General features: G+C 69.7%; 43 protein-coding genes and 10 pseudogenes (1 of these 53 only partly in view). 30 read left to right on the forward strand and 23 right to left on the reverse strand.

Annotated features, from left to right (window positions below):
• Positions 1–307: 307 nt before the first annotated feature.
• Entirely contained in the window at positions 308–967 is a 660-nt protein-coding gene (locus tag ACZ4O3_RS08120; RefSeq protein WP_467721616.1) for a type III effector protein, read from the reverse strand.
• 125 nt (positions 968–1092) lie between these two features.
• On the opposite strand from ACZ4O3_RS08120, the gene ACZ4O3_RS08125 reads away from it, so the two are divergent.
• From ACZ4O3_RS08125 to ACZ4O3_RS08155, 7 genes are all read left to right on the forward strand, one after another.
• Positions 1093–1524 carry an Hsp20/alpha crystallin family protein gene (locus tag ACZ4O3_RS08125; protein ID WP_467721672.1) on the forward strand — a complete coding sequence of 144 codons (432 nt, stop codon included), beginning with the start codon at positions 1093–1095 and terminating at the stop codon, positions 1522–1524.
• Between the two features lie 507 nt (positions 1525–2031).
• Positions 2032–2466, forward strand: a complete 435-nt coding sequence (locus ACZ4O3_RS08130) for a DUF2267 domain-containing protein (protein ID WP_467721617.1) — start codon at positions 2032–2034, stop codon at positions 2464–2466.
• Positions 2467–2994: 528 nt separating this feature from the next.
• Positions 2995–4251, forward strand: coding sequence for a PP2C family protein-serine/threonine phosphatase (locus ACZ4O3_RS08135; protein ID WP_362721315.1), 1257 nt, complete (start codon positions 2995–2997; stop codon positions 4249–4251).
• Positions 4248–4619, forward strand: a complete 372-nt coding sequence (locus ACZ4O3_RS08140) for an STAS domain-containing protein (RefSeq protein WP_362721318.1) — start codon at positions 4248–4250, stop codon at positions 4617–4619. Before ACZ4O3_RS08135 ends, ACZ4O3_RS08140 begins: the two co-directional genes overlap by 4 nt.
• Positions 4620–4811: 192 nt before the next feature.
• Positions 4812–5075, forward strand: coding sequence for a hypothetical protein (locus ACZ4O3_RS08145; protein ID WP_362721321.1), 264 nt, complete (start codon positions 4812–4814; stop codon positions 5073–5075).
• A 364-nt stretch (positions 5076–5439) separates the two neighbouring features.
• The gene (locus ACZ4O3_RS08150; RefSeq protein ID WP_362721324.1) at positions 5440–6261 is read left to right on the forward strand and encodes a SigB/SigF/SigG family RNA polymerase sigma factor; all 822 of its coding nucleotides are present in this window, start codon (positions 5440–5442) and stop codon (positions 6259–6261) included.
• Positions 6262–6326: 65 nt separating this feature from the next.
• Entirely contained in the window at positions 6327–6632 is a 306-nt protein-coding gene (locus ACZ4O3_RS08155) for a DUF5133 domain-containing protein (RefSeq protein ID WP_362721327.1), read from the forward strand.
• 542 nt (positions 6633–7174) lie between these two features.
• Here ACZ4O3_RS08155 and ACZ4O3_RS08160 read toward each other — a convergent pair.
• Positions 7175–8083, reverse strand: a complete 909-nt coding sequence (locus ACZ4O3_RS08160) for an anti-sigma factor antagonist (protein ID WP_467721673.1) — start codon at positions 8081–8083, stop codon at positions 7175–7177.
• Positions 8084–8223: 140 nt separating this feature from the next.
• Between ACZ4O3_RS08160 and ACZ4O3_RS08165 the strand changes: the two genes are divergently transcribed.
• A complete protein-coding gene (locus tag ACZ4O3_RS08165; RefSeq protein WP_467721618.1) occupies positions 8224–8568 on the forward strand; it encodes a helix-turn-helix transcriptional regulator in 345 nt (114 codons plus the stop codon).
• A 353-nt stretch (positions 8569–8921) separates the two neighbouring features.
• Here ACZ4O3_RS08165 and ACZ4O3_RS08170 read toward each other — a convergent pair whose 3' ends face one another.
• Positions 8922–9125 (reverse strand): hypothetical protein, encoded by a 204-nt coding sequence (locus ACZ4O3_RS08170; RefSeq protein ID WP_362721333.1) that lies wholly within the window; start codon positions 9123–9125, stop codon positions 8922–8924.
• A 130-nt stretch (positions 9126–9255) separates the two neighbouring features.
• Between ACZ4O3_RS08170 and ACZ4O3_RS08175 the strand changes: the two genes are divergently transcribed.
• Positions 9256–11364, forward strand: coding sequence for a SpoIIE family protein phosphatase (locus ACZ4O3_RS08175; protein ID WP_467721619.1), 2109 nt, complete (start codon positions 9256–9258; stop codon positions 11362–11364).
• Positions 11365–11652: 288 nt separating this feature from the next.
• Here ACZ4O3_RS08175 and ACZ4O3_RS08180 read toward each other — a convergent pair whose 3' ends face one another.
• The 4 genes from ACZ4O3_RS08180 to ACZ4O3_RS08195 are packed head-to-tail and all read right to left on the reverse strand — an operon-like array spanning position 11653 to position 16482.
• Complete coding sequence (locus tag ACZ4O3_RS08180) at positions 11653–12672, reverse strand: DUF5914 domain-containing protein (protein WP_467721620.1); 1020 nt, start codon at positions 12670–12672, stop codon at positions 11653–11655.
• Positions 12669–13685 carry a phytoene/squalene synthase family protein gene (locus ACZ4O3_RS08185; RefSeq protein WP_467721621.1) on the reverse strand — a complete coding sequence of 339 codons (1017 nt, stop codon included), beginning with the start codon at positions 13683–13685 and terminating at the stop codon, positions 12669–12671. Before ACZ4O3_RS08185 ends, ACZ4O3_RS08180 begins: the two co-directional genes overlap by 4 nt.
• On the reverse strand, positions 13682–15220 hold the full coding sequence (gene crtI, locus ACZ4O3_RS08190) for a phytoene desaturase family protein (protein ID WP_467721622.1): 1539 nt from the start codon (positions 15218–15220) through the stop codon (positions 13682–13684). The genes ACZ4O3_RS08185 and crtI overlap by 4 nt, the downstream gene beginning before the upstream one ends.
• Positions 15217–16482 carry a polyprenyl synthetase family protein gene (locus tag ACZ4O3_RS08195; protein ID WP_467721623.1) on the reverse strand — a complete coding sequence of 422 codons (1266 nt, stop codon included), beginning with the start codon at positions 16480–16482 and terminating at the stop codon, positions 15217–15219. Before ACZ4O3_RS08195 ends, crtI begins: the two co-directional genes overlap by 4 nt.
• A gap of 248 nt (positions 16483–16730) precedes the next feature.
• On the opposite strand from ACZ4O3_RS08195, the gene ACZ4O3_RS08200 reads away from it, so the two are divergent.
• The 4 genes from ACZ4O3_RS08200 (at position 16731) to ACZ4O3_RS08215 (ending at position 24103) form a co-directional block, all read left to right on the forward strand.
• A complete protein-coding gene (locus ACZ4O3_RS08200; RefSeq protein ID WP_467721624.1) occupies positions 16731–17927 on the forward strand; it encodes a lycopene cyclase family protein in 1197 nt (398 codons plus the stop codon).
• 71 nt (positions 17928–17998) lie between these two features.
• On the forward strand, positions 17999–18733 hold the full coding sequence (locus tag ACZ4O3_RS08205) for a class I SAM-dependent methyltransferase (RefSeq protein WP_467721625.1): 735 nt from the start codon (positions 17999–18001) through the stop codon (positions 18731–18733).
• Entirely contained in the window at positions 18730–20331 is a 1602-nt protein-coding gene (locus tag ACZ4O3_RS08210) for an FAD-dependent oxidoreductase (protein WP_467721626.1), read from the forward strand. Before ACZ4O3_RS08205 ends, ACZ4O3_RS08210 begins: the two co-directional genes overlap by 4 nt.
• Positions 20332–20806: 475 nt before the next feature.
• Positions 20807–24103, forward strand: coding sequence for a TIM-barrel domain-containing protein (locus ACZ4O3_RS08215; protein ID WP_467721627.1), 3297 nt, complete (start codon positions 20807–20809; stop codon positions 24101–24103).
• A 391-nt stretch (positions 24104–24494) separates the two neighbouring features.
• On the opposite strand, the gene ACZ4O3_RS08220 is transcribed toward ACZ4O3_RS08215, so the two are convergent.
• A complete protein-coding gene (locus tag ACZ4O3_RS08220; RefSeq protein ID WP_362729595.1) occupies positions 24495–25016 on the reverse strand; it encodes an LppU/SCO3897 family protein in 522 nt (173 codons plus the stop codon).
• Between the two features lie 807 nt (positions 25017–25823).
• On the opposite strand from ACZ4O3_RS08220, the pseudogene ACZ4O3_RS08225 reads away from it, so the two are divergent.
• Positions 25824–26048 (forward strand): annotated as a pseudogene (locus ACZ4O3_RS08225) (transposase); the annotation flags it as partial.
• Between the two features lie 57 nt (positions 26049–26105).
• Positions 26106–26804 carry a hypothetical protein gene (locus tag ACZ4O3_RS08230; protein WP_467721674.1) on the forward strand — a complete coding sequence of 233 codons (699 nt, stop codon included), beginning with the start codon at positions 26106–26108 and terminating at the stop codon, positions 26802–26804.
• Here ACZ4O3_RS08230 and ACZ4O3_RS08235 read toward each other — a convergent pair whose 3' ends face one another.
• Together ACZ4O3_RS08235 and ACZ4O3_RS08240 are read right to left on the reverse strand one after the other, a co-directional pair.
• Positions 26805–27530, reverse strand: a complete 726-nt coding sequence (locus tag ACZ4O3_RS08235; RefSeq protein ID WP_467721628.1) for a hypothetical protein — start codon at positions 27528–27530, stop codon at positions 26805–26807.
• A gap of 571 nt (positions 27531–28101) precedes the next feature.
• Positions 28102–28884, reverse strand: coding sequence for a GNAT family N-acetyltransferase (locus ACZ4O3_RS08240; protein ID WP_467721629.1), 783 nt, complete (start codon positions 28882–28884; stop codon positions 28102–28104).
• Positions 28885–29080: 196 nt separating this feature from the next.
• On the opposite strand from ACZ4O3_RS08240, the pseudogene ACZ4O3_RS08245 reads away from it, so the two are divergent.
• From ACZ4O3_RS08245 to ACZ4O3_RS08255, 3 genes and pseudogenes are all read left to right on the forward strand, one after another.
• Positions 29081–29233 (forward strand): annotated as a pseudogene (locus ACZ4O3_RS08245) (zinc finger domain-containing protein); the annotation flags it as partial.
• A 77-nt stretch (positions 29234–29310) separates the two neighbouring features.
• Positions 29311–29883 carry a GNAT family N-acetyltransferase gene (locus ACZ4O3_RS08250; protein WP_467721675.1) on the forward strand — a complete coding sequence of 191 codons (573 nt, stop codon included), beginning with the start codon at positions 29311–29313 and terminating at the stop codon, positions 29881–29883.
• A 60-nt stretch (positions 29884–29943) separates the two neighbouring features.
• Positions 29944–30566, forward strand: a pseudogene (locus ACZ4O3_RS08255) (IS5 family transposase); the annotation flags it as partial.
• On the opposite strand, the gene ACZ4O3_RS08260 reads toward ACZ4O3_RS08255, so the two are convergent.
• Both ACZ4O3_RS08260 and ACZ4O3_RS08265 read right to left on the reverse strand, forming a co-directional pair.
• The gene (locus tag ACZ4O3_RS08260) at positions 30567–31103 is read right to left on the reverse strand and encodes a hypothetical protein (protein ID WP_467721630.1); all 537 of its coding nucleotides are present in this window, start codon (positions 31101–31103) and stop codon (positions 30567–30569) included.
• 168 nt (positions 31104–31271) lie between these two features.
• The gene (locus ACZ4O3_RS08265) at positions 31272–31871 is read right to left on the reverse strand and encodes a DUF4231 domain-containing protein (protein ID WP_467721631.1); all 600 of its coding nucleotides are present in this window, start codon (positions 31869–31871) and stop codon (positions 31272–31274) included.
• On the opposite strand from ACZ4O3_RS08265, the pseudogene ACZ4O3_RS08270 reads away from it, so the two are divergent.
• The 4 genes and pseudogenes from ACZ4O3_RS08270 to ACZ4O3_RS08285 form a co-directional block, all read left to right on the forward strand.
• Positions 31857–32467 (forward strand): annotated as a pseudogene (locus ACZ4O3_RS08270) (transposase family protein); the annotation flags it as partial. The gene ACZ4O3_RS08265 and the pseudogene ACZ4O3_RS08270 overlap by 15 nt on opposite strands.
• 176 nt (positions 32468–32643) lie before the next feature.
• Positions 32644–33003 carry a hypothetical protein gene (locus tag ACZ4O3_RS08275; protein ID WP_362719083.1) on the forward strand — a complete coding sequence of 120 codons (360 nt, stop codon included), beginning with the start codon at positions 32644–32646 and terminating at the stop codon, positions 33001–33003.
• A 48-nt stretch (positions 33004–33051) separates the two neighbouring features.
• Positions 33052–33231 carry a hypothetical protein gene (locus ACZ4O3_RS08280; protein WP_362719085.1) on the forward strand — a complete coding sequence of 60 codons (180 nt, stop codon included), beginning with the start codon at positions 33052–33054 and terminating at the stop codon, positions 33229–33231.
• A 268-nt stretch (positions 33232–33499) separates the two neighbouring features.
• A pseudogene (locus ACZ4O3_RS08285) lies at positions 33500–33715 on the forward strand (IS5/IS1182 family transposase); the annotation flags it as partial.
• Between the two features lie 114 nt (positions 33716–33829).
• Here ACZ4O3_RS08285 and ACZ4O3_RS08290 read toward each other — a convergent pair.
• Together ACZ4O3_RS08290 and ACZ4O3_RS08295 are read right to left on the reverse strand one after the other, a co-directional pair.
• The gene (locus ACZ4O3_RS08290) at positions 33830–33937 is read right to left on the reverse strand and encodes a recombinase family protein (RefSeq protein WP_362719089.1); all 108 of its coding nucleotides are present in this window, start codon (positions 33935–33937) and stop codon (positions 33830–33832) included.
• A gap of 189 nt (positions 33938–34126) precedes the next feature.
• Positions 34127–35443: a hypothetical protein gene (locus ACZ4O3_RS08295; RefSeq protein WP_362719092.1), complete on the reverse strand. Its 1317-nt coding sequence runs from the start codon at positions 35441–35443 to the stop codon at positions 34127–34129.
• Between the two features lie 1043 nt (positions 35444–36486).
• Here ACZ4O3_RS08295 and ACZ4O3_RS08300 point away from each other — a divergent pair.
• Entirely contained in the window at positions 36487–37218 is a 732-nt protein-coding gene (locus tag ACZ4O3_RS08300; protein ID WP_467721632.1) for a dienelactone hydrolase family protein, read from the forward strand.
• Positions 37219–37293: 75 nt separating this feature from the next.
• A pseudogene (locus ACZ4O3_RS08305) lies at positions 37294–37702 on the forward strand (helix-turn-helix domain-containing protein); the annotation flags it as partial.
• 171 nt (positions 37703–37873) lie between these two features.
• Here the strand turns inward: ACZ4O3_RS08305 and ACZ4O3_RS08310 are convergent.
• The 5 genes and pseudogenes from ACZ4O3_RS08310 to ACZ4O3_RS08330 form a co-directional block, all read right to left on the reverse strand.
• Positions 37874–38797: an alpha/beta fold hydrolase gene (locus ACZ4O3_RS08310; protein ID WP_467721633.1), complete on the reverse strand. Its 924-nt coding sequence runs from the start codon at positions 38795–38797 to the stop codon at positions 37874–37876.
• 46 nt (positions 38798–38843) lie between these two features.
• Complete coding sequence (locus tag ACZ4O3_RS08315) at positions 38844–39875, reverse strand: sporulation protein (RefSeq protein WP_467721634.1); 1032 nt, start codon at positions 39873–39875, stop codon at positions 38844–38846.
• Positions 39876–39903: 28 nt separating this feature from the next.
• A complete protein-coding gene (locus ACZ4O3_RS08320) occupies positions 39904–41307 on the reverse strand; it encodes a sporulation protein (RefSeq protein WP_467721635.1) in 1404 nt (467 codons plus the stop codon).
• Positions 41308–42321: 1014 nt separating this feature from the next.
• A pseudogene (locus ACZ4O3_RS08325) lies at positions 42322–42414 on the reverse strand (IS5/IS1182 family transposase); the annotation flags it as partial.
• Between the two features lie 923 nt (positions 42415–43337).
• Positions 43338–45668 (reverse strand): heavy metal translocating P-type ATPase, encoded by a 2331-nt coding sequence (locus tag ACZ4O3_RS08330; RefSeq protein ID WP_467721636.1) that lies wholly within the window; start codon positions 45666–45668, stop codon positions 43338–43340.
• A 906-nt stretch (positions 45669–46574) separates the two neighbouring features.
• On the opposite strand from ACZ4O3_RS08330, the gene ACZ4O3_RS08335 reads away from it, so the two are divergent.
• Genes ACZ4O3_RS08335 through ACZ4O3_RS08350 form a run of 4 tightly spaced genes read left to right on the forward strand, consistent with a single transcriptional unit; the run spans position 46575 to position 48112 of the window.
• Complete coding sequence (locus ACZ4O3_RS08335) at positions 46575–46856, forward strand: universal stress protein (RefSeq protein WP_467721637.1); 282 nt, start codon at positions 46575–46577, stop codon at positions 46854–46856.
• Entirely contained in the window at positions 46751–47185 is a 435-nt protein-coding gene (locus ACZ4O3_RS08340) for a universal stress protein (protein WP_467721638.1), read from the forward strand. Before ACZ4O3_RS08335 ends, ACZ4O3_RS08340 begins: the two co-directional genes overlap by 106 nt.
• A 46-nt stretch (positions 47186–47231) precedes the next feature.
• On the forward strand, positions 47232–47507 hold the full coding sequence (locus ACZ4O3_RS08345; protein ID WP_362719969.1) for an SHOCT domain-containing protein: 276 nt from the start codon (positions 47232–47234) through the stop codon (positions 47505–47507).
• Positions 47508–47536: 29 nt separating this feature from the next.
• On the forward strand, positions 47537–48112 hold the full coding sequence (locus ACZ4O3_RS08350; RefSeq protein ID WP_467721639.1) for a sulfocyanin-like copper-binding protein: 576 nt from the start codon (positions 47537–47539) through the stop codon (positions 48110–48112).
• 272 nt (positions 48113–48384) lie between these two features.
• On the opposite strand, the gene ACZ4O3_RS08355 is transcribed toward ACZ4O3_RS08350, so the two are convergent.
• From ACZ4O3_RS08355 to ACZ4O3_RS08365, 3 genes and pseudogenes are all read right to left on the reverse strand, one after another.
• On the reverse strand, positions 48385–50916 hold the full coding sequence (locus ACZ4O3_RS08355; protein WP_467721640.1) for a tetratricopeptide repeat protein: 2532 nt from the start codon (positions 50914–50916) through the stop codon (positions 48385–48387).
• Positions 50917–51601: 685 nt separating this feature from the next.
• Positions 51602–52792, reverse strand: a pseudogene (locus ACZ4O3_RS08360) (IS4 family transposase); the annotation flags it as partial.
• A 45-nt stretch (positions 52793–52837) separates the two neighbouring features.
• The gene (locus ACZ4O3_RS08365) at positions 52838–53575 is read right to left on the reverse strand and encodes an amidase domain-containing protein (RefSeq protein WP_362719960.1); all 738 of its coding nucleotides are present in this window, start codon (positions 53573–53575) and stop codon (positions 52838–52840) included.
• Positions 53576–53891: 316 nt separating this feature from the next.
• Here ACZ4O3_RS08365 and ACZ4O3_RS08370 point away from each other — a divergent pair.
• A pseudogene (locus ACZ4O3_RS08370) lies at positions 53892–54563 on the forward strand (IS256 family transposase); the annotation flags it as partial.
• Between the two features lie 38 nt (positions 54564–54601).
• Here ACZ4O3_RS08370 and ACZ4O3_RS08375 read toward each other — a convergent pair.
• Positions 54602–55326 (reverse strand): annotated as a pseudogene (locus ACZ4O3_RS08375) (NAD(P)/FAD-dependent oxidoreductase); the annotation flags it as partial.
• Between the two features lie 496 nt (positions 55327–55822).
• Between ACZ4O3_RS08375 and ACZ4O3_RS08380 the strand changes: the two are divergent.
• On the forward strand, positions 55823–57671 hold the 5' portion of the coding sequence (locus tag ACZ4O3_RS08380; protein WP_467721641.1) for a peptidoglycan recognition protein family protein. 374 nt of this gene lie beyond the right edge of the window; 1849 of the gene's 2223 nt are visible here — the first part of the coding sequence; it begins with the start codon at positions 55823–55825; its stop codon lies off the right edge, out of view.

Below are 57671 nucleotides of genomic sequence, written 5' to 3' on the forward strand. Positions count from 1 at the left end.
GGCAAAGCGGTGTCCTTCCTGCTGTACACCGACGGTGAGGACCTCGGCGCGCTGAAGCTCTCCTCCTGCGAGCCCGGGGCGTTCACCACCAGGGCCGCTCGGCGCCGTTCCAGCCGACGATCGCCGTGTCGTGCCGTGCCGCGAAGCTTTCGTTCAGCAACAGGGTCACGCGCGTGTCGTGGACACTCACCCGCTTCTGCCGTGGGGGACGGGCCGGACGCGTACCCGCTGGTGGGTGACGGTGATGGCCCGGTCCGGCACGCGGAGAGATACTTGGCGAGCGCGACCTGCCCAGCCGCGGCGACGCTCAGCCGGTAGGGGTCTTGTCGGTGACCCGGTCGGTGCGAAGGGTGTCGAGTTGTGCGGCTAGGTCGGGGTGGGTGCCGGTCAGGTAGGGGAGGGTGGCGTGGAGGGGGTGGATGAGCTCGGCGGGGTCGTCGTGGGCGAGGGCTGCGTGGAGTTGGCTGAGGGGGGTGCGGGCGGCGTCGGGCAGGTCGGTGAGGGCGGTGATCTGGCCGGCGATGCGGCGCAGGCCGGCTGCGTTGTGGCGGGCCCAGGTGGCTTCGGTGCGTTCGGCGGCGCGGTGTTCGCGGGTGGCCTGGACGCGTTGTTCGCCGGTGCTTCCGGCGGGGCCGGGGCGGCCGCGCAGGTAGCGCCGTTCGGCGGCCTGGCGGCTGGCGACGCCGAGGGGGTGGGCGAGGTCGGCCCAGCTGGCACCCGCGTCGCGGGCGGTTTCGATCAGGCTGGTCTCCCATCCTGCGAGCTGCTCGCGCACCTGCCGCAGCAGGAGCAGGGAGGCCAGCGCCTGCTCCGGTCCAGGACCGGGCGCATCGGGGTGGTCCCGGGACTCTTGGTGGGCGTTGCGTAGGGCGTCGTCTATGGCGTCAAGGGCCACCGCGGCGGCGAGGAACGACGCCGGGCCGAGGGCGTTCGTGCTGGTCGTGGGTGATGGGTCGGCTGCGGTCACAGGCTCCTCCCTCAGAGCGTCGTCCAATGGACGACATCATGTTTGTCATCCATTGGATGACATGCTACAACGGTGTCAGTGAGCGCATTGGCAGCCACTGCCTGAACCCTATGGAGGTGTTACCGATGTTGATGCGCACTGACCCCTTCCGTGACCTCGACCGGCTGGCGCAGCAGCTGATGGGTCCCGGCACCTGGTCGCGGCCGTCCCCGATGCCCATGGACGCCTACCGCGAGGGTGACGAGTACGTGGTGGCCTTCGACATCCCCGGCATTGCCGCGGACGCGATCGACATCGACGTCGAACGCAACATGCTGACCGTCAAGGCCGAACGCCGGCCGGTGGTGAAGGCCGACGACGTGCAGATGGAACTGTCGGAGCGGCCGCTCGGTGTCTTCTCCCGCCAGCTGGTACTGGCCGACACGCTGGACACCGAGCGCATCCAGGCCGACTACGACGCGGGCGTCCTCACTGTGCGCATCCCGATCGCCGAGCGCGCCAAGCCGCGGAAGATCGCCATCGGCGTTCGGTCCGGCCCGAAGGAGATCTCCGGCTGAGCCGGACGGACAGGGACTCGCCAGCGGCGGAGGACGTATCTGGCCCGCCCTTCGCGCCCTGAAGGCCGGCCGAGATGACGGTGCGACGAGTGCGTTCCTCGACCAGTGAAGAAACGCGGCGCGTACGGCTCCCCGCAGGAGGCCGTACGCGCCGCGGCGCCCGGTGTGCTGACCGTGCTGGGCGCGCACATGGTCGGAGAGGTACGTGGCCAGCTGGCCGCGCGTTTGCCGTACGGCCTCGCCCTGAGCGTGTTCAACCTGCTGCAGCGCGCCGAACCGCTGCTTCCGGAGCGTTTTGGATCGAGGGCGCCAACGAGCAGACCGCGGCCTGAGACGACAGCGCCGTCCCCTCCACCGTTGCCGACGCCGTCGGACGTGAGGATCCTTCTCCAGATCCCCGCTGGCCACGTCCTGTCCTTCGGCCACCCCGGCCCACTCGACCGCCCATCGAAGGTGACCGCACACCGGCACCACGACCCTGGTGACAGAAAGGCAACCACCGCAGAGATGTCCGACCGACCCGTACCGTCCCAGCAGCCCTACGACAGGGCGTACGAGCAGATGCTGGAGAAGGTCCGCTACGACGGCGCCTACCCCACCCGCGAGAAGGCTGAGGAAGCCGTCCGCCTGGTTCTGGCAGGGTTGGGACGTCAGCTGACCGGCGAGGAACGCGTCGAACTGGCCGCACGCCTGCCCTTCGAGGCCGCGCGCATCCTCACCGCCCAGATCCCCGACGCCCAGCCGTTGACCGGCTGGGCCTTCGTCAAGGACCTCGCCGCCCGCACCGGCGCCTCCCAGGCCACGACCCGCTGGGACGTCGGATCCGTGTTCTCCGCCGTCGCCGCCTTTGCACGGCCCGACCTGCTGACCCGCATCCTGCACCGGCTTCCGCACGGCTACGCGCTGCTGTTCGGCCGCGCCGAACTCACCCCCGCCGCGTAGACGGCGACGGAAGCCCTCGGGGCGGGGACGACGACCGTCGTCGTCCCCGCCCCGCGCCGCGCCCGCGCATCCCGAGGACCTATCAGGCGAGCAGGCGGGTGATGTCGGCGTTGCCACGACGAACACGGGACATCGGACAGGCTCTGCAGGTGGCCTACGACTACCTCGACAACTGATCGACACCATGGAGAGCAGAGACGAAGTGACGGGCACGCACCTGGCACGCACCGTCGTGGCCCCCGCCCAGCTTCACCGCCCTGCGGGCGCCACCTTTCTCCTTCGCAGCTGATGCCCGACGATGATCTGCCGGACGGCGACCACGCGGGTCTTTGCTCATGGCGCGCTCCAGGCATCGGGGAGGGGGCGCCCCGTCCCGTTCACGGCGATCGGTAGCCGCACGACACCGCCAGGCATGGCGTGGACGAGGGCGCCGGTAGATGTGGGTAGTCGTCACGAGAGGGAACTCGGCTGTGTCAGCAGACGAGGGAGACGGCCGTGGATGTGGACCGCGAGGCGGGCGGGCGGGCGATGCTCGCCGGTCTGCTGGACGCCAGTCATCTGATGCCCCTGGACGTGTTGCCGGAGAAGGCCGGTGAGCATGCCCGGGCCGCGGGCTTCACCGACCTGCTCATCTACGTGGCGGATCTGGAGCGCCGGGGGTTGCATCTGCTGCCCGGGGAGAAGGGGGCGTCGCCGGGCGCCGCAGAGGTCATCCGGATCGAGGGCACTACCCCGGGCCGGGCCTATCAGTACGGCCGGCTTGCCTCCTGCGCCGTGAACGAGGCGGCAGGCGTCGAATGGTGGCTGCCCATCGTGGACGGCACCGAGCGGTTGGGAGTGCTGCGGGTGCGTTCCGCCTACGACGATGCCCGGGCCCGCGAGGACGCCGACCGCCTCGCCGCGATCCTGGCCCTGCTGATCGTCGCCAAACAGACGTCCAGTGACACGCTGGCCCGGCTGATGCGTACCGAGCCGCTGAGCATCGCGGCCGAGATGGCGTGGAACCTGATGCCGCCGAGTACGTATGCCGACGGGCGGGTCGTGGTCTCGGCGTCGCTGCAGCCGGCCTACCGGATCAGCGGCGACGTGTACGAGTACGCCCTCGACGGCCCTCTGGTTCACCTGACGATCTTCGACGCGATGGGCCACGACAACGCGGCGGGGCTGTGCGGAGCACTCGCCCTGGGGGCCTGCCGACAGGCCCGCCGCCGGGGCGCGGAACTCGCCGCCAAGGGCGAGGCCGTGGAAGCCGCCCTGATCGAGCAGTACGGCCACCGTCGCTACGTCACCGGCGTCCTTGCCACCCTCGACACCCGCACCGGTGTGCTGAGCTGGGTCAACCGCGGCCACCACCCGCCGGTTGTCATCCGCGGCAACCGCAGCAGCCACCTCCAGTGCCCGCCCGCCCACCCCATGGGCACCGAGCTGGGCCTGCCCAGCATGGTCTGCTCCGAACAGTTGCAGCCGGGTGACCGCATCATCCTTTACACCGACGGCATCACCGAGGCCCGGGGTGCCGACGACAGGGAGTTCGGTGTCGAACGCTTCGCCGACTTCCTCGTCCGCCATGACGCCGACGGCCTGCCTGTCCCCGAGACGTTGCGCCGCCTGATGCGGGCCGTCCTCGACTACCACGGCGGTCACCTCCAGGACGACGCCACCGTGCTGATGTGCGAATGGCTGGGTCCGGTCATCGACGACACCGAACCGGCGAAGGCCCTGACCGGGCTGAGGGATCCACCGGCCACGGCCGGCACCCCGAAGGACGGGAGCCGCCCGCTGTGAAGTCCGTCCTACGCATCGACACGGCCGACATCCGTGGGCAGACCAGTGCCCTCAGGGTGGCCGGCGATATGGACCTGGCCACCGTATCCGTCCTGGAGCACACCGTGGACGCAGCCCTCGGCGACCACCGCACCGTGATCCTCGACCTGACCGGTGTCGCGTTCTGCGACTCCTCCGGCCTCAACACCCTCATCCGCCTGCGCCGCCGCGCTCAGGACAGCGGCGGCCGGCTCATCCTGGCTGCACCGCCTCCACAGATGATGCGCCTGCTGACCGTTACCGGCGCCCGGAATGTGTTCGCCGTCTACGGCAGCCTGGTCGAAGCCTGGCAGGCACATCCCGCTCCTGGCTCTCCGCCCACGGCCTGACCGGCGTCCACGCAGTTCAGCACAGGGGCGGACGACTCACTGTGGTGAGACAGGACATCCGCACCGAGACGCGGACGCGGCCGCGCCTCGGTGCCCCTCCGCGAAACGCCCTGAATGCATCCATGCGTCCCGAACCGGCGGAATAAGGGGTGACATCCCCGAGCAGAACCCGTCACAGAACGGAGAGCTCCCATGGTGATCAAAAAGCTGCACGACATGGGCATCCGCAGCGAACACGCCTACCTCGCCGGGATCACGTCCATCGGTCTCAGCGCCCTGTCCTGGCTCACGAGCCTCAAAGCCGAGCAGGCCGGTATCGAACGGGCCGACCGATGGGGCATCTTCGTCGGCGAATGGGCACCCACCTTCATAGGACTCGGACTCGCCCTCTCCCACTACGAACAGCAGGAAGGCACCCTCACCGGCTCCCTGCACGCGGTAAGGGAAGCCAGCTGACCGGCGGCCGCCACCGCGGCCGTTCCGCTCACGCCCCCAGCCATCCGGCACACCTCGTTGCCGGGGCCGAGGCTCTGCCGGCGCCGGGCGGTGGCAGAGCCACGTCGGCCGTGCGGCTGCCCTCCGTCGGGGCGGGCGGCGGCGGTGAGGGGCACCGTGCCTACTCGCCCATGGTTTGCGGTGCGTGGCCGGGGGCACGTGGGGATCCAGTGCTTCGGACCAGAGGCGCAAGCCCAGCGGGGTCCCCCCGACCTGTCGGCCTCTGGTACCGGCCACCCTCGTTGCGGCACCCCTGACCAAGCGTTCAGAGATCCGGAATCCGAATTCCTGGACTTTCTGAGAATCCGTTCAGGAGCCATTACGCATGCCTGTCGACACAGCCTCCAGCGAGCCCCGCACGCTCATGCCCGCTCGCCCCGCATCCCGGCACCCCCACGACGACGCTCCCGACACGGCGTCCCTCTTCACCCGACTCGCCGGCCTCGAGGACGGCCCCGAACGGGATGCCCTACGCGGTGAGCTGGTGGCCGTGTGGCTGCCCATGGCCCATCGCATTGCCGGCCGCTTCCGCGACCGCGGCGAGAACATCGAGGATCTGCGTCAGGTCGCCGCGCTCGGCCTGGTGAAGGCCGTCGACCGCTACGACCCCTCCCGCGGTGCCTTCGAGAGCTACGCGGTGCCCACCGTCACCGGCGAGATCAAGCGGCATTTCAGGGACCGGATGTGGGTGCTGCGGGTACCCCGCTCCGTGCAGGAACTGCGCAACCGGGTGCGGGTGGCCCGCCGCGAACTCACCCAGCAGCCCGGCAGCGCGGAACCCACGACGGCTGCCCTCGCCACCCATACCGGCCTCACCGAGGACGAGGTCAAGGCCGGTCTGGAGGCCCTGGACAGTTTCAGCACCCTGTCCCTGGACGCCGAACTCTCCGTCGGCGACGACGGCTACAGCCTTGCCGACACCCTCGGAGACGTGGACGGCTCCCTCGACACCGTCGTGGACCGGGAAGCCGTCAAGGAGGGCCTGCGCCGGCTGCCCGAACGCGAGCGCGCCATTCTCTACATGCGCTTCTTCGAGGACATGACGCAGAGCCGGATCGCCGACCAGCTCGGCATCTCCCAGATGCACGTCTCCCGACTCATCACCCGCAGCTGCGCGCGCGTACGAGCCGAAGCCCTCCGCCAGTGACGCACGGCCCCGGCACGCCGCCTTCCCTGAACATCTCTCCAGCCCGCATCCGAGGAGACCGTCCGATGCTCATGCCCCACCCCGCGACCCTGCGCAGACTTCTCACGGAGTACGAAACGCTGCTCACGATCGAAGGCACCGACGGCACCGCTCCCGGCCCTCGCCTGCGGGACCTGGCCTACACCCTCTGCGTGTCCACCGGCACACGGGAGATCACACAGGCCCTGCGAGTAGCCCACGACCACCTCGGCCAGCCGATCGACAGCGCGGGCAACGGAGTGGCGGTGACCGGCACGGACCCGGTACGGACCGTCGTGGCCACCGGCCGGCTCCACCGTCCTGCAGGCGCTGGACCCTTCCTGCACAGTTGAGGTCCGAACTGCGCGGCACGCAAACGCTTCACCGCAACGGCGTACGGTTCCGGAACTGCCCGCCGGGTCCAGGGAGCGGCTGGGAATCAGGTCGCGAACGCACTGCCGGCACCTCTGGCACGACAGCGTCGGCAGTGCGGTGTTCGTGCCGGCCCCGCCAGTCCGGGAGCCATGGCGGCTGTAGGGTCCAGCAGCGGTGATCATGGCTGATCGCGGTTGGTCCGACGGCTACCACGACGCGGTCCGGCGGGGCGGCGATCGCCGGGACTGACGGAGTGCTCGGCTGCTTCTTGATCGCCTTGGCCGTGTGGTCACGGTCCTGTCCTGATGGTGCGGTAAGACGCCGGGCGGTTTCTCGTGGCCGAGCGTCCTTGGGCGGGTGGGCATGTGGTGATCCGTAGTCGCTCCTGAGGCCTGCCCTCTCAATACAGAGCCGGCGCCCCCGTGTCTGCCCGCACGCTGCCGGCCCGGTACGCCCGGGCCGTACGCACAGGCCCACGGCGCGCTCCGCGCCGCTTCACCCGTCCGGGAGGCGGCGGCTGTCACGCGCTTGTGCGCGCCTGACCTCCGGCTTCCGGTGGCGCCGCCCGGCGGGCGAGTTCTGTGTGTGCCGCTGGTGCGGCATCGGTGACAGGCGGGCCGCTGGGCGGTTGCCAGCGTGTGCGGGCGCTGTGCGTCTGTACAGCTGCGGCCAGTTGGCCGGCGAGCGGCCCGGGCAGGGCCTGGCCTTCGGATGTGCGCACCACCGCGTCGGCGATCATGTGCAATTTCGTGTTGGTGTGCTGGGACGCTGTCACGAGGACCTGCCACGACTGGCTGGTGGTGAGCCGGAACGACGACATGAGCATGCCGCGGGCTATGTCGATGTTCGTGCGGGTCTCCATCGCCCGGTGCAGTTGCGCGTTCTCGGTGGCGAGTTCGGGCCCGGACGCGTCTTCTTTCTGCGTCGAAGGATTCGGGGACGCCCCGGCGTCTCCGGCCACGTCACAGCGGCCGACGGCATCGCCGGGCTCCTCTCGATGTGCTGGGTGGACTGCTGTCGCGTCCTCGGGGGCGGCCTGCGGTTCGCTGTTTCCTGTCCGCTCCGTACGGAAGAGGGAGAGGGTGCTGGTGAGAGACAGCAGCCTGTCCACGGCCGGGCTGCTGGCGTGCAGGACGATGTTCTTTCCGCCGGCGTGGGCCTGGTGGCGCACGTGCAGAAGGACGTTGAGGCCGGAGCAGTCGCAGAAGTCGACGCCCGCAAGGTCCAGTTCCAAGCCGCCGGAGGAGTCTTCCAGGGCTTCGCTCAGCGCCTGTGCCAGCGTTGGTGCGCTGTCCAGGTCGAGCTCGCCGGCGACCGTCACGACCAGGCGCTCTCCGGCCGCGTCGACCTGGAGGGCGACATGCTCGGGCGAGGGCTGAAAGGGACTGCCACCCCCGGGGCAGGCCCGCCCGCTAGAGGACGAAGGCACGTAATGGGACATGCTCGGCTCCCGCGCATACCGGGTTCTCAATACATCCAGACTCACCCCACCTGCCCTTCACGTCAACCAATACACGAATAAAAATTCGCCTCTTTGAAGACGTGAATCGGTCTCGTAGTGTTGAGGGCATGGACCGAGCGCCAGAGCCGTATGCAGGCTGGACCTTCTTGACCAATCACGCCCGGGTGCTGGCTGCCATCGCCGCCGACAACACCATCCGTGTCCGCGACATCGCCGTCCGCTGCCGGCTCACCGAACGAGCAGTACAAAAGATCATCACCGACCTGGAGGTAGGCGGCTACCTCACCCATGTCAGAGAAGGCCGCTCCAACGTCTACCGCATCCCTCCCGGTACATTTCTTCGTCATCCCGCCGACGCCCCGGCAACCGTCGCGGACCTGCTGACGCTCCTTGACCACCACGAATCCGCACGCCCCGTCGAGACTCCGGCCGACGCGCGCCAGGACCACTGACCGGGGATATCTGCGAGCCGACCGGGACCGAGCCCGCGGACGACACAGCCGCCGGCCCTGCTTGGGCCTCGGGGCGGCGTGCCTCGCCGCCGGCTGCGAGCTCCACGCCCGCGGGGTACCCCTGCACGACCTTTCACGCAGGTGCCGGGGCCGCCGCCCGCTGCCACCGACCTGACCCCACCGGGTCGGCGGCCTGGCTGCGGTCGACGCGATCGAGCTCGGCCCCATCGGCAGGTGGGGATTTCGGGCGGGGTGCCGCTGCCGAGGAAGTCTCGGGCGCAGCCTTCGGCGACGCGGAGGCCGAAGACTTCCGGTCCGGAGGGGCGGTGGCGCCCGTCGACTCCGCGGCCGCGTCACCCGTGGCCGACGAGAATGCCTCGGCCGGGTGGGTCACTGCGTTTGGTGAGGGTGAGCCGCATGCCGGTGCCGGTGACCTCTTTGAAGATGCGGCCCTGCGGGGTGATCTCCACGGTGGTGCCGCGGACGATGCGGCGTCCCCGCTCGGCAGGTTCGGTGTCACGGCCAGGTAGCGGATGCCCGTTCTCGGGGAGGGCCATGAGATGCCGCGTATGCCTTGGATGCCAACGCTCGCCGACGCGCGCGAGGGGGCAGAATATGGCTTTGTGGGTGTATCGGAACCAGGATCAACGTCTCCGGGGGCCACGGTGGGCGGGAGGGATAAATGCCATGAGCCCAGCACGACAGGGGCCGGATCATGACGATCGCCCGGAGGGTGTGGCGTCCGAACCGAGTCCGCTCCTTGATCTGCTGGGTGTCGCTGCGGTGCTGCTGGAGGCCGACGGCCGGATCGACATGTGGAGTCCGCAGGCCGACGAACTGTTCGGCTATGCCCGTGGCGAGGCGGTGGGGCAGTACGCGGCGAACCTCCTGCTCGACCCGGAGCACCGGGACGCGGCGATCGCGCTGTTCGCCGAGGTGATGCTGACGGGCCGGCCGTGGGCCGGGCCGTTCCCCATCCGGCACAAGGACGGCAGTACGCGCCTGGTGGAGTTCCGCAACATGCGGCTGACGGACCACCTGGGCGATCACTATGCGCTGGGGCTCGCCAGTGACCGGTCCAACTTGCTGCAGCTGGAGCGGAAGCTCGCTCTGTCCGACCGGCTGGTCAGCCAGGCGCCGATCGGGCTGTCCGTCCTCGACACCGACCTGCGGTATCTGGCTGTCAACCCGGCCCTCGCGTCCATGCACGACGTGTCGGAGGCCGATCACCTCGGCCGGAGGTTCGGGGAGGTCCTGCCCGGCGAACCGTTCCTCAGCGCGGAGGACTGCATGCGGGAGGTCCTGGAGACCGGTGTCCCGGTGGTGGACCGGCAACTGGTGAGCCAGGCGCCCGGCAGCCCGGACCAGGAGCGCGCCTGGACCATGTCGTTGTACCGGCTGGAAGACAGCGGAGGGCATGTTCTGGGCATCGCCAACGTCGTTGTGGACATCACCGACCGGTACCGGGTGGCGAAGAAGGCCGACCGCGCACAGCAGCGCCTGCGACTGATCGCGGGCAGCTCGGCACGGATCGGCACGACCCTGGAGGTGGACACGACGGCGCGGGAACTGGCCGACGTCGTCGTCCCCGACCTGGCCGACATGGTCGCGGTGGACCTGCTGGACTCCGTCCTGCAAACGGGCCGTACGGACGTCGGGGGCGGCCTGGCCGTCTTCCGGGCCCTTGCGGTCAAAACGGCCTACCCGACGGGCGCTGCCGAGGCGATCGTGGCCCCCGGGCGCCTGACGACCTACCACACCGACCATCCGGCAACGCACTGCGTCCGCACCGGTGAGCCGGTGCTCATCACCCATCTGAAAAGCGGCGACGTCTCGCGTATCGCCGAGAACGAGCACACCGCCCGGCTTCTCGCACAGGCTGGTGTCCACAGCGACATGGCTGTGCCCCTCATCGCCCGGGGCCAGATCATCGGCGTCATGAGCATGGCTCGGGCGCGCAATCCGCACCCCTTCGACGAGGACGACCTCGCCCTTGCCTGCGAGCTGGCCTCGTCGGCCGCCCTCAGCATCGACAACGCCGTCCTGCACCAGCACATCCGCAGCACCGCCGAGACGCTGCAGCGCACTCTGCTGCCCCAGCTCTGCCCCGAGCATCCGGGGCTGGAGGTCGCCGCCCGGTACCGGCCCGCACAAGCCTTCAGTGAGGTGGGGGGCGACTGGTTCGACGTGATCCCTCTCGACGGTAACCGGACGGCGCTCGTAGTGGGCGACGTCATGGGCAGCGGCATCTCCGCCGCGACCACCATGGGCCGCCTGCGCACCGCCACCTCGACCCTCGCCGACCTCGACCTCGACCCCGCCCGGATCCTCACCCACCTCGACAAGGTCATCCAAGGGCTGGACCCGTACCTTGCCACCTGCGTGTACGCCATCTACGACCCGCAGGACTGTCGCCTGCACGTGGCCAGTGCCGGCCACCTCCCGCCGGTCCTCAAGCGCGCCGGCGGCGGAGCCGAACTCCTCGAGCTGCCCACGGGCACGCCGCTGGGAGTCGGCGGCGTGCCGTTCGAGACCACGACCATCGACCTGCGCGCCGGCGACCAGCTGATCCTGTACACCGACGGGCTGGTCGAGACCCGTGACGACCCCATCGACGAGCGTCTCGACGACCTCCTCCGCCTGCTGTCGCCGTCGGACCTCTCCATCGAGGACACCTGCGACCGACTGCTCGAGCAACTCAGGGCCCCCGCCAGCCACGACGACGTGGCTCTGCTGATCGCCCGCACACAATCACTGACGGGCAACTGCCCGCCGGCACCGACACGCCCCGCATAGGCCGGTGTACGCCACCCGCCACATGCCACAACGCTGCATGCGCCCCACGGCAGGCGCCGTTGTCACGTATCACCGCCGTCATGGGGGGCGCCCACCGCGGCCGGGCTCGGCGCCGGAAGCGGACCGGAGGATGCGGGCGCAGGGCGGGCGCCCGACGGTTCACCCGCGGCACAGCACCGCCCGATCGCCCGTCCAAGCCCCCGCACCCAGCCGGTCGCGGAGTGGCGGCACGCTACGGACCTGGGCGCTGTCCCACACCCTGCTCTCCACCGCCGGTGTGACGCCGGCTCAGCCCGGGAACCGGCCGCTAGACCGCAGGGACCAGCGGCGTTCGGCGTAGGCCAGGTCGTCGCGCCAGAGGCGGCCCGCGGCCCGGCGGACCAGCGGAGCCAGCAGCGGGCCGACGCGGCGCATGAGGGCGAATCCCGGGCGTCCGGACGCGGCCACGACGGCTTCGACCACGGCGGTGCGCGGGGTACCCGTCGCGTCGGCACCCAAGGGGGTCGCGTGCGTCTCCACGACGGAGCCCTCGCCCTCACCGTCGGTGATCCGCATGACGACGGTGCGCGGTCCGGGTGCGGTGAACTCGGCGCGTACGGGCACGATGAGCCGTCCGGCGACCTTGAAGGAGACGTCGACCGTGAAGGCGTCCGGGACCGCCGGTTCGTCCGGCGGGCGGGGGGTGCTGACGACAGTGAGGTCGACGAAGGAGTACGGGTGGAACCAGGCGCCGTGCCAGGGGTCGAGGCGGTTGGCCACCACATCCTCCGGCTTGCAGCGCCCGCTCCCTGTGTAGACGGCGACCAGCGCGTGGTCGGGGTCGGGGCGGACCGGCACCGTCGGCACGGCGGTGGGTTCCTCTCCGCCCACGTCGTCCAGGCGTACCCAGAGCAGCACCCCGTCGTCGTGGGCGGGCCAGGGCTCCCAGCCGGCGGACGGGGCCCCGTCGAGGGCCAGTCCGTGCCAGTGGCACACCAAGGTGCCGCAGCGCACCGGGCTGTCGCGCAGCGGCGCACCCAGGTGGGGGCAGACGCCGGGTCCGGCGACCAGGTCGCCGCGCTGGTCGCGCCAGAGCACCACCTCGTGTCCTTCGACGGTACGGGCCACGGGCCGGTCAGCACGCAGGTCGCGGGAGGCGGCGACGACGTACCAGTTGCCGCTTGGCCGGGCCTGCGCCCGCTTGAGGGCATCGGCGATCAGCGCGGGCCGTGCCTCGCGCCAGGTGGGGCGCTGGCGTTCCCAGGCGACGGGGGCGCGGCGCAGGCGCAGAGGGAGACGGCCGCGCCTGGGGGGTCCGGCGGGTGTCACATGACCTCCCTGGCGCGGGCGGACGGCGGAGCGGTGGTGTCGGGGGTGTCCGGCGGCCGTCGGCGGGTGGCGAGGCGCGCCGCCGTGACCCGGAGCATGCCGTTGGCGGCGGTGAGCGCGCGGCGGCGGCGGGGCACGACCGCGCGGCGGTGCAGCACCGCCCAGCCGTCGGCGGCGACGGCGTCCAGGATGCCGCGGTAGAGGACGAACGCCGTGCGGATGCAGGGCCGGGTGACGGGGTCGAGCAGGGGCACGCCGGGGGCCGCGCGGTCGTAGGCGGCGCGGGTGAGGGCCTCGAACGCGCGGAGCGCGGCGACGACGCGGGTGTCGGTGCGGCCGGTGTCCCGGCAGTGGCGCAGCAGGCCGCGGTCGACGCCGTGCGCGGCGAGCAGGTCCTGGGGGACGTAGATCCGCCCGCGGTCGAGGTCCTCACCGACGTCCCGCAGGAAGTTGGTCAGTTGGAAGGCGACGCCGAGTTCGGCCGCGTACGGCGCGGCCTCCTCCTGGGGGGCGACGGTGCCGAGCACGGGCAGCATCTGGAGGCCGATCACGGCCGCCGAGCCGTGCATGTAGGCGCGCAGGGCGCCGTAGTCGGCGTACTCGGTGACGGTCAGGTCGCTGCGCATCGAACCGAGGAAGTCGGTGAAGTGGCGGTGATCGATGCCGTAGCGGCGGCTGGTGTCGGCGAGGGCGACGGTGACCGGTGCGGCGCCGGTGCCGCCGGCGAGGCCGACGGTGAGGTCGTCGGCCAGCCGGTCGAGGGCGGCGGTCTGCCGTTCCGTTCCGCCGTCGGCGAGCCGGCGCAGGTCGCCGTCGCAGACGTCGACGATGTCGTCCGCGTGGCGGGCGAAGCCGTACAGGGCGTGCACGGCGGGGCGTCGCCCGGGCGGGAGCAGTCGGGTGGCGAGGAAGTAGGTGCGGCCATGGCGTGCGTTGAGCCGGCGGCAGTGGGTGTAGGCATCACGCAGCCTCGGCTCCGTGATGCCGGCGGCGTCCAGTTCGCGGGCCGTCATCGTCGGGCTCCTCGTGTCATGGGGGTGGTCCGGACGGTGGTGGCGGCCCGCGTGCGCGGCCCGGTGATGCGGGCGGCCGCCAGCATTCCCGAAAGCAGGACGGGGGGTACGCCGACGCCGGGGGTGGTGCCGCACCCGGCGAGGACGGCGTTGGTGGTGCCGCGTACCAGGTTGCGGGGGCGGAACGGGCCGGTCTGGCCGAAGGTGTGCGCGGCGGAGAACGGGGTTCCTGCGGCGTGTCCGAGCCCGCTCCAGTCGGCGGGGGTGACCAGGCATTCGGTGGTGATGGCCGAGGCGATGCCGGTCAGGCCCCTGCGGTCCAGTTCGCGCAGCAGGCTGTCGCGGTAGCGGGGGGCCAGGCTGGGCCAGTCGACGGCGTCGGGGCCGATGTCGGTGTTGGGGCAGGGGGCGAGGACGTAGTGCAGGTGGCGGCCGGGCGGGGCGAGGCCGGGGTCGGTTGCGGTGGGCCGGGTGATCAGGAGTGAGGGGTCGCTCATGAGCTCGCCGGTGCGGGTGAGCTGGCGGAAGGTGCCTCGCCAGGCGTGGCCGAAGGACAGGGTGTGGTGGGCCAGTTCGGGCCAGGTGCGGTCGCAGCCGGCGTGCAGGACGACGGCGGAGGGGGCGTGCCGCAGGCGCATGGGGCGGCGCGGGGCGCGGCCCAGCAGGCGGTACGTCACCGGTAGGTCGGGGGTGAGGACGACGGCGTCGCAGGGGATGGGTTCGTCGTCGGTGAGGACGGCCGAGACCCGGTCGCCGGTCCGTTCGAGGCCGGTCACCTGCTGCCCGTACCGGAACTCCGCCCCCGCCTCGGCGGCGGCTTCGGCCATCGCCCGGGGCAGCGCGTACATGCCGCCGCGCGGGAAGTACACCCCGGCGATGGTGTCCATGAATGCGATCACGGCGTAGGCGGCCAGAGCCCGTTCGGGCGGGACGCCGGCGTAGAGGGCCTGGAAGGTGAAGACGCGGCGCAGTCGTTCGTCGTGCAGGTGGCGGGCGATGTGTGCCTCCCAGCGGCCGAAGCCGCCGAGGACGGCGAGACGCAGCAGGTCGGGGGAGAGGAGCTGGAAAGGGGAGTCGAAGTCGGCGTCGAGGAAGCGGCCGCGCTCGGTGCGGTACAGCTCGCCCAGCCAGTGACGTAGCCGGTGGTAGCGGGCCGCTTCGGCGCCTCCCGCGAACCGTTCGATCTCCGCCTCCATGGCTGCCGCGTCGGTGTGCACGTCGAGGGTGCTGCCGTCGGCGAAGCGGGCCCGGTAGGCGGGGTGGAGCGGGATGAGGTCGACGCGCTCGCGCAGCGAGGTGCCGACGGCGGCGAACGCCTCGTCGGCGATGTCCGGCATGGTGAGCACGGTGGGGCCGGTGTCGATGAGGTAGCCGCCGAGTTCCAGGCGCCCGGCCCGGCCGCCCGGCCGCGGGTCGCGTTCGACGACGGTCACCCGGCGGCCCGCGCCGAGCAGGTGCAGGGTGGTGGAGAGGCCGGCCAGTCCGGCGCCGACGACCACGACGTGATCGGTGGGTCCCGTTACCGTCCTGGTCACCTGGGTGCCTCCGATCCCGTCGCTGCGGCGGGGGCGGGGGTGAGCAGGGGGCCGTCGGGTCGTGGGCGCGGCCGGGGGGTGCCGGTGATCTCGGCCAGCAGGGCGCGCAGCCGGTCCGCGGGACCGGGTTCGAGGGTGGCCTCGGCGAGATGGCGCAGGGACTGCCGGGCCAGCCGCCCGATCCTCGTCTCCACCAGGTCGCGGGCGCCGGTGGCTTCGAGCACGTCGCGGACGTCGGCGAGTTCACGCGGCGTCAGGTCCGCCCGGCCGACAGCGTGTTCGAGCACGCCGAGCGCGGCCTGGTCGCCGGCCGCGGTGGCCCGGGCCCGGGCCACCGCCAGCAGGTAGGTGGGTTTGCCCGCGCGCACGTCGCCGCCGCTCGGCTTGCCGGTGGTGGCGGGGTCGGCGAAGACGTCGTCGAGATCGTCGCTCAACTGGAAGGCCAGTCCGGCTGAGCGCCCGGCGAGGCACAGCGTCCAGGTGGTGGCGGTGCCGGCGCCGGCGAGCACCGCCCCGAGTTCCAGCGGGCGTTCTACGGTGTAGAGGGCGCTTTTGAGGCAGGCGGCGCGCAGCGCGCGGCCCACGGTCAGGGCGGAGGTGGCCTGGCCTTGGACGTCGAGGTACTGGCCGGCGACCATCTCGGTGCGCAGGGTGCGCCAGACCTCGTTGAGCCGGTGAGCGGTGTCCCGGGGGAGTCCGGGGTCCAGCATCAGTCGGCCGAGTTCGTCGTCCGCCCAGGCGAGCGCGAGGTCGCCGGCGAGCAGCGCGGCGGACGCGCCGAGCTGGTGGGCCGCGGGCCGTGGCGCCGTGCCGCCGTACTGGGCGGTCACGTCGGCGTGCAGCGCCGGTGCGCCGCGACGGGTGGACGCCTGGTCCATCAGGTCGTCGTGGACCAGGGCACAGGTCTGGATGAGTTCGAGCGCGGCGGCCGTGCGCAGCGCCGCGCGGACCTGGACGGTGTCCTGGCCGCCGCAGGCGCGCAGCGACCACCACACGAGCCGGGCGCGGAACCGGCGGCCGCCGCGCCGGGTGAAGCGCGCGACGCGCTCGGCGATGTCGTCGGCGAACACCGGATCGAGCGTGCGGCAGTCGGCGAGGCGGCCGGTGAGCAGGTCCCGCAACTCCCTGTCGACGGCGCCCGGCACGTCTGCGTCGACGGTGCGCGCGTCGTCCACGCCGTCTGGTCTCTTGGGATCGACCGGGCCGGGCGGCGTGCGGGGTGCCGCTGCCGTGAGGCGGCCGAGCACCTGGGTGGAACGCATCGTGGATCCTCTCGCCGTCCGGAGAGCTGGGCTGCTCGCCCCGAGCTCGCCTGTCCGTCTCGTGTCTGGTCGTCACACATTCCGCTTCGTCGTGACACATTCCGTGCGAGTCACCTCGCCGGATGCGCCGTTCGGTGGACATGCCGGCGCCGGAGGCGGGCGGCGCGACGACACGCTCACGGCTGCATCCACCGGGGCGGTGCGGCGGGAAGACTGGTCGGATCAACGGGCCGGGGAAGGGAGCCGCCGTGGAGGTGGAGTCGGACGTCGCGGTGGTCGGCGCGGGCGCCGCCGGCCTGTCGCTCGCCCTGCTGCTGGCCCGGCCCGCGGCGGGGGCGCGCCCGGTGACGGCGGTGATGCTGGCGGCACCGCCGGGTCCGTTCCGGGCGCCGCGCCGCACCTGGTGCTACTGGGAGGCGGGCGAAGGACCGTACGACGGGGCGCTGACGGCCTCCTGGCAGCGGCTGCGGGTCCGGGCGGTCGACGGGCGGCCGGTGACCGCCGCCATCGAGCCCTGGCGGTACAAAATGCTGGGCTCCGACGCGTTCGAGGAACTGGCCGGCCGGGCGCTGCGGGTGAGTCCGTGGGTGACGGCGGTCGAGGCGGTCGTCGAGAGCGTGGCGGCCGTGCCGGGTGGTGCCCTGGTGCGCGCCCGCAGGGCCGACGGCCGCGAGGTGCGGGTGCGGGCCCGCTGGGTGTTCGACTCGCGTCCGCCGGCCCGGCTGCCGCCGGCCCGCACGACACTGCTGCAGCACTTCCGCGGCTGGTTCGTGCGCACCCGGCGGCCGGTGTTCGACCCCGCGACCGTGGAGTTGATGGACTTCCGTACCCCGCAGCCCACGCACGGGCTGTCGTTCGGCTACGTCCTGCCGACCGGCCCGCACGAGGCGCTGGTGGAGTACACGGAGTTCTCCCGGCGCGTGCTGGACGCGGACGCGTACGACCGTGCGCTGCGGGACTACACGGGCCGGGTCCTGCGGATCGGCGCGCACGAGGTCACCGCGTGCGAGCAGGGCGTGATCCCGATGACGGACGCGCGTTTCCCCCGGCAGGCCGGGGCGTCCGTGTTCCGGATCGGGGCCGCGGCCGGGGCCACCCGGCCCGCGACGGGCTACACGTTCAGCGCGGTGCAGCGCCAGGCGGACGCCGTCGCGGCCGCGCTGCACGCCGGGCGCCACCCGCTTCCGCCGCGCCCGCACTCGGGACGCTCCCGGCTGATGGACGCCGCGTTGCTGTACGCCCTCGACCGTGGCCGGATCGACGGGCCTGCCTTCTTCACCCGCCTGTTCACCCGGGTCTCCGCGCCTCGACTGCTGCGTTTCCTGGACGGTCGCACCAGCCTGCCGGAGGACCTGTCCATCGGCCTGCACGTGCCCGTCACAGCGATGCTCGGCTCGGTCCTCGCCCTGCCCTTCGCCCCGCGCCGAAGTGCCCCGGCCGCGTGAACTCCGCCCCGACGCGGCCCGGCATGGTCCGACCGTACGACCCCCGCCCGACGACCCCTTACGGAGATGGCATGCCCGTACTGCGTGACGCCGACCTGGCCGGCGCGTTCAACCACGCTGCCCGCAGTTACGACACCCTGGTGGCGGCCAACCCCGGCTACCACGCCCATCTGCGCCGCTCCGCCCGGCGGCTCGGCCTGCCCCGTAGCGGTCCGGCCCCGCGCGTCCTGGACCTCGGGTGCGGTACGGGTGCCTCGACGGCGGCGCTGGCCGCCGTGCTGCCGGGCGCGGACATCACCGCCGTCGACGCGTCGGCAGGCATGTTGCGGCGTGCGGCCAGGCGGCCGTGGCCGCGGCCGGTGCGGTTCGTGCACGCGCCGGTGGAAGAACTGGCCGAGGCGGGGGTTCGCGGCCCCTTCGACGCGGTCTTCGCCGCCTACCTGCTGCGCAACACCGCAGACCCGGACGGGGTGTTGGCCGGCGCGTACCGGATGCTCGCCCCGGGCGGCCGGCTGGCGGTGCACGAGTACGCGCTGAGCGGGCGGGCGGCTCACCGCGCGGTGTGGAACACGGTGTGCGGCGGACTGTTGCTGCCGGTCGCCACGCTGCTCGGCGACGGGCCGCTCTACCGGCATCTGTGGCGCAGCGTCGTCACCTTCGACACGGCGGGGCAGCTCGCGCACCGGGTGCGGCGGGCCGGGTTCGAGCGGGTGCGGGTACTGCCGCTGCCGGGCTGGCAGACCGGCATCACCCACACCGTGATCGCCCGCCGTCCGTCGGCCGGCCCGGACGGGGCGGGACGATGACCGCACCGAGTGGCAGGGCCGGGCGTGCCGCCCGCACGCCTCTCGTCGGCCGGGACCGGCTGGCGAGGCTGCTGCCCGCACCACCCGGCGCCGCACGGGCGGAGGGGTCCGACGCGCCGCGCGTGGCGGTCGTCGGCGGTGGCATCGCCGGCCTGACGGCGGCCACCGCCCTGGCCGAACGCGGCGTCCGGGTCACCCTGTACGAACGGGACGCCCAGCTCGGCGGGCGGCTGGCCGGGTGGCGGACACGGCTTACGGACGGGTCCCCGGCCACGATGAGCCGTGGCTTCCACGCCTTCTTCCGGCAGTACTACAACCTCCGGTCCCTGCTGCGGCGCACCGACCCCGCCCTGACCGGTCTGACCCCGCTGCCCGACTACCCGCTGCGGCACGGCAGCGGCCGCCGTGACAGCTTCCGCCACGTGCCGCGCACACCCCCGTGGAGCGCGCTCGGGTTCGTGGCGCTGAGCGAGTCGTTCTCCGTGCGCGACCTGCCCCGGATCCGGCCGCGAGCCGCCCTGCCGCTGCTGGACGTGCGGGTCCCGGACGTGTACGAGCAGCTCGACCACGTCAGCGCCTACGACCTGCTGGACGCGATCCGCTTCCCCGCGGCCGCCCGGCACCTGGCGTTCGAGGTCTTCTCGCGCAGTTTCTTCGCCGATCCGCGCGGGCTGTCGGCCGCGGAGATGGCGCTGATGTTCCACGTCTACTTCCTGGGTTCGTCCGAGGGCCTGCTGTTCGACGTCCCCCGAGAGCCGTTCCCGCAGGCTCTGTGGGACCCGGTCGCCGCACGGCTCGACCTGCTCGGTGCCGGGGTCCGCACGGACATGGCCGTGGACGAGGTCTCCGTGACGCCGGCGGGGGGTTTCACCGTGACCGCCGCGAGCGGTGCCGAGCCCTACGACGCGGTGGTCCTCGCCCTGGACCCGGCGGGGCTGCGTTCGCTGGTGGCCCGTTCGGCCGGGCTGGGCGACGCGCCGTGGCGGGAGCGGGTGGCGCGGCTGCGCAACGCGCCGCCGTTCCTGGTCTCCCGCCTCTGGCTGGACCGGCCGGTACGCGCGGACCGGCCCGGGTTCCTGGGCACCAGCGGGTACGGCGCCCTGGACAACGTGAGCGTGCTCAGCGGTTGGGAGGGCGAGGCCGCCCGGTGGGCCGCCCGCTCGGGCGGTTCGGTGCTCGAACTGCACGCGTACGCCCTGCCCGAGGACGCGGACCGCAAGACCGTGGCCAAGGAACTGCTCGGCGAGCTGCATCGCCTGTACCCGGAGACCCGGCAGGCCGGGGTGGTCGACGCCCGCCACGAGTGGCGGGCCGACTGCCCGCTGTTCCCGGTCGGCGGCCATGGCGACCGGCCGACGGTGGACACGTCCGTGCCAGGCCTGGTCGTCGCCGGCGACACGGTCCGTACCGGTCTGCCGGTGGCACTGATGGAACGGGCGGCCACCAGCGGCTTCCTCGCTGCCAACACACTGCTCGGCCGGTGGGGGCTGCGCGGCCACGACCTGTGGACGGTGCCCGGACAGGGACGCTCCGCAGGACTGCGGTGGGCGGCGCGGCGGTTCGGCGCCGCGCACGGGCAAGACGGGCGGCGGAACTGAGGCCGCGGAGGGACAGCGGCGACAGAGCCATAGGCGGTACGGACGGGCCCGTCCCGCCGGGCAAGGACCCTCGGGGGCCGCCGGTGCCCGCACCCCGGCGAGTCAGGCGAGGTCGTTACCCGACTCGGTGTCCGGCCGGCAGGCACTGCAGGCGGTGAAGCCGTCCGGGACCCGCGGTCCCCCTCGGCCAAGCTTCGGACCAGGCTCGGGCAGCAACGGCTCGACCAGCGGCAACAGTTCATCCGACAGTCCGACACGGCCTGCGCCCGCGACTTTCTCTTCCCACGACCGGACCGACGAGCAACCGAGCCGCCAGTCGCATGATCAGCAGCTTCTGTCGCAGTACTAGATGTATCCACGGCAGGTGTGCTGTGATGCCCCCTGCACATTTTTGCATCGTTGCAACCAGGGTGGGACGTACCCGCACGGGTTCTGTAGGGGTCCTTCACTGGTCACACTGAGAACGGAGTCGCTCATGAGGCCCCTTCGTACGAGACAGTGGTGGGGATTCTCACGCCGATGGACGTCGACCGCTGCCGCTCTGGGCACGGCCGCCGTTGTCACTCTCTCTGGTACGTCGGCCGCGTCGGCCCAAGGCGCAACGGGCACGGCCGGCAACCCCCGGCTGCGGATCCCGTCCGTCACCGCCGGGGAGGCTCGTTTCGAGATACTCTCGCCGACGCTGATCCGCACCGAGTACGCGGGTGACGGCAAGTTCACCGACGCTCCGACCTTCAACGCCATCGGGCGCGGCGCATTCGCCCCCGCCGCCTTCACGGCCGACAGGTCCGACGGCTGGCTGACCATCCGGACCAGCGCTATGACCCTGCGCTATCGGATCGACTCGGGCCAGTTCGACACCGGTAGCCTCTCGGTCGCGGCGACGGCGGGCGGCTCCCCGGTGACCGCCACCCCCTGGCAGCATCTCACCTGCGGTACGGGCCAGTTGTGCGAGGCGGAGAACCTCCGGCCCGACGGGGTTTCGGTGGCCGCCGACCACACCGGCTACACGGGTACGGGCTTCGCCGCGGGATTCCAGAGCACCGGCGGCTCCATCACTTCTGACATCGATGTCAATACCGCGGGGGACTACCAGTTCGGCCTGCGGTACGCCAACTCCCGCGGCGGCGACGGGCAGACGCAGACCCGCACGCTGTCCGTCACCGTGGACGGCGGCAGCCCCCAGACGGTCAGCCTGCCGGCCACGGCGGACTGGGACACCTGGAAGCTCGCGACCGCGCCCCTGCATCTCGCGGCCGGGCATCACACCCTCGCGCTCACCCGGACCGCCGCGGACTCCGGGAACGTCAACGTCGACAGCGTCGCCGTCGTACGCCCCGGCGACCCGTACCCGCCCGTCTCCAGCACGGCCGTGGCCGACTGCCGGTTCGCCGTGAGCTGCGAGGCGGAGGCCGCCCGCACCGGGGGCACCGCCGTCAGGGCCACCGACCACAAGGGATACGCCGGCGGCGGCTTCGTCGCCGAACTGAACCAGGGATCGTCCCTGACCACCCATGTGGTGGGAGTCCCCGCCGACGGCGAGTACACCCTGCACGTGCGCTACGCCAACGGCACCGGCGGCGACGGCCTGCACCGGACACGCACCGCCACGGTCTCCGCGGGCGGCACGAGCGGCACGCTGTCACTTCCCGCCACCGCGGACTGGGACACGTGGGACACCGCCTCCGTCCCCGTCACCCTGAAGGCCGGGGCCGACGACATCACGCTCGGCTGCCCCGAGTCCTCGAGTTGCCACGTGAACGCGGACACCCTCGCGGTCACCACGCCCACCGGCGCCGCACCGCCCCCGCACATCGCCCTCGGTGGCTACCGCCGCGGACTCGACGGCGTGACCGGCAACGGCGGACCCCTCGTCACCACGCCGGGACTGCTCAACCGCGACGGCTGGTACCTGCTCGACGACACGACCTCGGCGCTCTACGACAGCGGCACGGAGAAGGCGACGCCGCGCCCCGGTCACGGCGGCGCCCCGTACCAGGACGGTTACCTGTTCGCGTACGGGCACGACTACAAGCAGGGTCTCGCCGACCTGGCCACGCTCACCGGGCCACCCGCGTTGCTTCCTCAATGGGCCTACGGCGTCTGGTACTCGGAGTACATCGACCGCACCGCCGCGGACTACCGGAACACGATCCTGCCGGCGTTCCGCTCCGAGGGTGTCCCGCTCGACGTGCTGGTCACCGACACGGACTTCAAGGCCGTCAACAGCTGGAGCGGCTGGGAGATGGATCCGGCGAAGTTCCCCGACCCCAAGGGTTTCTTCGACTGGTCCGCCGCCGAGGGCCTGCACAACACCCTCAACGTGCACCCCAGCATCCTCGCGTCCGACCCGCAGTTCGCCCAGGCGCAGGCCACGGCCAAGGGCAAGCTGACGAAGGGCGGTTGCGCCTCCGGTGCCGGGGACGACTGCTACACCTTCGACTTCGGCGACCCCGACCAGCTCAAGGCGTACATGGACCTGCATCGCACGATGGACGAGCAGGGCAACGACTTCTGGTGGCTCGACTGGTGCTGCGACGCGGCCCGTTCGACTCTGCCCGGCGTCACCCCGGACGCCTGGATCAACCAGCAGTACGCGTCCGCCGCCGCGCAGCGTCTCGGGCGCGGATTCGTCCTCTCCCGGGCCTATGGATCGCTCCAGGCCGGAGGTTACAGCGGCCAGCAGGGGCTGCCCACAGGGCCGTGGGCGGACAAGCGCACGACAGTCCACTTCACCGGCGACACCTCGTCCACCTGGGGCACGCTGAAGCTCGAAGTCGGGTACACACCGGGAGAGTCGGCGGCGACCGGCATGGCGGCCATCACCCACGACATCGGCGGCCACAACGACACCACGGGCCTGACCGGCTCGGAGACCTACACCTCCGACGGGAAGACCTACACCACGCACAAGCTCCCCGACGACCTGTACGCCCGCTGGGTCCAGCTGGGCACCTTCCAGCCGATCGACCGGCTGCACAGCAACCACAGCGACCGGCTGCCCTGGCAGTACGGCACGGCGGCGCGGAAGTCGGCGGACAAGTTCCTCAACCTGCGTGAGGCGCTGGTCCCGTACACGTACACGCTCGCCGAGGAGGCCAACAGCACCGGCCTGCCGATCGTCCGCCCGACGTACCTGGAATACCCGGACGAGGAGAAGGCGTACACGACGGCCGACAGCGAGTACTTCTACGGCTCCGACGTCCTGGTCGCCCCCGTCACCACCAGCGGTACGTCGGCCACCACCTCGGTCTGGTTCCCGCCGGGCCAGTGGACGGACTACTTCACCGGCAAGACCTACACCGGCGGTACGACCCAGGACGTCACGACAGGTCTCGACTCGATGCCCGTCTTCGTCAAGGCAGGCGGCATCGTGCCCACCCGGACCCACGACGTTGCCGCGGACGATGCCAGCCCTCTGACCGACGTCACCCTCACCGTCGCCGCCGGGGCCTCCGGATCCACCAGCCTCTACGAAGACGACGGCAAGGCCGTCGGCAAAGCCCACAGCGCCACCACCTTCATCCGCTACAAGGAGTCCGGCGGAGTCCACAAGCTGTCCATCGGCGCGGCCAAGGGAACGTTCCACGGCCAGCCCCGACAGCGCACCTGGACCGTGTCGGTCCGCGGGACGAAGGCACCGGCCCACGTCACGGCCGCCGGCACCACCCTGTCCGCCCACGCCTACACCTGGGACGCCACCACCGACACACTGACGATCACCCTCCCTCGCCACTCCGTCCACACCCCGCTGACAGTCACCTTCCGCTAGGAACCAGCCGGTTCGTCACTGGTCGGTGCGACACGGACCGCAGTTGGTGTCCGCGTGGTTCCAAAACCTGCGTCCATGACCATCGAGGAGTGCCTACCGACGAGTGATCAGCCCCTGTCTGGCCCGCCACCCATATCCGCTGTGGTGACGGGCCAGACGACGGATCACCGAGGAAGAGCGGTCGAGGATCATCTCGCGGACGAACCGCTTGTAGCAGCGCAGTGCTGCGGCGGGTCCGAGAAATGCCAGGTAGTTGCGGGGATTTCTTTCGTCACATTTTCTTACTGCCCGACCGGACGGCTGGCGGAGGTGTGCTCGTCCGCGACGCCGAAGATGCCGGCGCGGCCAGCACCCAAGACTTCCTCGAGATCACGCCAAATGAAATGACGTTCTACGGAAGCGGAGTAAGGCACAGAGTGAAGCTGTTCCGGCCTCCGTACTCGTCGTACTCGGAATAGACAGTGCGGTCGCAGTAAGCATCACTGCCCTCGTGCCGCTCAGCAACCTTGAACTGGGCATCGGCCGAACCGCAGTCGACAACAGTGGCTTCAGGATCACCTGCTGTGCCGCTGATGTGCATGCACGAGCCGACTTCCGCGGTGTTCGCACTGTCGTCCAGTTCCGCGCCTATCGCGAGAGCACCGACGATGAGGAACGGCGCGAAGACACCAATCGCCCCGACGCGCCGTATGACCGGTTTGCCAGGGTCGAGCGGAGGTCGTATTCCGTCGGCCGGAGGCGTCATTCGGCCGAAGCGGACGCGAGCGACAAGGTTGATGACCAGGGTGACTGGAGCGATGACGAGAGAGAAGATGCTCCACCAACCCTGCCACAGCGTCTTGGTGGTCATCTCACGGTGCACGGCAATGCCGCAGGTGCGACAGAAGAACCCTCGTACCTTGAGGAGCCGCATGACGACCAGTATGCCCTGATGCCCTCGGACCGTGGTCTTCAGCGCCGGCATTCCCCCGCAGAATTGGCAGCGTGGCGGGCCCGGAAGCGGCACAGGTGCGGGTTGAGTTGACGGAACTGGATACGGCTCAATGTTCTGCTGTGGCGTCGCCACTATTCCCCCCCCCGGGAAATAAAATTTAACGCATGAGAAAGGTGAAGTGTACAGCAGGGAAACGATTCACATGTCTCCAGGCCGGCAGCTGCCGGTGCCAGGCTCGTCCAACGCATCCCCTGCTGCTCGAAGCGCAACTATACCGGTCTGACCAACCCGGCGAACCTACGCGATCACAGCGCTAAAGCGTCTTTCAGAAATACCACGAGCTGGGCATTTTTCCCGAATGCGTCGAGTGTTGAGAGCTGAGCCGTTGTGGGTGGAGACGCTCACGGGACGCGGATGAAGCAGTTCGAGGGTTTGTCGCGGGCGGTGCGGGAGGGGGGTGGGGACCGACCCCCACTCGCCGCAACAGCCTCTGAGGAGCCAACTGGTCGCCGCCCCCCGCCCGGCTGGTCCAGCGGGGCGTGTCCCGCAGGGGGGGCGCGCTCACATCGCCGACCGCATCAACAGCCTGCCCGAGCGGGCCGCGGCAGAGGGCGTTTTCACTTCCGGGTGCCGACGGGGGCTGTGGGCTGGGCGCGGTAACCGGTGGGGCTTGAGGTTGGCCTGTTCCTGTTTCATCACAGGACGTGCGGTCCTTCGTGGCCGAGTGCTTCTGTTGCCGTCGCGGTGCGCCTGGGCGCACTCGATCCGCGGCGATACGCCGGAGGCGTGCCGACGCGACGTCCGTATCCGAGTGATCTGTCTGATGCCCGCTGGGAGTTGATCGGGCCGGTGCTCTCGGTCTGGTGCTTCGAGCGTCGGGGGAGGGCCCTGGACTTGGGCGGCCGCCCGAACACGATCTGGGCGACATTGTGGACGCGATTTTGTATGGGGACCGGGCCGGGGGTGCAGTGGCGCTGTCTCCCGCACGGCTTCCCGCACTTTCTGTGGAATCCGCGATGTCAAGCAGGCGGCGTAGGCGCTGTCAGTGGGATCAGCTTGGATACGGCTGTGTCTGTCTACGAAGTCATCCGCCGGCTGCCGGAGATCTCGATCGTTCGCGACCGCTCTCGTGCCATGGCCGTCCTCGACGCCATCATGAGCCCGGACTGGGAGTCCAGGTTCTACTCGTTCGATTCGCGGTGGTCGCCGGCCGAGGAGATGGCCTCCATGCGAGACGGGTGTGGCAATGACTACTCGATCGTCTTCTCGCGGGCGGGTGTGTATGCGCGCGGCTTCGATCACGAGTCGCCGATGAGCCCGTATCGGGTCACGCCTCCCGTTCCGTGGCCTGGACTTTTCGACGGAGTGCCGGAGGCGTTCGCCCACAACGTCCGGGAGCCGGCGTTCAGCGGGCACGACGGGATACCGCGGGTGACCGTGTGCTTTTGGCGTGGACAGACGGACTTCGAATGGAGGGCTGGAGCCATCGAGGCCTTGCCTGCGAGCGTGGGCGACGGCGGCAGCTCGGAGTGGCTGTTTGATGTCTTGTTGGATGGCCGTCCCGAGGCCTATCAGCAGTTCGCGGAGGAGTACTTCGAGGTCACTACGGACATCGAGGCCATCCGTCACGTCTACGCGCTGCGGCCTCTCACTCAGAGTGTCGTATCGGCGTTGAATCCGGACGTTGAGCTCGTTGACCTTGCTGAGGATCTGACACGGATCGGATACCTCGTTCCGGGGGCGGAATCCACCCCCGGAACCACATGATCACGAGCCGGGCCCGCCGCCTCTCACCTTGATCATTGGTGCCAGCGATGCGGTGGCCGGGGCGCCGAGCCGGCGCGGCGTTGGTCCGGCAGGGGTGGGGATGCCGGCGCGCCGTTCGAGGAGTTGGTCCAGGGCGGCCTGGCCGTCGTCGGCCGCGGCGCGGTCGTCGATGACCTCGACGGTGCGCATGTCTCGGGCGAGGCATCCGGCGTCGTTGTAGGCCTGGTCAGGGTGTTCGGGGGTGAGTTTCGCGTAGGGGGTGGTCGCCTCAGGAGTGCGGTGGCCGAGCCGTTCCTGCAGCTCGAAGAGCGTCATCGGCTCCTGTGCGTTGCAGAGCTGGCTGGCGGTGGTGGACCGGGCCCGGTGGCCGGTGATGTTGCGGCGGACATCCGCGGTGGGGACGCCGGCCTTGCCGCAGAGTATCGGGATGATCGCCGTATTGGTGTAGTGCTTGGCGACATCGCGGGCCCAGTAGGCGAACAGGAAACCGGCGTACTCGTTGGTCTTGCGGTCGAGTGGCTGCCGCTGAGAGCGGTTCGCCGGCCACACTGTCTCGGTGGCCTCACGGGCGACATGGACAGGCTGAGGAACCTTTCGCTGAACATGATCGCGAGCCGTTCGGGTTCCGATGAGGGTGGCGACGTCGAAACACAGGTCGGAGGTGTTGGCCATCTGGACCGGCCGGCCGCCCAGTGGGGCCGTCAGAGTCAGGCCTCGACCGTCCATGGGGAGTTGGTCGGGCGTTACCCGGCGTCGGGCCCATCAGAAGGATCGAGTGGCCGTCCGGTTGCGCGGTGAACGGGACTCGGGCGGTTCCGGCGCGTGGTCGCTGGTGTACAGATGGTCGACGACGACAGAGCCGACGATGTCGCGAAGCGCCATGGTAGTCGGGATGTCTTGACCGTGGCGGGAGATGACCATGCCGGGTTCTCCACGCCAGTTCATGCGCTGGAAGGACTGTGCGGGGAGTGGGACGGTCGCGTGTGTGTCTGAGGTGGTGTGCGGGCGAGTGACGTTCAGGGGCGGCACCGCTGGACAGGGTTCGTCCAGTTCCTTGCAGCGTGACGGGTAGTTGGGTCCTACGCGGATGACCCTGCGGGGGCGAGTGGGGGTTTCGTCGTCTCCGCGGCGTTGAGCGGACGCTGTTCGCCTCTGCGGGGCGCGGCCTGTTGTGCCCAGTCCGGTCCACGCGACGGGCCGACAGGTTTCGCCGCCTGCACTCCGGGACTTGCGGCCGCTGCGGCCTGGTCCCCGCAGGCACCTGGCTTGATGTCCGCGCCCTCGGAAGGGCTTGATTTCATGACTCTGAAGTGAGGTAGGTCCATGTCTCAGCGAGGCGGAACCCAAGCGATTCGTAGAGCGGTCGCGACATCGGAGTGTTCTGGGTGAAGGCAAAACGGGCTCCGGAGCGTACCGCGTGCCTCAATCTCGCAGTGACGAGAGCGCGGTAGTACCCGTTGCGCCGATGCTGCGGCGGAACCGAACCGTTGTACATCCCTACCTGGTCGCCAGCCACGATGTTGAAGCCGGTGGCGACCGCCTCGCCGTTGACCTCCAGTACGAACGCTGTCATGTCGGGGGCGTCCAGCAGAGCGGGCAGGGCGAAAACGTCCGCTACGTCCTTCGGCATGTCGAACCCGTTCGCCAGAGCTGAGGCGAACACCTCGTACTCGTTTCCTGAGACTTCACGCACCGCAGCGCCGTGCGGGACGGATGCGGGAAGCGAAGGCAGCAGGTCTGCGTCCCACACGAGAAGGGGATGTGTGCTGGATGAGGTCCTGCCGTAGCGGGCAGCCAGGTCGAGCAGTGCGGGATCGGCATCTGTGCGCAACTGGATGCTCCACGGGACATCCGTTGTGGAGAGCTCTTTGGCGAAGGCATCCACTTCGTCCAGATCTGGTTCCGTTCCCACACAGACCAGATTGAGGCTGGGGATGGGCAGACCGGTGAACACCACTCTCGTGCCGGCGGCACCCTGCCGCTGATGCATGCCGGGAGAGAGCTCCACGAGCCGGGATATCGTCTGGTAAAACGCGTTCACTGCGGCGTCAGTCGCAGCGGGGTCGATCAACTGTGTCATAAGCCTCAGGGTACGCATGGCGACCACGAGGTTCGAGCAGCCGCACGGTTCCAGCAAACAACCCTTTCCCGGAGCAAGATCAACAAAGGTCGGCGAAAGCAGGCCGGAAGTCGGATTCACTGTCACAACTCGTCCTCACTCAAGAGTGGGTTGCGGCCCGTTCTGGGAAATGTTCGTGACAGCCTCCGGAGTCATGATGGAGCCTCGAATCGCACCCGTGTCCGATGCTGACGAGGTCGAGCGGCATCCCTGCCCGCGCTGTCACACATCGCCAGGTTCACCCTGCCGCTCGCGCTCCGGCGCAGTCGCCGGCACTTACCACACCGGCCGCTTTACGAAGGCGCCCCGACTCGCCGAGCTGTACGCGCCCGACCGTCCGGGAAAACGGATGGACGGGGGCGAGCATGACGCTGCAGGATGCTCCGCATGGCATTGCCCACCCCCGAGCTGCGCACTGCCCGCCTGCGACTGCGGCCTTTCACCGACGCAGACGCGGCGCCGCTCTACGCGCTGCACAGCAGCGCCCACGTGCTGCGTTACTGGGACTCCCCGCCGTGGACCGAACCGGCCCGCGCCCGGCGCTTCATCGTGACCTGCCGGACGATCGAGGAGGAAGGCACGGGAGCACGGGTGGCCGTCGACCGCGTCTGCGACGGCGCGTTCATCGGCTGGTGCGGCCTGACCGACTGGAACCCTGACTTCCGCAGCGCCTCCCTCGGCTACGTCTTCGATGCAGCCGCGTGGCGCCACGGCTACGCCACGGAGACCGCGTACACCGTCCTGCGGTGGGCGTTCGACACCCTGGATCTGAACCGCGTCCAGGCCGAGACCGACACCCGCAACGTGGCGTTCGCCCGGGTCCTGGAGAAGCTCGGCTTTGTCCGTGAAGGCACCCTCCGCGAGGACTGCGTCGTCAACGGCGACGTCTCCGACTCCTGGGTTTTTGGCCTTCTCCGCCGCGAGTGGCACCCAACGGCCACGCCGATGGCCGGCCGCTAGGAACGAGACCCGCCAGCCTTTCGGTCCGCAACCCCACCGATCCCGACCCTCCGCTTGGCCGGAGCGGCGGAGTGGACCGTGCGGGTCGACTCCACGGCCAACCGTGCTCACCAGCATGCTGCCGGCGCCCGTAAAAAGGGGCACCGGCGGGGGACGAACTGGACGATCCAGCAGGTGCGGCAGCTGACCGGGCGCTCGCCCGGTCCCGCGGCGGGCTGACCACGAAGGTTCACGTGGCCTGTGACGGCCGCGGCCTGCCTCAGGCCATCCTCGTCACGCCGGGCAGCGTCGACGGCTCCACCGCCTACGATGCGATCCTGGACGCACAGCGAGTACCCAGGATCGGCGTCGGACGGCCGCGCCGCAGGCCCGACGCGGCCGCCCGCCGGCAGGGCGTACTCGTCACGGGCGGTCCGCGGGACGCTGCGGCGTCGGGGCATCCGGGCGGTGATGCCGGAGAGGGCCGACCAGAAGGCCCACCGTGTGCGGCGCGGCCGGGGCGACGGCAGGCCGCCAGCCTTCGACCGTGATCTCTGCCAAGCCCGCGACGTCGGCGAACGCTGTTTCAGCCCGCTCAAGCAGTTCCGCGCCCTCGCGACACGGTCGGCAGACTCGCTGCCCGGTACTGGTCCGGACTCCACCTCACAACCCTCGTCCTCCGGCTCCGTGAACCAGCCAGATGATCACGGCCACCGGACTGCACTCAGCCCGTTGCCGAGATCCGTCACCTCTGCTCCAGCAAGAACAGCCGGGACGGTACTGAGCCGGTCCGTCCGGAACTGCACCCGGTCCGGGCGCGGGCCCCTCGGCAGTCGGCCGTACAGGACAAGCGCGTCGCCGTCCTCGTCAGCTGTTTCGCCGCCCGGATCGACGAGCAGCGCGAGAGTCCTGTCCAACTCCCGCTGGATCAGCCGCTGAACCGCTTCGGTGGCCTGCTCACGCTCGCTCTCGGTCAGCCCGCCGAGCACGAAGGTAAGGACCTGGGTGTCCGGCGCCACGTACCGGACATCGCACACCACGTCCGTGTCAGCCGACAGCCAGAACTGCATGCAGAGCGGCCCGACCGACAGACCGACAAGTTCCAGGATGCGCCCGGCAGGCAGCTTCACCTGTTCCCCCACGACGTCCAACAGCATTCCGCAGCCCAGCGTCGGGTGCTCGAGGGTCAGCCCGGACTGGGCCAAGTGGTCGGTGACCGAGCGGAACTCGGACTCGTCCATCCGTATCTCCCGGTACCAGGACAGGTAGGTCTCCAACACCGCCGGCACTCCTCGTTGTCATCTGGGCCGCTGAGGCTTGAGTACCGAAGAAGCCCCGAGAAGGCTGTGCCTCTCCCGACACGGCCCTTTCGGAAGTCTGGATCCCCTGAAGTACGTCGGCCGCTGCACCTACCCTGCTGATGTCGGAGGTCCAGCGACAGGGGATTGGGGCACGGAGGACCGCGTCTCCGCCCATTCGCCTGCCTCTGAGCGCACCAGCTCCTCGGTTCTCGACGCCAGCACGGCCAGGGAGTCCGCGCCGTTGTACGGGGGCGACCCGCAGCTCCAGTTGACGAGCTCGCCCTGGAGAGCTGTCAGCACGGAACTCACCCGAACCCAGTTCTCGCCCCACCGAAACAGCTGCCGGAGTCCGGCCGAGACCACCACCAGCGCACCGAGAATTCCTGTCACTGTGACGGAGGCACCCGCTGCCGCACACGCTGGTATGGACGCGGACAACAGCAGCAGCACGGCCTCCGAAAGATAGTGGCCGAACCGCTGTCGCCGCTTATGCCACTCGTACCACGCTATTCGTTCCCGCACGTTCGGCGGGAGTTCGGCCCCGTCCGGCCCGCGCAACTCCGCCCACCAAAAACGCACTTCACCTTTTCCGCCTGTCACGCGCGCGACCCTACGGCATGGTGTCCTGCACTGTCCGGGGCGGCCGCACAACCTGCTGGCCCGCCTGAAGCGAAGGAGAGTGCAGCCGGCCCGTTGGTCGCGGTGCACTGCCGCACGAACCTGACCATGCGGCAGCTGGGCGTGTGGTTCGGTGTCTCCTCTTCCACGGTCTGCCGGGTCATCCAGCGGCTTGGTCCGTTGCTGGAGCTTGAGCCTGTCTCTCGTACCGCTGATGCGGCGGACCGGTTGTGGATCGTGGATGGCACCCTGGTCCCGGTGCGTGACCGGAACATCGGCTCATCGCCACGCGACTACCGGTTCTCGGCGAACGTACAGGTCATCGTAGACGCGGACACCCGTCTTGTGATCGCCGTCGCCCGACCGGTGCCGGGCACGGCCGCGGACGCGCACGCCTGGCCCGCCTCCGGGCTGGGTGAACACTGCCGGGCGTGACCGTCCTGGGCGACGGCGCCTACCCGAACTGCGGGACGGCCGTGCCGCACCACAAACGCCCTCACCGGCCCCTGCTGCCGGGGGAGGAGGACGACAACGCTCCCCACCGCAAGGTGCGTGCGCGGATGGAGCACGTGATCGGCCGCATGAAGAACTACAAGGTCCTCCGCGACCGCAGGCAGCGCGGTGACGGCCTCCAACACGCGGTCCAGGCCGTCGCCCACATGCACAACCCGGCCCTCGCATCATGACCAGAAGACCGCGATCACAGCTTTGACCTGCCCGAAAGCGGCCTTGTGCAACACCCTACAAGGGCGGTCCCGTAACTGCTGGTCATGGTGCGGAAACTGCGTGGCTGATGAGTTCGCGGCGCCGGTATCGTTCGCTCTTTCTACCTGCCGCACCAGCGGCCTACGTCCAGAGAGCGATGCAGATGACCAGCCGGCAAGCAACGACGACCCTGTGGCGCCCCACCGGCCCCAGGGAGCTGGATCTGGTTCGGGAGCTGAACTGGCGTGCCTGGCCGCCCCGGCTGCCCGAGCAGCCGATCTTCTACCCGGTCCTCAACGAGGACTACGCGGTCAGGATCGCGCGGGACTGGAACGTGAAGCACGATGGCGCCGGCTTCGTCACTCGTTTTGAGGTCGAGTCGGAGTTCTTGAGCCGGTATCCCATCCAGCAGGCCGGTGGGCAGACGATCCTCGAGCTCTGGGTTCCGGCCGAGGAGCTGGACGACCTCAACGCCCACATCGTCGGCGAGATCGAGGTGGTCCACGAGTTCCGTTGAGGCGAGGAGGCCTGCCGGCGGGGCAGGCTGCGGTGCGATGATCCCGGCGTGGTTGGTGTGGTCACGGTGTCGGAGCCGTCCTGGAAGGCCCCGTTCACCGGGCTGAGCGCGCGTGCCTTCGGGAAGCTGGTGACCAGGCTGCGGCGTGAGGGTGCGGACGCCGTCCGCAAAGGTCGGCCGTTGGTCCTGCTCCTGGCGGACCGGAAACTGCTGGGCGTGGCGTACTGACGCACCAACCTGACGATGCGCCGGCTCGCCCCAGTGTTCGGGGTGTCCAAGTCGGCGGCGGACCGGATCATCGACCACCTCGGGCCGCTGCTCGCGCTCCAGCCCCGCAAGCGGTTCGCCAAGGAGACCGTGCTCATCGTGACCGGCACGTTGGTGCCCACTCCCGATCACACCGTTGCCGAGCAGTCGAAGAACAGGTCGTCATCAACGCCGACACCCGACTCGTCGTCGAGGTCGGCCAACCGCTGCCGGGGAACGGCTACAAGACGTGGGAGGAATCCGGCGCCAAAGCCGCCGTCGGCAGGATATTCACGATCGCCGACGGCGGCTATCCGGGCACGGGACTCGTCATGTCCCATCGCCGGCGCGAGGGCGAAGACCTGCCCGACTGGAAGAAGGCGCACAACAATTCCACCAGCAGATCCGCGCCCGTGTCGAGCACGTCTTCGCCCGGATGAAGACCTGGAAGATCCTCCGAGACTGCCGCCTCAAAGGCGACGGGGTCCACCACGCCATGCTCGGCATTGCCCGCATGCACAACCTCGCCGTCCCGGATAGGCGAGCGCACCGACCCGCGGCCGACCCCACTCCGCGCGACTCAAAGATTGGTGTTGCCGCGCTTGCGGGCGGACTCGTGGCCTTCGAGGGTGCGGTCGCGGATGTACTCGCGTTCCATGCCGGACATCGCAGCGAGCACGGTGAACACGATCCCGGAGGGGTCGTGCGAACCCCTTCAGCTCGGTCTGCCGAGTGCCGCATCCGTCCGTCTCCTCGCCGTCAGCGCTGTCGCCAGCAAGCTGTCGGCACGTCGAAGTCGTAGTGGCTGGCGAAGCCAGCCGCTTCCGGATGCAGAGGGACCGCCTCACCTGAGAAGTGGGCCTCATTTCGCGCGTGCTCAGGGACAGGTGTGGTTGTCCGAGTAATCGTCATCGAAGGGAATGAAAGTGGCGTCGGCGAGGTCCATATTCAGCGCATTCCGCGTGTGGGGGTCCCAGAGCCAGATGCGGTCGCCGTCGGGGCCGAAAGTCAGCACCGGCCAGGTGAGCGGGACAGTTCCGCCGTAGGCGGCACCCTGAAGACCGAGTTCGGGGTGGGCAACGGCCTTCATCGGCTTGACGCAGACGAGGGTGGGGCGAAGACCGTAGTAGGAGGAGGGCTGCTGGTAGCGGCCGACGCTGCCCTCGGCGTCCAGGGCCGCTGTGGGGTGGGCGGTGGCGAAGAACGGCAGGAACACTACGAATACGCCTATCAGCAGCCCGATGCCGGCAGCCGAGGCGATTCTGCTCACGTCCGGGCCGGTCGGATGTGCGTGGACCCGCCGGTTCCAGCCTGCCGCCGCGACGCCGAAGGCGCTGCAGCCCACGATGCCCAGCATCGGCAGCGCTCCTGCCCACAGGCGGTCGGTCGCCCCGGTGTGCACCGAGTCCGAAGGGATTCCGAACGTAGCGATGTACCGTTCCTGGACAAGGGTGCCGATCCAGGTGACGAGCGGTAACAGAATCGGGGACGCGAGCGGCAGAGCCCAGATGACGGTCCTTCGGGTGGGAGAGCCGCGCATGGCGGCCCATATGCCCGCCACCATCCACGCCACGCCGAACAGGATGGTGACGAACCACCCGGAGAACCGCCAGCTGCCGTGGGCCTCCACGGCCAGCGCGGCAGCCAAGAAAGCCACACCGTTGCCGATGTTCACGAGAATCACGTTGGCCCGGACATCGACGGAGGCAAGGGCGGGGTCGAGCGTGACGCGCGACGAGTCGTCGGAGTGACGGGCCAGAACCCTGGCCCGCAGATCGGCCAGCGCACCCGCGCGACCACGAGGTTCGGCGGCCCGGATGACCCTGCCGGGATGCACGGCCCCGGAGGTGGCACGCACGCGCCACGCGGTGTACGGCTCCGGTTCGTGCTCCAGGAGGACCGCGTCGCGCGCCCACATCTTCAGTGACGCGACCACCGCCAGCCGGTCGACGTGGCCCAGCGCCCGTTCGATCGCGCCGTCACGCGCCCCGGGCAGCCGCACCTCCACCACCCGAGCCGTACGCTCGGGTGGGCAGCCGACCCGCTCGGCTTCCTCCGCGGGACGCACCGGCCACCCGTTGGCGGTGAACAACTCCTCGGCCAGGGCGATCTCGTTGGGATCGTCGGCGATCTCTACCAGGACCACGACACGGCGGTCGAACGACAAGCCGGCGCCGACACGTACGCCCTCCATCCCTGTGAAAGTCGAACCGGCGGAAACATCGGAACTGCTGGGCGTCCGAGGCGTGGTGTGATGGTCGGAACCATTAGGCCGCTGCACAGCGTCTTACCTTGGACGAGTTACGGGAACGGGGCAAGAGCACTGCCGGGCAACGGCACGGGCCCCCTTCCCCGTCGGCTCGATCACCGGCCCGCACCGCGCCCCCGGCTCCTTCGGCGGCCCAGCCGAGTTGCCCGACCAGTCCGGCGACGATGCCCTCGACGCCGCGGACGCAGCAGAGCCGGTGGCGTCCTCGTGATGAGCGTTCTCGGATTCCGCGCTCTACCAGCCGCTTCAGCTTCGGGCGCATCCCCTCGACATGCCGCGGCTCGATGCCCCGACCCAACTGCTGGCATGCCGTCCTTGACGGCACCGCGCACCCACTCTCGCACCGACACCGCCGACGCGCCCGTTCTGGTGGCAGTACGCCGCCGGGCCGGCCAAAGGGCCGCCTACTGCCTGCACCTCCACCACCTTTTTAACGGCGAGGACGACCACACAGACTGGTGGCAGCAGCAGACCGGTGCCATCGCCGCCCCCGTGCCCACTAACGACACTCTCGAGGCGCGGTCCGTCGTCGCTACCGTGCTCGCGGAGGGGCTGACCTACGATCGCCGCCATCGCTGCGGCTGCTCGCGGCTCCCCTCCTTCCGGCCCCGGACCCGAGCTCAGCTGGGTGTCCGGCGCCGCGCAGCCGAGCGGCTGGGCCTGCCTCTGCCCGTGACCCTCGCTTCGCCGCGACGCCTTCACCTCGGAGAGCCGCGATGAGCAACCGCCCTCACCGCCGGCCGCAAAGCGCATCACCTATTCGAGTTCAGTAGTGCCACATCAAGCAACCTCGCCCTGGTGATGACCTTGCACATAGTGGATGAGCCTTCCGTGGTAGGTTCTCCGTCGCTGGGCGCTGCTGCGAACTGAGGAGGTGAGACCGATCAACGCTGTGACAGGTCGGGGCTCCCTCTCTCGTATGGCCTAGGGAGTGCCCGCAGAAGGCATCCCGAAAGGCTTGAAACGCTATGCGCTTCACCTCTGAGACGTCGTCCGACGGCGTCTGCGAACAGCTCTTTACCCTTGGTGAGATTCCCGGCGTGCTATGGACGCCAACAGCTGCCGCCGGGCCTCGTCCCCTCATCCTGATGGGGCACGGCGGCGGCCAGCACAAGAAGGCTCCCGGCATCCTGGGCCGTGCGCGGCGCTTCGTGGCGGAGTGCGATTTCGCGGTGGTGGCGGTCGACGTGCCTGGCCACGGCGACCGGCCAACGGATGAGGAGTACGACCGGATCGCGACCGAGAACCAGGCTCGCGTGGAGGCCGGTGAAGAGTTGGCTCCGCTGATCGCCGGTTTCCAGGCGCTCGTGGCTCGCCAGACCGTCCCGGAATGGCAGGCGGTGCTGGACGCGGTCCAGGATCTGGAGTATGTCGGTGCCGGGCCGGTCGGCTATTGGGGGGTGTCGTTGGGTTGCGGACTCGGTGTTCCGTTCGTAGCCGCCGAACCCCGTGCCCGCGCTGCGGTACTGGGCTTGGGTGGGGTGTTGGCAGCGGCGGAGGCTGCCGCCCGGATCACCGTCCCGGTGGAGTTCCTGCTGCAGTGGAACGACGAGCGGGTGCCGCGGGCCCAGAGCTTGGCGCTGTTCGACGCCTTGGCCTCGGCCGAGAAGACCCTGCACGCCAACCCCGGCAAGCACGGGGAGATCCCGGCGTTCGAACTGGACAGCACACTACGGTTCTTCACCCGGCACCTCGGCTGACAGCGGCGCCTGCGGTCCGAGACGCGCCGATCGGGATCCGTTCCCGATCGGCGCGTTCAACGAACACTGGTCGGCGTGGCCGACAGAGTTCAGGTTCGGGAGATCGATGACGACGAGGGCCGACGGCTGCTGCGGATCATCCGCAGAGGCCTTGGATCGGTGGTGACCTGGCGGCGGGCCCAGATGGTGTTGCTGTCCGCGCAGAGTGTGCCGGTGGCGGAGATTCGCCGAGGTGACGTTCACCGGCGCGGACCGGGTCCGGGACGTGATCCACAACTTCAACGCCGACGGCTTCGACTTGCTGTATCCGAAGTACTCCGGCGGCCGGCCCAAGACGTTCACGCTGCCCGAGCGGCGTGAGATCAAGAAGATCGCCAAGTCCAAGCCGACCGAGCATGACCTGCCGTTTTCGACGTGGAGTCTGACGAAGCTGGCGGATTTCCTGGCCGTTGAGGGGGTGGCCGACGACATCAGCCACGAGGGTTCCTGATAACGGCCGAGCGCCAGTTAGACGTTGGACCGGCCGGGTTGGGCGGAGCGCGGCAGAAAGCCTGCGGGCCCGCACACCGCTGATCACCGTCGCCCGGTCGTGCGGCGCGCAGCGGGCCGGCCGGCGGTCACGGCAGGCAGGCCCCGTGCATACTTCAGCTCCGCTTCAACTTCGGACCGCAAGCGGGGAACACGTTCCTGACTCACGCTCACGCGCACTGATCCGTTGCCAGAAGGCGATCAGGGCGCGGGCCGTCTCGATGGGGCGCTCTACGTTGGGGGAGTGGTCGGCGCCTTCGATGATCGTTCGGTCGGCGGCGAGGCGGGAGGCCATGCTGTCCTGCCAGGGGACGGGCCAGGCGTAGTCGTTGCTGCCGGAGAGGACGAGTTTGGGGATTGGCGTGGCGGCCAGTTCGGCGACCCTGTCCGGTTCCGTGAGGAGCTGGCGGCCGGTCGTGGTGAGCTGTTCGGAGACGGTGTTCAGCCAGCGGAGGTAGAGGAAGTCCGCTACCTCGGGAAGGAGTTCGGCCGTTGTCCGGTCTGAGCGCGGTGACTTCTGCATCTCCTGCCACAGGGCTTCCTTCCCCAGTACCGGGAGCCAATCGACGAGAAGCCGTAGACGCTTTTGCTGCTCAGGTTGAACGGCGGCCGGGCCAGATCCCATCACAGTGAGGGAAGCCCAGGGGAATGGATCCGGGGCGAGGACCGCCCTGCGGGCGGTGAGGGCACCCATGGAGTGCCCAAGGAGGTGCACGGGGGTCCCTGGTTCCTCGCCGAGCGCCCTTGCCTGAGCCGCCACGTCGGCGGCCAGTTCGTGCTGTGCGTACGCCTCCTCGTCTGCCGGGCCGGTGGTTTCGTGCTGTCCACGGCCGTCGATCGCCACTGCGCGGTACCCCGCCTCGCTCAGGGGCCGCAGCAGTGGGAGGAAGTCCTCCTTGCTCCCCATGAAGCCAGGTACGAGCAGCGCAGTCCCAGCCCTGGGGACTCCGGCAGGCGGAGTGCAGTCGAGGGCGGCGAAGGGGCCTCGGTCGGTCTCCAGGAGTCCTGTGTGTGTCCGTGGGGGGAGGACGAGGCTCGGGGGTCGGCTCATGGGAGCAGGGTAGGTGAGGAGTGCGCGTCGTTCGCGCGAGGTTCGACTACGGTGCCGGGGTGCTCAGTTCCTGTCGGACCCGGGTGAGGAAGGCACTGACCGTACGCAGGTCGCCGTGCGGGGCGAGCCCGGTGACGAGCCGGAGGACGTAGTCGCGGGCGCGGCGCGAGTCGACCTGTCGGAGCATGTCCACCGATCGGTGCCCGAGGGCCAGGCTCTGTTCCAGGTCTCCTGCCTTGAGGTGGGCGGTGGCGACGACCGTGAGGCGCATGCCCACCGATCGGGTGAATGCGTTCGGTGCCATTGACTCCGCCTGGTCGTGCCAGGTGAAGCAGACCTTGGAGTTGCCAAGGTCGCGGTAGATCTCGGCCGCGTCGGCGGCGAGACGAGGATGGGTGAAGAAGTCGAGCCAGTCCGGTGCGTCTTCGGGGCGGGCGGCGTCGAGGAGACGCTCGGCGGCCGCGAGGGAGGTGCTGGCCGATCGGGCATCGCTGGCGCGGGCGTGGGCGCGGGCTTCGATGAGTCGGGTGAACGCCAGGACCCGGGTACGCGCGTGATGTGTACCCGGGCCGAGCGCGCCCTGGATCATGTCGAGGGCTGTGGCGGGGCGGCCGTACAGGGCGGCGTGCAGGGCCATGGTGGCCAGGACATAGGCGATCGCGTCGGGATCGTCCGCGGCCCGCGCCCAGTACAGCGCACGGTCGAAGTGCCGCCGGGCAGCCGCGTGTCGCCCGGTGTCGAGTGCCGCCCAGCCGGCCAGTCGGGCCAGTTCGGCGCAGATCGCGCACAGTTCCCGTTCGCGCGTGGCCGGGAGGGACCGGCTGAAGAGTGGCAAGGCCCACTGGTCGAGCAGATGGGCTGCGGCTTGGGCCTGCGCGCTGCCGCCGCCGTACCGGGAGTCGCCGTGCCGGATGGCCGCGACAGCGCGGTGCAGGGCCGCGACCTCCTCCTGACGGACCGGGTGGCGGTCGGGTGGTCCCGATGGTCGCCTCAGAGGCCGGCGGTAGATGGGCAGGGAAGCGGAAAGGGTGCCGCTGCCCGCGGCGGAGAGCAGTATTCGACGGTTCGGGCACCTCATGGGACGACCTCCGTCGGTCGGCTGTCGCTCAGGCGGCTGTTGCGAGTTGGCGGGCCAGATTTCGTACGTCGTTGAGGTAGGAGACCACGACCGGCTCGCGGCGCCAGGGTGTGAGTGACTCGGTGTAGATCTTCAGGTAGTCGAGTCCGCGGATGCTCTGGAGACGGGCGAACAGCCGCAGGGACTCATTTCCCAGCGTCAGCGAGTGTTGCAGCTCGCCTGACTGGGCGTGGGCGGTGGCCAGGACGGAGAGCCGGATGCCACGGGAACGCGCGTATGCGTCCCCGGGCATCGAGCCGAGTGCGTGCCAGGAGAAGGTGGCCCGGGGATGGCCGAGGTCGCGGAAGATCTCGGTGGCGTCGGTAACGATCCGCTGCCGGGAGAAGAACTCGATCCAGGGGCGCTCCCCGACCCCCTCCGTTGCCCCACGTTCCTGGAGCCGTTCGGCGGTCGCGAGGCTGGAGGCGGCTGCTCGGGCGTCCTTCTGGCGGGCATGGGCACGTGCCTCGATGAGTTTGGCGAATCCCAGCACGCGCGGATCGGCGGTGGGAACTCGCTCGTAGGCGCCCTGGGCCATGTCAATCGCCTGGGAGGTGAAACCGCGCATCAGCGCCTGCATGGCCATCGTGCTCAGCACGTACGAACCGAGGTGCACGTCGCTGCCCGCCTTGGCCAGTCGTAGCGCCTGAATGAAGTGGCGCTGGGCGGCCTGATGCTGGCCGGCGTCGAAGGCGGTCCAGCCGGCGAGCCTGGCCATCTCGGCAGTCACCGAGAACAGGTCGCGCCCGTCGCGTTCGGAGTACCGGCCGTCCAGCAGTGGAGTGACCCGTTCGTACAGATAGGCGGTGAGCGAGCGGGATTTCCAGGTCGCACCACCGAACCGGGAGTCCCACAGGCGGGCGGAGTCAGCTGCCTCCCGCAGTTCCTGGATGTGCGACTGGTCGACCGTGATTCGTCCGGAGGGGGGTGGAAGGGGCTCGGTCGGGTTGACGAGCCACCGGGTCACCGGTTCCGAAAAGGCCGAGACCACAAAGGGCGAGCTGGCGAGGAAGGTCCGCCGGTTCACTGTGCTCCAATACGACGATGCTTCGCTGATCGCGTCGCGCTGGCCCCTCGGGAACTGCAGACCGGCGTCGCGGTCCAGATGCCCCGGCCGCTCCATGGCGATCTCTCCCAGACCGACCGGCCTGCCCAGCCCTTCGGACAGCACCGCACAGATGTGCTGCGGCACAGGCCAGCGCGGGCGTACGCCGCGCCTGCACCAGTTGGCCACCGAAGTATGCGTGTAGTCACTGGTGATTCCGTGCGACAGGCAGATCTGATTGAGACGGTAGGCAAGTCTTTTGTGACTGATACCGGATTCCTCGATCAGGCTTTCCAGCCGAACGTTGCGCTGCGGTCGGGGTTGCCTCTCCGCGGCTACGTCAGTCACGTGCGCCCACCTCCTTCGAGGGCCGACTACGCGTGAACATCAGCATAGGGGAGGGAAGTTGGTGTGAGCGTCGGGCGCGATTCATGAGCCCCCCCATGAGCCCTGCCGAGGGTTCACGGTGGGCTGATCTCCTGATGAAAGTCAATCCGGATCTCGGGACGGAGAGGATCGTGCGAAAGAACGGAAAGAGGAATTCCGCAGCCATAAGGCATGGGCGTGCCCGGCGTTGGATGGTGCGTACGGTTCGATGGTCGGCCGCGTTGCTGTGCGCCTACGTGCCGCTGGCAGACCGACTGCCGCCCCTGATGCCGGCTCCGCTTCTCAACGGCCTGGCGCTGGTCGTCGGCCTGCACGCGTTCCTGCCGCTCGATGGCCCCTCGCGGTCAGTTCAGAAGAGGGAAGCCCTGTTCCCCACCTGCCGTACTGGCTGGGCCCGTCGGGTGCGCCGCGCCGACACCGTCTACCCGGTATGTGGGGCTGGCTCGCCGTGGGCCGTCGCGCGCCACCGCGACCGCAAGCGGCTCGACCGCTCGAACCGCCGCGCGCACAACACGGGACGCACTCACGGGCCGTTGCGCCCGGACAGGCTCCTCGCGAGGGCGTCACACCGTGCCATGCCTCCCCAGCCACCGGCGGACGGACGGGGGCCCGCGTGCGAGGGATGCCCTCGTCCTCATGTCTCAACGGAGAGTGGGGAACGCCGCCGAGTTCATGCCCTCCACGGCCGAGGGGGCCGACCCGTTCGTGGCTGCCCGTCCCGGGCGGTGCGTGCTCGACGCCCAGGTCACCAAACCCGCCTGGCCCCGTGAGGAGGCCGACGCAGATCACCGGCGCGTTCGCCCAGCCGTCTGTGCGACCGGCCCCGAGTGGGCCAAGTACCTGGATCAGTTCTGGTTTGGGTTACGTCGTATCGGGGCCGGACGCCGGGCCTTGCGCCCTCTGGGGGCCTGGACAGCCTGGGACAACCGCCGGGAGGGACCCGGGCCTTGTGACGCTGTCGCGCCCTTCCCGTCAGATCCGCAGCCGCCGAGGGCCGTGCGGCCCGGCGTTGGCGCGCTCGACCACCCAACGGAAAGTGCCCACGCCAGATCCGTGCCTCGTGCAGCGAGGGAGGCCGATGCCGCGCTTGCGCAGGCCGCACACGTTCGCGATGAGGTCCCGGACGGAACGGCCGAGCCGTCCGGCGACGGGATCACGAGGGTGTCGTCCTCGCGGAGGTAGTCGAGTGCCCTCCACAGTTCCTCGCGTTCGGCGTTCTCGCCGGACTTCTTGTCGGCGAAGATCCGGATGCATCCGGCTTCGGTCCGCCGGTCCGTACGGCCGGAACGGGCGAGCAGGTCGGCGGTGTCGTCGTCCTGGGGTGGCTGCATTCGCCAGACCGGACAGGGAAGTGTGCTGCTGACGTTCTTGAGCACATCGACTTTCTGGCATCGTTTCATGTGCGTGGTCAGGCGCCGATCCGGCCGGTGCCGCGGCTTACCGATCTTGCGCATCCGTTGCCTGGCCAACCGACCCCATCACCTGCCTGGCTCCGTCACCAAGCGAGGTGTGCCGGGCGCTGAGGGTGTCGGGATGATCGGGGTCCGGCACTCGTATGTAATCGTCTGGCGGCCGGTGAAGGGGTCGCGGCGCAGGCCGCATCACCCGCAGGTGACCCTGCCTGGCCGTGAAGGGTAAGGAATCTCGACCGGCCGGTCTGCGCTCGCCGCAGGCAGGTGGGCTCCTCGGCTCGCTCGGCGGACACGTCGCCCTGGGCGGAAGCCCCGGTACTGAGCGACCCCCTGCCCACACAGGATTCCTCCCCCCTGCCTGGTGATCGGGCCGAGCGGTCGCTGGAAGCCGAGTGGTCCCGGAGCCAGGCGAATGAGATCCGGGTCCCCCGGAGGAGACACGCCGTGAACCCCAATGGCGCTGCTCGAAACCTCACAGGCTGAGGTGAGCACGGTGACGTATCGGAATGGCGGCTGGGCCCTGATGTCCCTGCGGGGTATCGCGCTGCTCGGACCCCCCAAGCCGCCTCTTGCGGTCGTTCACGGAGCGAGGGAGAAATAGTTCTCTTCCTCCTGGGTGAAGTGCAGACGCAGGACGGTGTTGAGGCCGTAGAGGCAGGAGCGGAGGTCGTCGAGCTGCTCGGTGGAAAGGCCCCCGTCCGCCTCGGCCAGCTGCAGGTGGGTGGCGATGCGGCGGGAGAGGCGTTCGATCTCGGTGTGGGCCCGGCTCATGGTGGCGGTGGCCTCGGGGCCGCCGAGGGCGGGGGCGAGGGCGGGGTAGAGCTCGTGCTCCTCTGCGTACTCGTGCGGCAGCAGCCGTTCGGTGAGCAGACGGTGTGCCTCTTGCACTGCGGCCAGGGCGGTCGGGCCGGCGCTGTCGGAGAGACGGTCGGCCGCGTCGCGTACGGATGCCAGGACGTCCTGGAGGTCGTCGTGTTCGGCGGCGAAGCGGTGGATGAGGGCTTCGGCAGCGGGGGTGAGGGCCGGGTGCGCGGCTCGGCCGACGCGCAGCGCACGCAGAGCGTTGAGGATGACGGCGACATCGATGCCCTCTTGGATTAGGGCGCCGGCGGCGGGCGGAAGGAAGCCGGCCGCGGCTGCGGCCATGCCGGCCAGGGACATCAGCATGCCGCCGAGGGCGCTCTGTACAGCAATGTGGCGGGTCCGTTGGGCGATGGTGACGGCGTCGGCGAGGCGGTCGACACGGTCGGTGGTCAGGACGATGTCGGCGGCTTCTGAGGAGGCGGTGGACCCTCGAGCGCCCATGGCGACGCCGATGTCGGCGGCGGCGAGGGCGGGGGCGTCGTTGACGCCGTCGCCGACCATCACGGTGACCGCACGTTCGCGTTCGGCGCGTACGGCGGCGACCTTGTCGGCGGGACCGAGTTCGGCACGCACGTCGTCCAGGCCGAGGACGGCGGCTACCTCCTGGGCGGGCGCGGCGCGGTCGCCGGTGAGTATCAGCAGCCGTTCGATGCCCGCCGCTCGCAGGTGACGCAGAGTGCGGGGTGCGTCGTGGCGGAGAGGGTCGCGCAGCAGGACGGCGCCGGCCGGCTGTCCGTCGACGGTGAGCCATGCGACGGCCGCGCCGTCGAGGAGCGCGCGGTTGTCGACGGCCTTCGCCCAGCCCGGCCGGGCGGTCGCCGCGCCTGTACGGCCTACGGAGACCTGGTGCCCCTCCACGGTTCCGGTGGCGCCCCGGCCGGGTTCCTCGGTGACGTCCGTCGGGACCGAGAGCACCAGTCCGCGTTCGCGGGCGGCGTTGACGATGGCCTGGGCGAGGACGTGCGGCGAGTACTGGTCGAGGGAGGCGGCGAGGCGCAGTACTTCGGCGGCTTTGACATCGGGCGCGGCGATCACGTCGAGGACGCGGGGGCGGCCGCGGGTGAGAGTGCCGGTCTTGTCCAGCAGGAGGGTGCGGGCCCGGCCGAGGTTCTCCAGGGCGCCGCCGTCGCGGATGACGACGCCGAGTCGGGAGGCGCGCGAGAGGCCGGAGACCACGGCGACCGGGGCAGCCAGCAGGAGAGGGCAGGGGGTTGCGACCACCAGAACGGCGACAGCCCGTACCGCGGACCCGCTGATCAGCCAGGCCAGGCCCGCCACCGCGAGCGACAGCGGAAGGAACCAAGCCGCGTACCGGTCGGCCAGTCGCACGACGGGCGCGGACTCGGCGCCCGCCTGCCGGGCCAACCGTACGATCCCGGCATAGGTGCTGTCCTGCTCGCCGGCGGTGGCGCGCAGCTCGAAAGCGCCGCCGGCATTGACCACGCCGCTGCGCACCGTCTCGTCGCGGGCCCGCTCGACCTGGAGGGCCTCACCGGTGAGGACCGACTCGTCGAGGACTGCGGCGTCGCTCTCCACCCGGCCGTCGACAGGGACGACCTCGCCGGGGCCGACGACGAGCAGGTCGCCGACAGCCACCTCGACCAGCGGCACCGAGGCCACACCGGCGTCGGTGCGGCGGCGCGCGGAGCGCGGCGCGTGCTCCAGCAGGGCCCGGAGGTCGTGGGAGGCGCGCCGCTGGGCGGCGGCTTCCAGGGTGCGGCCGGTGGCGAGCATCAGCGCGATCAGCGCACCGGCGAGGTATTCGTGGACGGCCAGGGTGCCGCCGAGCGCGAGGACGGCGATGAGGTCCACGCCCACGTGCCCGTGCCGCAGTGTGGCGAGTACCCATGCCACCGCGGGGATGACGGCGGAGAGGGTGCCCACTCCCCAGAAGAGGTCGGCGAGGTCGCCTGCCCCCGTGAGCCAGGCGATGCCGCCGGCTGTCAGCGTCGCCGCGGTGACAGCCAGGAGGACGGATTCGAGCCGTGGCGACCCGATCGCCGCGGGCAGGCGGCGCAGCTGCGCTGTGAACGTGCGGGGGGTCATGGCGTACCTCGGTCCGTCCGGCGCGGTGATCGTGAAACCGGTTCCTCTCCATCGCAACGCGCCACCGGGTGTCCACGGCAGGGGACGTCCGGCCCTGATTGAGGGCCATGCAGACGGTGCCCGTGCGTGCTGGTCATGGCCGGCCCCGGTCGGTGTGCGGGGCAAAGCGGGGGCCGGCGACGCCGGCTCGGCGTGCGTGAGAGCGCAACCGGCCGGGTACCGCTCGGTCTTTCAGGACGGGGCAGCCCTTCGTCGAGGTCGACCAGTTCGGGCAGGAGCCCGGCGCGCGCCCTCTCTGGTGCAGGTGATGCAGTTGATGCGCGGACTTTTTGGTGCCGGTCATCGCCATGTCACCGGTGTTGTTGCGGGCGGTAGGGCGATGTGGGGTGGGGCACGGGTCAGGGGCCGTGCGTGAGGTGGCCGACGTCGTCGGCGAAGGCGCTCAGCGTGAGGGAGGCGGCGAGGCGGGCGGCGCCGTCCGGGAGGCGGCAGGCGCCGCGGTCGGGCGGCAGACCGGTGTGACGGCGCAGATGGGACAGCAGGCGGAGGCCGGCGGTCCCGCGGACAGCGCTGCGAAGCCTCGGCCACGGCGGGCAGTCCCGGACGACAGGGGCCGCATTGGCCGGCGCTGTGCGCGGCCAGGTAGGCGAGCGTCCCGGGCCGTCTCGCTCAGTCCGCAGGTCGCTCGGTCCGGATGATGACTGAACGTGATCAGGAACGGGGTGAGTAACCGCGGCAGCGGTGGCACGGCGGCACCGGGGAGCACGTCCATGGGCGCGAGCGGCATCGCTGCGCCGAAGGGGGGCCGGGAAGGCCATCGGGCCCCATGCGCCGAGCGGAGCGGTGGCGGGGGATGAACGAGAGTCGGGCAGGGGCCGCAAAACCGGCCTGGCGAGGAGAGGCGGCATGACGAAACCGGTCGTTGTGGGAGTCGACGGCTCGCCGTCCAGCCTGAACGCGGTCGGGACGGCGGCACACGAGGCGTTGCGGAGTGGGGGCGGCCTGCGACCGGTGCACTCCTTCGGGTGGCCTCGATTCATCCACCGCCTGGTGGACTGCCTTGATCTCCTGCCAGGGTGGGGGTGCGTGAGCTGGGTGACGGCACGCCGGCGGAGGCAGAACAACGGACACGCGAGATCGCACCCCGGCTGGACATCACGCGTCAGGTCACCGTCGGCGAGCCCTTGATGGCCCTGGAGATCGAGTCGCGCACCGCCTTTCTCGTCGTGGTGGGAAGCCGCGGGCCGGGCGCGTTCGGCAGCCTGCTCCTCGGTTCCACCGCCGTACATCTGGCCGCGTACGGTCACTGCCCGGTGCTGGTGGTGCGGGGCACGCTGAACCCGGCCGGTCCCGTCCTGCTGGCGGTGGACGGCTCCCCGGCGGGCGAACGGGCTGTCGAGTTCGCGTTCGCCGAGGCGAAGATGCGCGGAGCGGTCCTGCCGGCCCTGCACGTGCGCGTTGAGTCCTCCGGCCCTATTTCTGGGAACTGTGGCCCATATCGCCCGAGGTCTCACTGATCCATCCTGGCGGCACGGGAGCAATCAGCCGAGGGAAGTGATCGGCATGATGTGGTATGGCGACGGATGGGGCTGGGGCGGCTGGATCGTCATGACGGTGTTCATGGTGCTGTTCTGGGCCGTCCTGATCGTCGGGCTCATCGCGCTCGTGCGCTTCCTTGCCGGTGCGCGTCACCAGCAGCCCGGTCTCCCTCCACCGTCCGGTGAGGGCGGGTGGCAGGACCGGAAGGCCGAGAACCTGCTCGCCGAGCGGTTCGCACGCGGGGAGATCGACGAGGACGAGTACAAACGTCGGCATGCGTTCCTTCGGGAGCACCGATGAACGCGCGCCGTCACCGAGGGGCGTGGTCGGTGATCGCCGTTGCCGCCGTGGCCTTGGTGCTGGGCGTCGCCACAATGGGTCTGATGGCCGCGTCCGGCTCCTTCCACAGGACGGGACCGGCCTCCTGGCGAGGTCAGAGTGCACGATGCAGCGCACCGGCCGCGAAAGGCCGCGCGGTCGATGTGACGGTGTGGGACATGGGGCGCATGATGCGTGGCCCGAGCTGGTCTCCGGACAACGGTCGTCCCGGCTGGTACGGCATGGGCATGATGCGCATGGTGGCCCACCCCCTGACGATCCCGGCGGGAAAGGTGACCTTGCGGGTGGTCAATGCGGGAACCCTCGCGCACGAGGTGATCGTGTTGCCGCTGCCGGCGGGCCAGGCTGCCGGAGGACGTGTCATCGGCTCCGGCGGCCGGGTGTCGGAAGCAGGCAGTTTCGGCGAGGCGTCGCGCACTTGTGGCAGCGGTGCCGGAGACGGTATCGACCCCGGTGCGGCAGGCTGGACCACGGTGACGCTGCGGCCGGGCCGCTATGAGCTGCTGTGCAACGTCCGGGGCCACTACGCCGCCGGTATGTACACGGAGCTGGACGTGACTCGGTGAGCGAGGGAATCGGTGGCTGCCAGAGTCGGGGGGCCAAGGGCGTTCCCGGACTCTGTGCCTCCTGTCGTATGAGATGCCCTCAGCAACGTGAGCGCATCTCGCAGCGAGGCAATCGGTCGCTCACCTGAAAGCCGGCGAAGCGGCGCCCTGCAGCAAGAAGTCGGTTAACCTCGACGCCAGTGACTTAACGGCTGCCGAACGGCTCGCCCGTCGGCGTTTCCGCAGGCCAGGACAGTGAGGGATGCATTAAGACGCGCTGTGGCCCGCACTGCCTACGGTTCTGATGCGCTCCGGTCAGCGAGGGTCGCGGCGGTACGGCGTGCTACCTCGGCTTCGGCTGGCCTGCCGCACCGCTCCAGGATCTCGGCGTGTTCCGCCAGCATCCCTGAAATATCTGCTATCGCCACTGCAGCATCAGCAGTTGTTGCGCGCCCGCAGGTGTCGACAACAAGGTCAATGACTTCCCGCGCCGCAGCCGTGTGTCCGAGCGCCTCCAGGCATAAAGCCCGAACGGCGAGAACCTCAGTCAGATCCTTGTTAAATGCTGCGGGTCGATCGGCCGCGAGGCTCTGGCAGGCCGTCTCCGCTTCCTCGGTCGCCCAAAGCGCATCCTGCAATCGGCCGCATCCAAGCAACAGAGCCGCATGTATCACGAGCCCAGCTGGCAATAACGACCTGAACGCATCGGCGTTCTCCTCGGCCAGTCTACGGTGGGTGGCGACCGCTGCCTCCGAAACTGCGAGTGCCTCTTCGGCGCGGCCTAGCGTTCCCAGACATACGGACTTGAAAGTCAGTGCGCTCGCGATGTCGTCGCTGCCCACTTCCGCAGCGCCGTCTCCGGGGCTGGCCACAGACAAGCTCCGGTAGATGGCGACGGCTTCGTCAAGCGCTGGCAGAGCATCTTCCGCGCGCCCGACGGAGAACAGGGCTCCGCCATAGTTCACCAGTGCATGCGCAAATGTGTGGCCGTACATTGAAAGGTCACAGTCAGCCAGTTCACGAAGGAGCGTGACCGCCTCCTCAACGGAGGTCAGTGCCTCTGCCGAGCGGTCAGCGTGTACCAGGTAACGGGTCAATCCCATCAGGCTGTTGGCGAGGTCATACGTGAACTCTTGCGGTCTCTCGGCTTCCAGGCGCCGGAAAATGGTGACAGCATCCGTGGTTGCCGCGGCGGCCTCCGCGTTTTGACCAGCGTTCGAAAGCCTACTGCCGAGACTGATGAGCCGGGATGCACGCTGGCTGGTGCCTGGCGATGTGAGGTGCACGATCCGACGCGCAATCACTACCGCCGGTTCTGCGAGGGCAAGCGTGCGGTCCGGGATGATGCTGTCGAAAGCTAGCAGGGTCGCCGCGTCAATTTCCTCCTTCTCCACAGTCTGTGCGATGAGACTGCCGACAGCAGGGTCGGTCTCGATCGCGACTGGGATCAGCGGCGGGATCAGCACGTGCGGAAAGGCAGCCAACGCTTCCTGGAGCCAGGTGATGACCCGACTGTCGGTCTGGGCGGCGCGAACCGCAATGGTCAACGCTCGCAGCAATCGCCGTGACTCAAGTGCCGTGAGCATTGCCTGCAGTGGGCCCGGATCATTGGCCAGCAGATCTCCGATGAGTCGCTCGGCGAGCCGGTCCGGCTGTAATGAACCCAGCCATTCTGGGTACCCGACAGTGCTGCCGTCCGAATCGGCCGGGTACAGGTCGCGCAGCCAGCGTGCAGCCCTTCCACGTAGTTCCGGTGACGCAATGAGATCGGGAACATACCGGAGCAGATCGGCGGCAGCGGTCTCGCTGTTGGCGCCTATCCATGTTCCCAGCGCGACCGCTCGGCGTTCAACGCTCGCATCGAGGAGGAGCACGCGCGCCCGCGCCGTTTGGTGCCAATAGCGCTCTTCATGTCGGAGCAGACGAGCGAAAACGTCGGTGCCAACGCCAAGTGTTACCGTCGAGTCTGTTTCACCCTGTTGTTCGACCACGGCCAGCAGGGCCGCTGCGTGCAGGGCAAGGATTACTATCTTCGGCTCGTGATCCGTGAAGACTGCGTCGGGCGGAGGAAGGCGGAGCCTCGCAGCAAACGCACTAACCGCGTCAACGAACGCTTCTTGACTGCTGCTGGCGGGCATCGCCTCAAGAGTGAGCGGTGGCGAGGCGATCAACGCCTCACTCAACGAGTCATCACAGCTATTGAGGAGTTCCTCCCACCACTCTCCGGCGCTACGCGCCAAGAGCAGGACCCGAAGCGGCGGCTGGTCCGGAACGCTCGCTGCGGCCCGAACTAGTTGCAGCAGGCCATTCCTTGTCTCGGCGTAGTCGACCACCAAGAGCACTGATTGACGCAACTCGCTCGCGATACGAACGGCATCGGCCTCTTCGCCCCGACGTACCCATCGCGTCTGCCATTTCGCATCAACAAGGTCGCGTCCGAGCTGCACGGTCAAACGGGTCTTTCCGGCACCACCTTCCCCAGTGATCAGCCGCACTTTCTGCTGCTGGGGATTCTGGCACCATTGAAGCAACTCCGCCGACTCCGGCCGACGGCGAAAGGGGACAACTTCGTTCTCCGGCCGTAACAGATCCGTGATGCTCTCGGTCGCGGCGTGCGAAACCATCGGCTGAAACACGGATTCGGCGTGTTCAGCCGTCGCCTCGCTACTGTTCCGCCGGGTGATGGCCGCCTCCCACAGCACTGGCGCAAAAAGTCCTCCCAGTCCAGTTGCGGCACCGATCCATGCTTCTGTCCAGAAGCCGAGCACGACCGCCACCACCACTGCACCACTGGCCAGAGCGATGACCCGTGTATCCACCCTCATGCTCGAAATTATCCCCTACAGAGCGTCAGGGCCGCGACGGTTGCGCACGCTCGAGTCTGTACGGTAAGTGGTGTAACTCGCGAGCTGGAAGCGGCAGCTGATGACTGACGTGACGAGTGATATCGAGGCCGGGGGGCCGTTGTGAGTGGGGCGGGCGCCGTGGATGACAGGCGGGTCGCCGAGCTGGTGGCCCGGGCCAGGCCGGTGGGGGTGAAAGCTCACCGGGGAGGGCGGTCTGCCACAGCAGCTGACCTGACCGGCGTACACGTGATCAGCGAGCGACGGACCTGACCTGGTCGACTGTCGACAGGGAGCTGGGCATCTCGTGGGTGATCCAGGCGTACTCCAGGGCCGCCAGGGCGGCACCCTTGCCGGTCGGCTCACCCGTCGGCGTTTCCGCAGGCCAGGACAGTGAGGGATGCGTTGAGTCACTGGTATTGGGGCTAGGCGCAATACCGGTAACTTAGGGCTTTGGTGTTTGTTTGACCCGTTTGGGTTTGGTGGCGCCAACGAGGGTGATGGCCGCGGTGGGTAGCGGGTGCGAGGCTCGATGGACAGCACGTTTGAGAGGCCAGTCGGCGACTCTACGTTTGATGACGCGGGGGTTGGTCCGGTGGCGTCGGGGAGGCAGGAGGCGTTCGAGGAGCTCGGTGTGGGTGGCTTTGATCGCGCGCGCGAGTCTGCCGGGGGAAAACGCCACCTGGTCGGTGACCTGGCGGCGCACGACGCGCAGCGAGCGGGGGAAGGAGATCCGGTCGGGGTCCCGGTCGGCTTGTCGTGCGGCCTGGTGCATCAGGTGCCGGATGGCGTGGTGGACGAGCAGGAAGCCGTGAAGTTCCTGCTCGGCCCCGTCGAGGTGCTGCGAACGCAGTACCAGGTGCGGCCCTCCGAGGCGGGTCTCGATTTCGTCGAGGGTGGGCTCGAACTCCCATCGCTGGGCGTAGAGGGCGGCCGGTTCCGCGGCCGGGGCCTGGTCCGGGTCGTGGATCGTGGTGAGGAGCCGGTAGACGCCCTCATGGCCGGCGATGGTGTATTCCACCGCACGTACCGGCACTCCACGACGGGTGTGGTGGATGTCGCTGCGGTCGAAGACTTCGGTGAGGTAGGAGCCGTCCGGCAGCTGCTCGACCACCGGCAGCACGAGGTCCTTGCGGACTCGCCACAGCAGGTCCGCCCCGGTGGCCACGGCTGCGCGCCACAGGTCCACGCCGTAGAAGCCGCGGTCGGCCAGCAGCATGCCCGGCCGCAGGGACACCAGGACCGAGTGGGCCAGAGCCCGCTCTCCGGTGCGCGGAGCCCCGATCGCAGCATCGAAGACAGCGTGAGTACCGCACTCCACCAGGCCGACCATGCGCAACTGCGGGTATCCGACATCCTGTTCGCCGCGCCCGGAGCGGGGCGGACGGCCGAACGCCTCCACGTTCGTCTTCGTGTCGGGCGGGTCGAATGTGGTGCCGTCGATCGCGGTCAGCCGCCAGTCGCGGTAGAAGGCGCCCTGAGTGTCCGGTGTGGCAATCGGACGGCACACCCGCGCGAACAACTGCCGCAACGGCGCCACCCCCAGCCGGGACCTGGCTTTCCAGATCGCCGCCGCACTCGGCACCACCCATGACGTGAGCCAGCGCCGAGCACCCTGCAAACCCGTGGTCAGCAGCCGGGCGACTTCCTCATAGCTCTGCCCGGAGAACGGGCGCATCGCCAACACGAAGTAGACCACCAGCCGGGCCGGAAACAGCCGGTTCCGCTGCTGCACGCGCCCCGTCTCCGCCAACACCTCGTCCACCAGCGACTGAGGAAACGCCTGCGTCAGCACCCCGACCGCGATCCGGTCCGACAACCGCTCACCAGATGACTTCAGTTGACCCGCTCTTGCCACACCAACAACAACGACCGCATTGCCCCTAAATTACCGGTATTGGGGCTAGGAGGGGCGGGCGTGACTGGCGTGGGATCGGATGAGATCCGGGTCGGAGGGCGGCTGAACGGCCGGCCGCTGTGATTTGATCACACCCGGATCGATATGGATAATGTGGGCGTATCCGCCCGTGTCGAATTTCTGGTACGTGCGTCGGTAATGCGCGTTGTTGTGGGCGTCGACGGTGGAATCCGCATCGCCCTTCACTTCTTGGGCCACGAGACCCGTGTGCAGCTTGTCCGAGTAGTCCGAGTTGAAGATGACCACCACGTCGCCGGGTTGAGCCTGGGCGGGGTTGTCGCCGATGTCCGCGCCGAGTTTGTAGTCCATGATGAAGTCGTAGAGGCTCCGGTAGCCGACGACGTCCGAGATCAGCAAGAGGTCGTATTCCTTGCCGTTCGGTGCCTTGTAGTGGTAGTAGGAATCCTGAGGATCATCCGGCCTGAGTCCGGGGATGAGGCCGCCCGCGGCAAGAGCGCGAGCGACGAACTCGGCGCATTCGAAATAGGGCTGAGCCTGGCCCTCCTTCACCCGCGGGATGTTGTCGTCCCATGCGCTCCAGTTCCAGTGGTTGTCCGCGTACTGGACGGCCGTCTTGCGCCAGTCGTCGGAAGCACGGGCGGCTTTCTGCGTTTTCTGGTGCGCGGCTGGAACCGCTTGCACGTGACCGGCGCTCATCCCCAGAAGTGCCGCTCCCAGGGTGACGGCGGGGAAAATGCGAAGGGATTTCCTCAGGACGGGCATGGAGGGCGCCTCTCTGTGGTTTCAGGTATCGCGCGCGGTCGTGCACTCGTGCGGCGGCACGCTGCCGTACCTCAGGACGATCTTGTCCGCGGAGCACCCCTTTACCTGCGGTCTGCCGAAAACTCACTCGGTAGGCCGAAGGAAATCCCCTCAGCGCACTCTCAATTCCGCAAGGCTGTTCCAAACGGGATCTCGGCCGATGCGGCTCCAGCGAGACCGGCGCGGCGTCGTCAACTTCGGCGAGCGGCCGCCAGGCCGTCGGTTGCCGAGGCGACCGCACCGTGACCGGACCGAAGACGCCCGCATGGTCCCCCCGTTCCTCGGCTCGGCGGCTGAGTTCTCACCGGCCACCGTCACCCGGCTCACCCAGCAGTGGCAGTCGACCATGCCGCCTTCATGGACCGCGACTTGTCCGAGGCCGACTACGTGTACGTGTGGGCCGATGGCATCCACCTCAACGTCCGGTTGGAGCAGGCCAAAGCCTGCGTCCTGGTCCTCATCGGGGTCCGCGTCGATGGCTCGAAGGAGCTGGTCGCTTTCAAGGACGGCTACCGCGAATCCGCAGCATCCTGGGCGGACCTGATGCACGACCGCGCCCGCCGGGGCGTGCGCGCCCCGGTCCTGGCGGTCGGCGACGGCGCCCTGGGCCTCTGGAAGGCCCTGTCCCAGGTGTTCCCGGCCACCCGCGAGCAAAGGTGCTGGGTTCACAAAACGGCCATCGTCCTCGGCTCCATGCCGAAGTCCGCGCGGCCCGGCGCGAAGAAGGCCATCCAGGACATCTGCAACGCCGAGGACCGCGACCACGCCGAGGCGGCGATCAAAACGTTCGCCAAAGCTCTACGCCGCGAAGTTGCGTGAGGCTGCGGACCAAGGTCACCCGCGTCTCCGGCTCCCGCACCGCCGTCCTGGCCATGGTCTTCAAACTCGTCGAGTCCGCCCAGCAGCGGTGGACGGCGGTCAACGCACCCACCTCGTGGCCCTCGTCCGGCCTTGGTGCAGCCGTGGTGGTCCAGGGCGGGCCGGCCTTTGGAATAGTTCGCGGCGGGGATCGTGGCCGATGGCGACGACAGGCCGGTCACGTCCGGGTCGCGGTTCTTGCCGGTGAAGACGTCGTGCAGGACGAGGCCGGAGAGCTTGCCGTCCTCTTCCTTGAGCTGGGCGATCCCGGTGTCGAAAGCGAAGAAGATCTTTTCGTCGGAGAAGGCGGGGTTCTGCATCACCTGGTAGGCCCACAGGCTGGAGCGCCGGCGGACGACGGTGATGGAGCGGACGAAGCGGGTGAGGAATGTGGCCTCTTCCATCGCGGTGTCGCCGCCGACGACCACGATGTCGCGGTCGTGGAAGAAGAAGCCGTCGCGGGTCGCGCACCAGGACACCCCGCGGTCCGAGAGTTCGTCCTCCTTGGGGATGTCGAGCTTGCGGTGGCCGGAGCCGGTGGGGACGATCACGGACCTGGCGTGGTGCACGGTGCCCGTGGTGTCGGAGACGGTCTCGATGTCGGTGGTGACGTCGGCCGGGACGATGTCGTCGTCGATCATCTCGGCCCCGGACCGCCGAGCCTGGGCGTGCATGTCGGCCATGGGGTCCGGGCCGTCGATGCCGTCGGGAGAGCCGGGGGAGTTTCCGACCTCGGTCGTCGTGGTGGGCGTACCGCGGACTCAGTTGGCGCCGCCGAAGATCAGCGGCTTGAGCTGGGCCCGCGCGGTGCGGAGGGCGGCGGTGCATCCGGCGGGGCCGGAGCCTGGTTGCATCCCTGGCCTGTCTGGGGGCGGTCCGGAGATCCCGCGTGATACCGCTCACGTCCGCCTGTGCTGGACCGTCCGCTCACGGTTTCCGGCGTGCAGGGGCCGCCAAAGCCGCAGTCGGCGTGCGTCCGTCCCAGCCCGAGTCCTGGAAATGTGACGTTTGATCGGTCGGGTGCGCTGGTATCCCAGGGCACTCCGGTGACGGCTGTGCCCAGCGATGGCTTATGACAACAACGGATCTTCTGGGTGGGGCATGAGAACTGAACACAGCGTCCGGCACGGTCGCCGTCGATCCGGTCCGAAGACGCGGACGTGGGTGGCGTTGGGGGCGGTAGTCCTCGGTGGCGGTGTGGCTGCGGCGACCGTCGCCCTGGCCGGCTCACCAGGCCATGGGGCGCCGTCCGCGCAGGGACCGATCAAGACGCATGTCCACTCACTGTCCCTGACCGGAGAAGGTGCGTCGCTCAAGACGCTGGGGACCCGGTCCACAGCTCCGTTCAGCATGGTCGGTGTCACCTGGAACGGCGCGCACGCCAAGTTGCGCGGCACGGTGGAGGTACGGACCCGTTCCGCCACTGACGGGCACTGGACCCAGTGGCTGAAGATGCAGCAGCCGGACGATCTCCCCGATGCCGCCGAGCTGAACCGTCCCGGTGTACGCGGCGGGATGTCCCCGATGTGGTCGGGGCCGTCGAACGGAATCCAGGTGCGCGCGACCGGCGCGGGCAGGACGACCGCATTGCCCGCCGGGCTGCGGGTGGACCTGGTCGATCCGGGCAGGCCCGCCACCAGCGGAACGCGGGACTCCGGCATGGGGCTGGCGAACTACGCCATGGATGCGACGGCCACCGACACGGCCTCCCCGACGGTCACCGACACCAGCTCGCCGACGGACAGCCCCGCCCCGGCGAGCACCGCGACGGCCACCACGGGCACCGGCGCCTCGGACACCCCGACCGCGACGGACTCCGTGCCGCCCACAGACACCGCCACGGCCACGGACCCCGTCTCCGCCACCCCGTCCGCCGGGACCTCCGCCCCGACCTCGCCGAGCGCGTCCCCGACGGCCTGGCCCGGCCAGCTTCCGACGATGTCCGAGGCGTACCCCTCCTGCACGGCCGCCCCGTCCGCGTCGGCGACCCCGCCCGACCCGATGCCGGCCGCGACCGTCTCGGTGGTGGCACCGCCCACCGTGGTGACCCGGGCCGGCTGGGGCGCGGATGAGTGCGCGCGGGAATCGGGCTACCCGTCGTACGGCTCGGCTGCGAAGGTGATGTTCGTCCACCACACGGACACCACCAACAGCTACTCCTGCGCCGACTCCCCGGCGATCGTGCGCGGCATCTACGCCGAGCACCTCAACCAGGGCTGGCGCGACCTGGGTTACAACTTCCTCGTCGACAAGTGCGGGACGATCTTCGAGGGCCGCTTCGGTGGGATGGCGCTACCCGTCGTCGGCGCCCAGACCTACGGGTTCAACACCAACAGCATGGGCGTGGCCGCCATCGGTACTTACACCGACCTCAGCGGCGGCGACTCCACGGCCAGCACCTTCACCGGGGCCGCGCCGAGCCAGGCGATGCTGGGCTCCATCGCCCGCATCGCGGCCTGGAAGTTCGGCATGACCGGCGTGAACCCGGGCACCGGTACCGCGTCTTTGCCCGAGGGCGCCGGCGACAGCTACGGCTTCACCCTGGGCAAGAGCTACAGCTTCAACGCGATCTCCGGCCACCGCAACGGCTTCGCTACCGACTGCCCCGGCAACCAGCTCTACAACGCGCTCAGCACGATCCGCTCCTACGCGGCCGGCCCAGTCGGCGCGGTCTCCGTCACCGGTTTGTCCGGCGGAGCCACCAAGTCCGGGACGAGCTACTACACCAAGGGCGCGGCCACGGTGAGCTGGACGACCACCACGCCATCCGCGGTGATCTCCGGCTTCGACGTCCTGATCGACGGCAAGGCCGTGGCCCACGCCTCCGGCTCCGTCCGCTCCGCCTCGATCTCGGTCGCCTCCGGCAGCCACACCGTCCAGGTGCGCGCCACCCACGTCCGAGGGACGACCACGCTTTCCGGCTCGGTCACCCTGGTCGGCGACACCACCGGGCCCACGTTCCCGACGGCTCCCGGAGTGCGAGTGCGCACCGGCACGGTGACTTCCACCTCTGTCCCGGTCACGGTGAGCTGGAAGGCCGCCGACAACGCGGCGCTCGCCAAAGTGACGGCGACCTCGCCGTCCTCGGCCACCTTCGGCCCGACGGTGACCTCCTGGTCGACCAGCGCCAAGCCCGGCACGTCGGACCTGTTCGCCCTGAAGGCGTACGACATGGCCGGCAACCCGACCGCCGCCTCCG

The organism is Streptomyces sp. NPDC026515 (genome assembly GCF_055567595.1).

Excerpts from the sequence above, each read along its gene's own strand:
- ACZ4O3_RS08125 (WP_467721672.1), top strand. The coding sequence starts at position 1,093 with ATGTTGATGCGCACTGACCCCTTCCGTGACCTCGACCGGCTGGCGCAG.
- ACZ4O3_RS08130 (WP_467721617.1), top strand. The coding sequence starts at position 2,032 with ATGTCCGACCGACCCGTACCGTCCCAGCAGCCCTACGACAGGGCGTAC.
- ACZ4O3_RS08135 (WP_362721315.1), top strand. The coding sequence starts at position 2,995 with ATGCTCGCCGGTCTGCTGGACGCCAGTCATCTGATGCCCCTGGACGTG.
- ACZ4O3_RS08145 (WP_362721321.1), top strand. The coding sequence starts at position 4,812 with ATGGTGATCAAAAAGCTGCACGACATGGGCATCCGCAGCGAACACGCC.
- ACZ4O3_RS08150 (WP_362721324.1), top strand. The coding sequence starts at position 5,440 with ATGCCTGTCGACACAGCCTCCAGCGAGCCCCGCACGCTCATGCCCGCT.
- ACZ4O3_RS08155 (WP_362721327.1), top strand. The coding sequence starts at position 6,327 with ATGCTCATGCCCCACCCCGCGACCCTGCGCAGACTTCTCACGGAGTAC.
- ACZ4O3_RS08165 (WP_467721618.1), top strand. The coding sequence starts at position 8,224 with ATGGACCGAGCGCCAGAGCCGTATGCAGGCTGGACCTTCTTGACCAAT.
- ACZ4O3_RS08170 (WP_362721333.1), bottom strand. The coding sequence starts at position 9,125 with ATGGCCCTCCCCGAGAACGGGCATCCGCTACCTGGCCGTGACACCGAA.
- ACZ4O3_RS08175 (WP_467721619.1), top strand. The coding sequence starts at position 9,256 with ATGAGCCCAGCACGACAGGGGCCGGATCATGACGATCGCCCGGAGGGT.
- ACZ4O3_RS08185 (WP_467721621.1), bottom strand. The coding sequence starts at position 13,685 with ATGACGGCCCGCGAACTGGACGCCGCCGGCATCACGGAGCCGAGGCTG.
- ACZ4O3_RS08195 (WP_467721623.1), bottom strand. The coding sequence starts at position 16,482 with ATGCGTTCCACCCAGGTGCTCGGCCGCCTCACGGCAGCGGCACCCCGC.
- ACZ4O3_RS08205 (WP_467721625.1), top strand. The coding sequence starts at position 17,999 with ATGCCCGTACTGCGTGACGCCGACCTGGCCGGCGCGTTCAACCACGCT.
- ACZ4O3_RS08210 (WP_467721626.1), top strand. The coding sequence starts at position 18,730 with ATGACCGCACCGAGTGGCAGGGCCGGGCGTGCCGCCCGCACGCCTCTC.
- ACZ4O3_RS08215 (WP_467721627.1), top strand. The coding sequence starts at position 20,807 with ATGAGGCCCCTTCGTACGAGACAGTGGTGGGGATTCTCACGCCGATGG.
- ACZ4O3_RS08220 (WP_362729595.1), bottom strand. The coding sequence starts at position 25,016 with ATGCGGCTCCTCAAGGTACGAGGGTTCTTCTGTCGCACCTGCGGCATT.
- ACZ4O3_RS08235 (WP_467721628.1), bottom strand. The coding sequence starts at position 27,530 with ATGGACGGTCGAGGCCTGACTCTGACGGCCCCACTGGGCGGCCGGCCG.
- ACZ4O3_RS08240 (WP_467721629.1), bottom strand. The coding sequence starts at position 28,884 with ATGACACAGTTGATCGACCCCGCTGCGACTGACGCCGCAGTGAACGCG.
- ACZ4O3_RS08250 (WP_467721675.1), top strand. The coding sequence starts at position 29,311 with ATGGCATTGCCCACCCCCGAGCTGCGCACTGCCCGCCTGCGACTGCGG.
- ACZ4O3_RS08260 (WP_467721630.1), bottom strand. The coding sequence starts at position 31,103 with ATGGACGAGTCCGAGTTCCGCTCGGTCACCGACCACTTGGCCCAGTCC.
- ACZ4O3_RS08275 (WP_362719083.1), top strand. The coding sequence starts at position 32,644 with ATGCAGATGACCAGCCGGCAAGCAACGACGACCCTGTGGCGCCCCACC.
- ACZ4O3_RS08295 (WP_362719092.1), bottom strand. The coding sequence starts at position 35,443 with ATGGAGGGCGTACGTGTCGGCGCCGGCTTGTCGTTCGACCGCCGTGTC.
- ACZ4O3_RS08300 (WP_467721632.1), top strand. The coding sequence starts at position 36,487 with ATGCGCTTCACCTCTGAGACGTCGTCCGACGGCGTCTGCGAACAGCTC.
- ACZ4O3_RS08310 (WP_467721633.1), bottom strand. The coding sequence starts at position 38,797 with ATGAGCCGACCCCCGAGCCTCGTCCTCCCCCCACGGACACACACAGGA.
- ACZ4O3_RS08315 (WP_467721634.1), bottom strand. The coding sequence starts at position 39,875 with ATGAGGTGCCCGAACCGTCGAATACTGCTCTCCGCCGCGGGCAGCGGC.
- ACZ4O3_RS08330 (WP_467721636.1), bottom strand. The coding sequence starts at position 45,668 with ATGACCCCCCGCACGTTCACAGCGCAGCTGCGCCGCCTGCCCGCGGCG.
- ACZ4O3_RS08335 (WP_467721637.1), top strand. The coding sequence starts at position 46,575 with ATGACGAAACCGGTCGTTGTGGGAGTCGACGGCTCGCCGTCCAGCCTG.
- ACZ4O3_RS08345 (WP_362719969.1), top strand. The coding sequence starts at position 47,232 with ATGATGTGGTATGGCGACGGATGGGGCTGGGGCGGCTGGATCGTCATG.
- ACZ4O3_RS08355 (WP_467721640.1), bottom strand. The coding sequence starts at position 50,916 with ATGAGGGTGGATACACGGGTCATCGCTCTGGCCAGTGGTGCAGTGGTG.
- ACZ4O3_RS08365 (WP_362719960.1), bottom strand. The coding sequence starts at position 53,575 with ATGCCCGTCCTGAGGAAATCCCTTCGCATTTTCCCCGCCGTCACCCTG.